The sequence below is a fragment of the Streptomyces sp. NPDC024555 genome (genome assembly GCF_055559335.1).
This window is the reverse complement of the sequence record NZ_JBVHKV010000023.1, coordinates 55710-111891: the sequence shown is the minus strand read 5'-3', so window position 1 is coordinate 111891 and position 56182 is coordinate 55710. Positions and strand designations below refer to the sequence as shown.

General features: G+C 73.0%; 52 protein-coding genes (2 of these 52 only partly in view). 26 read left to right on the top strand and 26 right to left on the bottom strand.

Translation table 11 applies throughout. The annotated features are described in order from the left end of the window. Window positions 1-1626: the 3' portion of a bifunctional uroporphyrinogen-III C-methyltransferase/uroporphyrinogen-III synthase gene (locus ACZ4FH_RS31470; RefSeq protein WP_467309179.1), read on the top strand. Its footprint begins 42 nt before the window's first position; 1626 of the gene's 1668 nt are visible here — the last part of the coding sequence; its start codon lies beyond the left edge, outside the window; its stop codon occupies window positions 1624-1626. Window positions 1627-1755: 129 nt separating this feature from the next. Then, window positions 1756-2751, top strand: coding sequence for a porphobilinogen synthase (gene hemB, locus ACZ4FH_RS31465; RefSeq protein WP_467309178.1), 996 nt, complete (start codon window positions 1756-1758; stop codon window positions 2749-2751). A 31-nt stretch (window positions 2752-2782) separates the two neighbouring features. Here the strand turns inward: hemB and ACZ4FH_RS31460 are convergent, their stop codons facing one another. Then, on the bottom strand, window positions 2783-3607 hold the full coding sequence (locus ACZ4FH_RS31460; RefSeq protein ID WP_467309177.1) for a HEAT repeat domain-containing protein: 825 nt from the start codon (window positions 3605-3607) through the stop codon (window positions 2783-2785). A gap of 101 nt (window positions 3608-3708) precedes the next feature. Between ACZ4FH_RS31460 and ACZ4FH_RS31455 the strand changes: the two genes are divergently transcribed. Beyond that, window positions 3709-4125 carry a DUF3224 domain-containing protein gene (locus tag ACZ4FH_RS31455; protein ID WP_467309176.1) on the top strand — a complete coding sequence of 139 codons (417 nt, stop codon included), beginning with the start codon at window positions 3709-3711 and terminating at the stop codon, window positions 4123-4125. Window positions 4126-4167: 42 nt separating this feature from the next. On the opposite strand, the gene ACZ4FH_RS31450 is transcribed toward ACZ4FH_RS31455, so the two are convergent. Beyond that, the gene (locus tag ACZ4FH_RS31450; protein WP_467309175.1) at window positions 4168-4887 is read right to left on the bottom strand and encodes a DUF4232 domain-containing protein; all 720 of its coding nucleotides are present in this window, start codon (window positions 4885-4887) and stop codon (window positions 4168-4170) included. A 350-nt stretch (window positions 4888-5237) separates the two neighbouring features. On the opposite strand from ACZ4FH_RS31450, the gene ACZ4FH_RS31445 reads away from it, so the two are divergent. After that, window positions 5238-6677, top strand: coding sequence for a helix-turn-helix domain-containing protein (locus ACZ4FH_RS31445; RefSeq protein ID WP_467309174.1), 1440 nt, complete (start codon window positions 5238-5240; stop codon window positions 6675-6677). A 42-nt stretch (window positions 6678-6719) separates the two neighbouring features. On the opposite strand, the gene ACZ4FH_RS31440 is transcribed toward ACZ4FH_RS31445, so the two are convergent. From ACZ4FH_RS31440 to ACZ4FH_RS31430, 3 genes are all read right to left on the bottom strand, one after another. Next, window positions 6720-8549 carry an alkyl/aryl-sulfatase gene (locus ACZ4FH_RS31440; RefSeq protein ID WP_467309173.1) on the bottom strand — a complete coding sequence of 610 codons (1830 nt, stop codon included), beginning with the start codon at window positions 8547-8549 and terminating at the stop codon, window positions 6720-6722. Between the two features lie 179 nt (window positions 8550-8728). Further along, on the bottom strand, window positions 8729-10144 hold the full coding sequence (locus tag ACZ4FH_RS31435; protein ID WP_467309172.1) for a glycosyltransferase: 1416 nt from the start codon (window positions 10142-10144) through the stop codon (window positions 8729-8731). Then, window positions 10141-10296 (bottom strand): hypothetical protein, encoded by a 156-nt coding sequence (locus tag ACZ4FH_RS31430; protein WP_467309171.1) that lies wholly within the window; start codon window positions 10294-10296, stop codon window positions 10141-10143. The genes ACZ4FH_RS31435 and ACZ4FH_RS31430 overlap by 4 nt, the downstream gene beginning before the upstream one ends. 927 nt (window positions 10297-11223) lie before the next feature. On the opposite strand from ACZ4FH_RS31430, the gene ACZ4FH_RS31425 reads away from it, so the two are divergent. Together ACZ4FH_RS31425 and ACZ4FH_RS31420 are read left to right on the top strand one after the other, a co-directional pair. Continuing rightward, window positions 11224-11424, top strand: coding sequence for a hypothetical protein (locus ACZ4FH_RS31425; protein ID WP_467309170.1), 201 nt, complete (start codon window positions 11224-11226; stop codon window positions 11422-11424). Window positions 11425-11465: 41 nt separating this feature from the next. After that, entirely contained in the window at window positions 11466-11927 is a 462-nt protein-coding gene (locus tag ACZ4FH_RS31420; RefSeq protein ID WP_467309169.1) for a hypothetical protein, read from the top strand. A gap of 13 nt (window positions 11928-11940) precedes the next feature. On the opposite strand, the gene ACZ4FH_RS31415 is transcribed toward ACZ4FH_RS31420, so the two are convergent. Together ACZ4FH_RS31415 and ACZ4FH_RS31410 are read right to left on the bottom strand one after the other, a co-directional pair. Continuing rightward, window positions 11941-12372 (bottom strand): ester cyclase, encoded by a 432-nt coding sequence (locus ACZ4FH_RS31415; RefSeq protein WP_467309168.1) that lies wholly within the window; start codon window positions 12370-12372, stop codon window positions 11941-11943. Window positions 12373-12423: 51 nt separating this feature from the next. Further along, window positions 12424-13032 (bottom strand): GNAT family N-acetyltransferase, encoded by a 609-nt coding sequence (locus ACZ4FH_RS31410; protein ID WP_467309167.1) that lies wholly within the window; start codon window positions 13030-13032, stop codon window positions 12424-12426. 150 nt (window positions 13033-13182) lie between these two features. Between ACZ4FH_RS31410 and ACZ4FH_RS31405 the strand changes: the two genes are divergently transcribed. Then, on the top strand, window positions 13183-13860 hold the full coding sequence (locus ACZ4FH_RS31405; protein ID WP_467309166.1) for a class I SAM-dependent methyltransferase: 678 nt from the start codon (window positions 13183-13185) through the stop codon (window positions 13858-13860). Between the two features lie 127 nt (window positions 13861-13987). Here ACZ4FH_RS31405 and ACZ4FH_RS31400 read toward each other — a convergent pair whose 3' ends face one another. The 8 genes from ACZ4FH_RS31400 to argS form a co-directional block, all read right to left on the bottom strand. Next, a complete protein-coding gene (locus ACZ4FH_RS31400) occupies window positions 13988-14497 on the bottom strand; it encodes a mycothiol transferase (protein ID WP_467309165.1) in 510 nt (169 codons plus the stop codon). A 330-nt stretch (window positions 14498-14827) separates the two neighbouring features. Beyond that, the gene (locus ACZ4FH_RS31395) at window positions 14828-15343 is read right to left on the bottom strand and encodes a DinB family protein (RefSeq protein ID WP_467309164.1); all 516 of its coding nucleotides are present in this window, start codon (window positions 15341-15343) and stop codon (window positions 14828-14830) included. A 242-nt stretch (window positions 15344-15585) separates the two neighbouring features. Beyond that, window positions 15586-16848, bottom strand: coding sequence for a choice-of-anchor A family protein (locus tag ACZ4FH_RS31390; RefSeq protein ID WP_467309163.1), 1263 nt, complete (start codon window positions 16846-16848; stop codon window positions 15586-15588). A 129-nt stretch (window positions 16849-16977) separates the two neighbouring features. Further along, complete coding sequence (locus ACZ4FH_RS31385) at window positions 16978-17778, bottom strand: DUF4253 domain-containing protein (RefSeq protein ID WP_467309162.1); 801 nt, start codon at window positions 17776-17778, stop codon at window positions 16978-16980. A gap of 97 nt (window positions 17779-17875) precedes the next feature. Further along, a complete protein-coding gene (locus ACZ4FH_RS31380; protein WP_467309161.1) occupies window positions 17876-18235 on the bottom strand; it encodes a hypothetical protein in 360 nt (119 codons plus the stop codon). Window positions 18236-18440: 205 nt separating this feature from the next. Then, entirely contained in the window at window positions 18441-19652 is a 1212-nt protein-coding gene (locus ACZ4FH_RS31375; protein WP_467309160.1) for a helix-turn-helix domain-containing protein, read from the bottom strand. An 86-nt stretch (window positions 19653-19738) separates the two neighbouring features. Continuing rightward, window positions 19739-21277 (bottom strand): hypothetical protein, encoded by a 1539-nt coding sequence (locus tag ACZ4FH_RS31370; protein WP_467309159.1) that lies wholly within the window; start codon window positions 21275-21277, stop codon window positions 19739-19741. A 160-nt stretch (window positions 21278-21437) separates the two neighbouring features. Beyond that, entirely contained in the window at window positions 21438-23222 is a 1785-nt protein-coding gene (argS, locus tag ACZ4FH_RS31365) for an arginine--tRNA ligase (protein ID WP_467309158.1), read from the bottom strand. Window positions 23223-23383: 161 nt separating this feature from the next. Between argS and lysS the strand changes: the two genes are divergently transcribed. After that, on the top strand, window positions 23384-25147 hold the full coding sequence (gene lysS, locus ACZ4FH_RS31360; protein WP_467309157.1) for a lysine--tRNA ligase: 1764 nt from the start codon (window positions 23384-23386) through the stop codon (window positions 25145-25147). 180 nt (window positions 25148-25327) lie between these two features. On the opposite strand, the gene ACZ4FH_RS31355 is transcribed toward lysS, so the two are convergent. Both ACZ4FH_RS31355 and ACZ4FH_RS31350 read right to left on the bottom strand, forming a co-directional pair. Further along, on the bottom strand, window positions 25328-26266 hold the full coding sequence (locus ACZ4FH_RS31355) for an ACP S-malonyltransferase (RefSeq protein WP_467309156.1): 939 nt from the start codon (window positions 26264-26266) through the stop codon (window positions 25328-25330). 264 nt (window positions 26267-26530) lie between these two features. Beyond that, window positions 26531-27442 carry a UbiA family prenyltransferase gene (locus tag ACZ4FH_RS31350; protein ID WP_467309155.1) on the bottom strand — a complete coding sequence of 304 codons (912 nt, stop codon included), beginning with the start codon at window positions 27440-27442 and terminating at the stop codon, window positions 26531-26533. A 386-nt stretch (window positions 27443-27828) separates the two neighbouring features. Between ACZ4FH_RS31350 and ACZ4FH_RS31345 the strand changes: the two genes are divergently transcribed. From ACZ4FH_RS31345 to ACZ4FH_RS31335, 3 genes are all read left to right on the top strand, one after another. Next, window positions 27829-28530 carry a hypothetical protein gene (locus tag ACZ4FH_RS31345; RefSeq protein WP_383650696.1) on the top strand — a complete coding sequence of 234 codons (702 nt, stop codon included), beginning with the start codon at window positions 27829-27831 and terminating at the stop codon, window positions 28528-28530. 90 nt (window positions 28531-28620) lie between these two features. After that, entirely contained in the window at window positions 28621-29742 is a 1122-nt protein-coding gene (locus ACZ4FH_RS31340) for a sensor histidine kinase (protein WP_467309154.1), read from the top strand. After that, on the top strand, window positions 29717-30400 hold the full coding sequence (locus tag ACZ4FH_RS31335; protein ID WP_383650692.1) for a response regulator: 684 nt from the start codon (window positions 29717-29719) through the stop codon (window positions 30398-30400). Before ACZ4FH_RS31340 ends, ACZ4FH_RS31335 begins: the two co-directional genes overlap by 26 nt. A gap of 58 nt (window positions 30401-30458) precedes the next feature. Here ACZ4FH_RS31335 and pdxR read toward each other — a convergent pair whose 3' ends face one another. Then, on the bottom strand, window positions 30459-31859 hold the full coding sequence (pdxR, locus tag ACZ4FH_RS31330; RefSeq protein WP_385112742.1) for a MocR-like pyridoxine biosynthesis transcription factor PdxR: 1401 nt from the start codon (window positions 31857-31859) through the stop codon (window positions 30459-30461). A gap of 107 nt (window positions 31860-31966) precedes the next feature. Between pdxR and ACZ4FH_RS31325 the strand changes: the two genes are divergently transcribed. The 15 genes from ACZ4FH_RS31325 to ACZ4FH_RS31255 all read left to right on the top strand — a co-directional run bounded on the left by ACZ4FH_RS31325 (window position 31967) and on the right by ACZ4FH_RS31255 (window position 47702). After that, window positions 31967-33307 carry a nucleotide sugar dehydrogenase gene (locus ACZ4FH_RS31325; protein WP_467309153.1) on the top strand — a complete coding sequence of 447 codons (1341 nt, stop codon included), beginning with the start codon at window positions 31967-31969 and terminating at the stop codon, window positions 33305-33307. Then, window positions 33307-34356, top strand: a complete 1050-nt coding sequence (trpD, locus tag ACZ4FH_RS31320; protein ID WP_467309152.1) for an anthranilate phosphoribosyltransferase — start codon at window positions 33307-33309, stop codon at window positions 34354-34356. Before ACZ4FH_RS31325 ends, trpD begins: the two co-directional genes overlap by 1 nt. Then, window positions 34353-35150: an indole-3-glycerol phosphate synthase TrpC gene (locus ACZ4FH_RS31315; protein WP_467309151.1), complete on the top strand. Its 798-nt coding sequence runs from the start codon at window positions 34353-34355 to the stop codon at window positions 35148-35150. Before trpD ends, ACZ4FH_RS31315 begins: the two co-directional genes overlap by 4 nt. Then, window positions 35147-36334 (top strand): tryptophan synthase subunit beta, encoded by a 1188-nt coding sequence (trpB, locus tag ACZ4FH_RS31310; RefSeq protein WP_467309150.1) that lies wholly within the window; start codon window positions 35147-35149, stop codon window positions 36332-36334. Before ACZ4FH_RS31315 ends, trpB begins: the two co-directional genes overlap by 4 nt. After that, window positions 36331-37128 (top strand): tryptophan synthase subunit alpha, encoded by a 798-nt coding sequence (gene trpA / locus ACZ4FH_RS31305; protein WP_383650680.1) that lies wholly within the window; start codon window positions 36331-36333, stop codon window positions 37126-37128. The genes trpB and trpA overlap by 4 nt, the downstream gene beginning before the upstream one ends. Continuing rightward, window positions 37125-38285: a DegT/DnrJ/EryC1/StrS family aminotransferase gene (locus ACZ4FH_RS31300; protein ID WP_467309149.1), complete on the top strand. Its 1161-nt coding sequence runs from the start codon at window positions 37125-37127 to the stop codon at window positions 38283-38285. Before trpA ends, ACZ4FH_RS31300 begins: the two co-directional genes overlap by 4 nt. After that, complete coding sequence (locus tag ACZ4FH_RS31295; protein WP_467309148.1) at window positions 38282-39406, top strand: DegT/DnrJ/EryC1/StrS family aminotransferase; 1125 nt, start codon at window positions 38282-38284, stop codon at window positions 39404-39406. Before ACZ4FH_RS31300 ends, ACZ4FH_RS31295 begins: the two co-directional genes overlap by 4 nt. Before the next feature lie 5 nt (window positions 39407-39411). Continuing rightward, complete coding sequence (locus ACZ4FH_RS31290) at window positions 39412-40314, top strand: sugar phosphate isomerase/epimerase family protein (RefSeq protein ID WP_467309147.1); 903 nt, start codon at window positions 39412-39414, stop codon at window positions 40312-40314. Further along, window positions 40307-41614 (top strand): M20/M25/M40 family metallo-hydrolase, encoded by a 1308-nt coding sequence (locus ACZ4FH_RS31285; protein ID WP_467309146.1) that lies wholly within the window; start codon window positions 40307-40309, stop codon window positions 41612-41614. The genes ACZ4FH_RS31290 and ACZ4FH_RS31285 overlap by 8 nt, the downstream gene beginning before the upstream one ends. 54 nt (window positions 41615-41668) lie before the next feature. Further along, window positions 41669-42790, top strand: coding sequence for an Ldh family oxidoreductase (locus ACZ4FH_RS31280; protein ID WP_467309145.1), 1122 nt, complete (start codon window positions 41669-41671; stop codon window positions 42788-42790). A gap of 60 nt (window positions 42791-42850) precedes the next feature. Beyond that, window positions 42851-44164 carry a Gfo/Idh/MocA family protein gene (locus ACZ4FH_RS31275; RefSeq protein ID WP_467309144.1) on the top strand — a complete coding sequence of 438 codons (1314 nt, stop codon included), beginning with the start codon at window positions 42851-42853 and terminating at the stop codon, window positions 44162-44164. Beyond that, a complete protein-coding gene (locus ACZ4FH_RS31270) occupies window positions 44161-44838 on the top strand; it encodes a phenylalanine--tRNA ligase beta subunit-related protein (protein ID WP_467309143.1) in 678 nt (225 codons plus the stop codon). Before ACZ4FH_RS31275 ends, ACZ4FH_RS31270 begins: the two co-directional genes overlap by 4 nt. Window positions 44839-44980: 142 nt before the next feature. Continuing rightward, window positions 44981-46471, top strand: coding sequence for an anthranilate synthase component I family protein (locus tag ACZ4FH_RS31265; protein ID WP_467309142.1), 1491 nt, complete (start codon window positions 44981-44983; stop codon window positions 46469-46471). Further along, on the top strand, window positions 46468-47067 hold the full coding sequence (locus tag ACZ4FH_RS31260; RefSeq protein WP_383650661.1) for an anthranilate synthase component II: 600 nt from the start codon (window positions 46468-46470) through the stop codon (window positions 47065-47067). Before ACZ4FH_RS31265 ends, ACZ4FH_RS31260 begins: the two co-directional genes overlap by 4 nt. After that, complete coding sequence (locus tag ACZ4FH_RS31255) at window positions 47037-47702, top strand: flavodoxin family protein (RefSeq protein WP_467309141.1); 666 nt, start codon at window positions 47037-47039, stop codon at window positions 47700-47702. Before ACZ4FH_RS31260 ends, ACZ4FH_RS31255 begins: the two co-directional genes overlap by 31 nt. A 40-nt stretch (window positions 47703-47742) precedes the next feature. Here ACZ4FH_RS31255 and ACZ4FH_RS31250 read toward each other — a convergent pair whose 3' ends face one another. The 8 genes from ACZ4FH_RS31250 to ACZ4FH_RS31215 all read right to left on the bottom strand — a co-directional run. Further along, window positions 47743-49014 carry an amidohydrolase family protein gene (locus tag ACZ4FH_RS31250; protein ID WP_467309140.1) on the bottom strand — a complete coding sequence of 424 codons (1272 nt, stop codon included), beginning with the start codon at window positions 49012-49014 and terminating at the stop codon, window positions 47743-47745. Further along, window positions 49004-49714, bottom strand: a complete 711-nt coding sequence (locus ACZ4FH_RS31245; RefSeq protein WP_467309139.1) for a type 2 periplasmic-binding domain-containing protein — start codon at window positions 49712-49714, stop codon at window positions 49004-49006. Before ACZ4FH_RS31245 ends, ACZ4FH_RS31250 begins: the two co-directional genes overlap by 11 nt. Beyond that, window positions 49711-51123 (bottom strand): phenylacetate--CoA ligase family protein, encoded by a 1413-nt coding sequence (locus ACZ4FH_RS31240; protein ID WP_467309138.1) that lies wholly within the window; start codon window positions 51121-51123, stop codon window positions 49711-49713. The genes ACZ4FH_RS31245 and ACZ4FH_RS31240 overlap by 4 nt, the downstream gene beginning before the upstream one ends. A gap of 168 nt (window positions 51124-51291) precedes the next feature. Further along, on the bottom strand, window positions 51292-51891 hold the full coding sequence (locus tag ACZ4FH_RS31235) for a phosphoribosylanthranilate isomerase (RefSeq protein WP_467309137.1): 600 nt from the start codon (window positions 51889-51891) through the stop codon (window positions 51292-51294). 95 nt (window positions 51892-51986) lie between these two features. Then, on the bottom strand, window positions 51987-53264 hold the full coding sequence (locus tag ACZ4FH_RS31230; protein ID WP_467309136.1) for an MFS transporter: 1278 nt from the start codon (window positions 53262-53264) through the stop codon (window positions 51987-51989). Next, window positions 53251-54534, bottom strand: a complete 1284-nt coding sequence (locus ACZ4FH_RS31225) for an ATP-grasp domain-containing protein (RefSeq protein ID WP_467309135.1) — start codon at window positions 54532-54534, stop codon at window positions 53251-53253. Before ACZ4FH_RS31225 ends, ACZ4FH_RS31230 begins: the two co-directional genes overlap by 14 nt. Window positions 54535-54635: 101 nt before the next feature. Then, a complete protein-coding gene (locus ACZ4FH_RS31220; protein WP_467309134.1) occupies window positions 54636-55847 on the bottom strand; it encodes an ATP-grasp domain-containing protein in 1212 nt (403 codons plus the stop codon). Then, window positions 55844-56182 carry the final stretch of a Gfo/Idh/MocA family protein gene (locus ACZ4FH_RS31215; RefSeq protein WP_467309133.1) on the bottom strand. Its footprint extends 678 nt past the window's final position, so the window shows 339 of its 1017 coding nt (coding positions 679-1017); the start codon falls outside the window, past its right edge — the gene reads right to left on this strand; the stop codon is at window positions 55844-55846. The genes ACZ4FH_RS31220 and ACZ4FH_RS31215 overlap by 4 nt, the downstream gene beginning before the upstream one ends.

Here is a 56182-nt window from a genome sequence, read left to right as displayed (position 1 = left end):
TCCGCAGGGCACGTCACCTTCCTCGGCGCCGGTCCCGGCGATCCGGGACTGCTGACACTGCGCGCCGTCGAGGCGCTGGCGAGCGCGGACGTCCTTGTCGCCGAGCCGGACGTCCTCGGGGTCGTTCGCTGCCATGCGAGGGCAGGGGTGAGCACCCCTGAGCTGGCGGTTGTTGACGCGCAGTCAACAGCCGCCGGGGTTCCCGTTCTCAGGGACGCCGCCAATCTTGTCATGGAGGCCGCGAAGGGCGGCAGGCGGGTCGTGCGTGCCGTCGCGGGCGATCCCGGCCTGGACGGGAGCGCCGGCTCCGAGATGCTGGCCTGCGCGGCCGCGGGCATCCCCTTCGAGGTGGTGCCGGGCGTCGCCAACGCCGTGGGCGTGCCCGCGTACGCCGGGGTGCCGCTCCGGGACGCGCAGGGCGCGGACGTCCGCTTCGTGGACGCCCGTACCGCCACGGACCGCTGCTGGGCCGAGGTCGGGGCGAGCGACGCGACGTGCGTCATCTCGACCTCGCTCGACGCCGTGGCCGCGGCCGCGGGCGAGCTGGTCTCGGCGGGCCGCAAGCCCGACACCCCGCTGACCGTGACCGCCGCCGGGACGACGACGCGCCAGCGCACCTGGACCGCGACGCTCGGCACGGTCGCCCAGGTCTTCAAGCAGGGCAAGGTGCTGCCGTCGCCGGACGGGCACCAGCCCGTCATAGCCGTGGTCGGGGAGCGCAGCTCCGCGGCCCAGCGCGACCAGCTGGCGTGGTTCGAGTCGAAGCCGATGTTCGGCTGGAAGGTGCTCGTGCCGCGGACGAAGGAGCAGGCCGCGTCGCTCTCCGACCAGCTGCGTTCCTACGGCGCCGTGCCGCACGAGGTCCCGACCATCGCGGTCGAACCGCCGCGGACGCCCCAGCAGATGGAACGGGCCGTCAAGGGCCTGGTCACCGGGCGCTACGAGTGGATCGCCTTCACCAGCGTCAACGCCGTGAAGGCCGTCCGGGAGAAGTTCGAGGAGTACGGGCTCGACGCCCGCGCCTTCGCGGGGATCAAGGTCGCCGCGGTCGGCGAGCAGACCGCCGCCGCCCTGGTCGACTTCGGTGTGAAGCCGGACCTGGTGCCCTCGGGCGAGCAGTCCGCCGCGGGTCTGCTGGAGGACTGGCCGCCGTACGACCCCGTCTTCGACCCGATCGACCGGGTGTTCCTGCCGCGGGCCGACATCGCCACCGAGACCCTGGTGGCCGGGCTCATCGAGCTGGGCTGGGAGGTCGACGACGTCACCGCGTACCGCACGGTCCGCGCCTCGCCGCCGCCGGCCGAGACCCGTGAGGCGATCAAGGGCGGCGGGTTCGACGCGGTGCTCTTCACCTCGTCCTCCACGGTGCGCAACCTGGTCGGCATCGCGGGCAAGCCGCACAACGTGACCGTCATCGCGTGCATCGGTCCGGCCACGGCGAAGACCGCCGAGGAGCACGGGCTGCGCGTGGACGTCCTCTCCCCGGAGCCCTCGGTGCACAAGCTGGCCGAGGCCCTGGCCGAGTTCGGCGCGCGCCGCCGGGACGCGGCCAAGGAGGCCGGGGACCCGGTGACCCGGCCGAGCGAGCGCCGTCCGGGCGCGCGGAGACGTCGTACGACGACCTGACCCTCCGGACCGGTTCCAGGGGCCCGGCCGCTTCTTTCCGAAGCGGCCGGGCCCCGGCGCGTTTTCCGGTGCACTTTCCCGGCACGGGTGTCGGTAAGAGCGTGATGTGTACGGGTCTAGTCTCGAAGGATGACTGTGTACGGAAACTTCCCCGGCTCGCGGCCCCGTCGGCTGCGGACGACCCCCGTGATGCGGCGGATGGTCGCCGAGACACGGCTCGACCCGGCGAACCTGATCCTGCCCGCGTTCGTCCGCGAGGGCATCGACGCCCCGGTCCCGATCTCGGCCATGCCCGGGGTCCAGCAGCACACCCTGGACACCCTGCGGAAGGCCGCGGTCGACGCGGTCGCGGCCGGTGTCTCGGGGATCATGCTGTTCGGCGTGCCGCTGGACGAGAAGAAGGACGGCCGGGGCACGGCGGGCACCGACCCGGACGGCATCCTCCAGGAGGGGCTGCGCGCGGTCCGCGAGGAGGTCGGCGACGAGCTGGTCGTCATGTCGGACCTGTGCCTGGACGAGTACACCGACCACGGCCACTGCGGGGTGCTCACCGACGACGGCCGCATCGACAACGACGCGACGCTGGAGCGGTACGCGGAGATGGCCCAGGTCCAGGCCGACGCGGGCGCCCATGTGGTCGGCCCCAGCGGCATGATGGACGGCCAGGTCGGTGTGGTCCGCGACGCCCTGGACCAGACCGGGCACGAGGACGTGTCGATCCTCGCGTACACGGTGAAGTACTCCTCCGCCTTCTACGGCCCGTTCCGCGAGGCCGTCGGCTCCTCGCTCCGGGGCGACCGCAAGACGTACCAGCAGGACCCGGCCAACGCCCGTGAGTCGATGCGCGAACTGGCGCTGGACCTGGTGGAGGGCGCGGACATGGTCATGGTCAAGCCGGCCGGTCCGTACCTCGACATCCTGGCGAAGGTCGCCGAATCGGTGGACGTGCCGGTCGCGGCGTACCAGATCAGCGGCGAGTACGCGATGGTCGAGGCCGCCGCGGAGAAGGGCTGGATCGACCGCGAGGCGGCGATCCTGGAGAGCCTGACCGGGATCCGGCGCGCGGGTGCGCAGATGATCCTGACGTACTGGGCGACGGAGGCGGCGCGGCTGCTGCGGGCCTGATGCCTGACGCCTGACGCCTGATGCCTGATGCCTAGTCCGCCAACGGCTCGCCGTCGGTGGCGTCGTCCAGCCGTCCGGTGAACTCGACCTCCTCGCGTACCTCCGGGTCCGGGTCGGCGGCCAGGCGGCGCAGGAGGTCGTCGGTGCCGGGGGTCGTCCAGCGGGCGACGGCCCGGACGAGGGCGGCGCGGACGGCGGGGTCGGGGTGACCGGCGAACGGGGCGAGGCGGTCGAGGGGGCCCCGGCGGCGGAAGCCGAACCAGTAGAGCGCCTCGCCCAGGGCGCTCGCGTCCCGGGCCGCGTCGAGCCGCTCCAGGAGGACGGGGACGGCCGGGGCCGGGCCGTCCAGCGGGTGGGGGCGGCGCCGGCGCAGCCGGGCGGAACCGTACTCGCCGCGTACCCGGCAGCCGGTGCAGGTGCACGGGCGGGTGCCGTGGGCGTCGGGGAAGTAGCGCCAGCCGGTCACCTGGCGGACGGCGCGGACGCGGTGGATCTCGCCGCGGGGGACGGGCCGGGAGAGGAACACCTCCCAGCCGCGCGGGTCCTCCAGGGCGGCGATCCGGCGGACGGCCTCGCCCGCGGTGACCCCGGCGGGCGCTCCGCCGCGCCGGCGGCCGTAGTGGCCGACGGTGACGGGCTCGGCGTCGGGCAGTCGCAGATGGACGGCGACGAGGCCGCGGGGGCCGTGGTGGCGGGCGAGTTCGCGCAGCCACTGATGCGTCAGGGTGTACGAGGGCAGGACCGGGAAGCAGTACACGCCCCGGCCGCCGTCGGGGCCGTGCGCGGCGGCCCGTATGCCGGTGCGGCGGATGCGGTCCGCGTACGCGGCGGGCGTCAGATGCACGAACATGGCCATGGCCGTGAGGGTAGGTGACCGCCCCCGGGCGGGCCGACCGGTTTTCGGGTGGGCCGACCCGTTTTCGGGTGGGTGTCAGAGGCGGTCATTACGATCGGGCCATGCGAACTTCTGGAACGTTCACCGTGACCTCGTTCGTCCCGACCGAGCTGAAGCCCGAGCCCGAGCCCGCGATCACGACGGCCCTTCCGGTGGGGCTCGCGACCATCGTGAAGGCCTTCGAGGGCGGGGTCGTGGGACGGTCCACCACCCTGTTCACCGCCGCGTTCGACCAGGAGTCCGGCGCCGGCTCGTACATCGCGATGGAGTCCTTCGAGGGCGCGCTCGACGGCCGGGAGGGCACCTTCAACTTCGTGCACTCGGCCGCGACGCGCGGTTCGGACCGCTCCGACGAGTTCTTCTCGATCGTGCCGTCGAGCGGGACCGCCGCCCTCGCCGGGATCAGCGGGGGCGGCGGTATCGCCGTCGACGAGGACGGCACGCACCGGATGTGGTTCGACTACGACTTCGAGGTCTAGATCCGGGGGTGTGTTCGGAGCAGGGCGCTGGATCCGGGGTGTTCAGAGCAGGGCGTTGTCCATCTCGCTCTGCCAGTAGGTGACGAAGCCGTTGTCGTCCCAGTAGGTCGTGCCGGGCAGCGTCAGTTCGGTGGCGTCGGACTCGGACTGGTTGTTCCGGTCGGCGAGGAAGACGCCCAGGTGCTCGCTCTTGTACGGCTTCCGGCCGTTGGGCTCGCCGGTCAGGCCGATGCCGGCGTAGGCGGACTGGCCCGGCTCCAGCGTCACCACGGCCTGCGGCTTGCTGTCCTGGAGCACCGGGAACACCGCCTGCGCGTCGTCGAAGCGGAGCATCGGCGCGTAGTACGCGTAGCAGGGGCGGGAGCCCGTGTTGGTGAGGGTGAGCAGCAGGTGGTTGATGGGGCGGCTCACCTTGGTCACGGTGATCTTGGTGTTGGACGCGAGGCAGGTGACCGGGCTGGTGCTGCCGCCGCTGCCGCCCTTGCCGCCGCCCGTGCCTCCTGCGGGGGCCTTCGTTCCGGCCGGGGCCTTCGGCTTGGCGTCGCCGGCCGGTTCGGTGTCCGTGTCCGCGGTGGAGTCCTTGGGCGGGGTCGCGTCGGCCGAGGGCTTCGCGGTGCCGTCGGCGTCGGCCGAGGCCGCGGGGGAGGCCGCGCCGGGCTGACCGGCGGCGGCCCCGTCGTCCCCGTTGCACGCCGTCAGCGAGAGCGCGGCGAGCAGGGCGGTGGCGGCCAGGACGGTGGTGCGGATGCGGTTGCTGCGCATGGTGGTGCTCCCCGTGGAGTGTGTGGTGGTGTGTGTGGTGCCTGGTCGGGTGGTGCGTGGTCGGGTGGTGCGGTCGGTCACTGGTGGCAGATCAGGACCAGCACGATCGCGCTGGTCACGATCACCACCGCCATCGCGAGGAGATCGGCGATCTCGATGCGGAAAGGGCGTCGCACTGCGTCGTTCCCTGTCGTCGCTGTGGTGTGGTCCGAGCTTGCGGTACGCCGGATTCCGGCCGCAACGCCCCACGAACCATTCGGGATGCTGGAACGACTGCGCGTACGGTGACCTGGGAAGATTCCACGTCCCTGGAATGCCGTTCCGGGACGGACCGGGAGGGGAACAGCGCAGTGGCGACGCCGGAGGCCGAGGAATTCGCGGCCCTTCTCAAGGATCTGAAGGACCGTTCGGGGCGCAGTTACGGAATGCTCGCGGGCCGACTGCACGTCAGCACGTCGACGCTGCACCGCTACTGCAACGGCGACGCCGTGCCCGGGGAGTTCGCCCCCGTCGAGCGGCTGGCGCGGCTCTGCGGGGCGTCCCCCGACGAGTTGGTGGAGCTGCACCGGCGGTGGATCGTCGCCGACGCGGCCCGGCGGCGGGGGAAGGCGGAGGGCGGTGCGGAGCGGGGGCCTGCGGCCGCCTCTGCTTCTGAGCCTGTGCCTGTGCATGTGCCCGTTCCTGAGCCCGAGTCCGTACCCGTACCCGAGGCTGAGGCCGAGCCCGTACCCGAGCCCGAGTCCGTGCGTGAACCCGAGTCCGTGCGTGGGCCGGTAGCCGTGTCGCACTCCGGACCCGGCGATGTGCCCGAGGTGTCGCGGGAGCCCGTGGTGCCCGCCGCCTCTCGGTGGCGGCGGGCCTCGGGGCGGACCCGGGTGCTGCTCGCGGTGGCGGCGGTGGTCGCGCTCACCGTGCCCACGGCGGTGGTGGTGGGGGAGTTGCGGAACGCGGGTTCCGGTACGGCCGGGGAGCGCCCGGCGGGCGGGGCCCCGGAGGACGGCAAGGCGGCGGACGCCGTGTCGGAGGGCCCGGGGAGTCCGTCCGCCTCGGTCAGCGCGTCGAAGCGGCCGAGCCCGTCGGCGAGCAGCGGCTCCGCGTCACCGTCGGCGACGCCTTCCGGGTCCTCCTCGGCGGGCGGCGGGGCCGGAGCGGCGAAGCCCAGGAGCGAGCCGGGCCGGCCGCCGACCGCGGCGATCACCTCGTACAACTGGGACGGTCCGTGCGGGCAGTTCTATCTGGTCGACCAGGACGCCGGCAGCGTTCCGCCGCCGCCGGACAACCCGAAGACCTCACGGGGCTGGGCGAAGGTGCTCGGTGGGGTCGACGGCGGCACGATGATGCTCGAAATCACCGTGCAGGGCACCTCGGAGCAGGCCGTCGTCCTCAACGCGCTGCGCGTGCGGGTGCTGAGCCAGCGGGCGCCCCTCCAGCACTCCGCGTTCTCGATGGGCGAGGGCTGCGGCAGCACCATCGAGCCCCAGTCGTTCAAGGTGGACCTGGACGACAGCCGGCCCACGCTCGTCCCGGTCGCGGGGATGCAGGCGGACGGGCCCGTCCCGGCGAAGAACTTCCCGTTCCGGGTCACCGCCAGCGATGTGGAGGTCTTCGACATCGAGGCGCACGTGGAGGGGCACGACGTCAGCTGGGTCCTGGAGCTGGACTGGAGCAGCGGCGGCCGCACCGGCACGCTGGTGGTCAACGACGGCGGGAAGCCGTTCCGTACCAGCAGCATCGCCGGGCGGCCCACCTACTACTACCGCTGGGACACCTCGGTGTGGGAGAAGCGCTGAGGGGCGTGCGGAGGAAGCGGTGGGCCGCCTTGCCCGAAGGGGTTACGGGGTGACGATCGCGAAGGCCGGGTCCGTGCGGTCCAGGGCGTCCAGCAGGCGGTGCAGGACCATGAGGTCGCCCTCGTGCTCGATCGGTTCGGTGGTCGTGCCGCCGAGCAGGTCCATCAGCCGGTCCTTGGTGAGGGTGATGCCGAGGTCGGCGTTGACGTCCCGGACCCGGGCGTCTGGGACGACGGCGTGGGTGAGGACGCCGTTGCGCAGGGAGAGGCGGTAGGTGCGGCCCAGGTCGGTGAAGTGCCAGAGCGAGGTGAAGGACTCGTCCCACACCTTGGGGCCGTTGACCCGGATGGCGAGCGAGTCGAAGACCTGGCCCACCGACAGGGCCCCGGCCATGCTGCCGGAGCTGATCGGGGTGGTCGTGACGCCCTCGCGCAACTCCTTGGCGCCCATGAGGTAGTTGTTGCGCCAGGTGCCGCATTCGGCGCCGTGGCCGAGGCGTTCGAAGGTCTGGGCGAGGAGTTCCCTGGCGTCCGCGCTGTCGGGTGCGGCGAACACCGCGTGCTTGAGGATCTGCGCGGCGAAGCGGGCGTCGTCGTCGGCGAGGTACTGGCGGGCCTTGGCGAGGACCGCGTCGAGGCCGCCCATGCAGTCCACGTAGCGGCGGGCGCTCTCGGTGGGCGGGTGCTCCCAGAGGGAGGAGGGGTGGCCGTCGTACCAGCCCATGTAGCGCTGGTAGATCGCCTTCACGTTGTGGCTGACCGAGCCGTAGTAGCCCCGGGCGTGCCAGGCGCCGGCCAGGGCGGGCGGCAGTTCCATCATCTCGGCGATCTCGATGCCGGTGTGTCCCTGGTTGGCGAGCCGCAGCGTCTGGTCGTGGAGGTACGCGTAGAGGTCGCGCTGCTCGGACAGGAAGCGGGTCAGCCGCTCCGTGCCCCAGGTCGGCCAGTGGTGGGAGGCGAAGAGCACGTCGGACTCGGCGGCGAAGGTGTCGACGGCCTCGGTGAGGTAGCGCGCCCAGACCCGGGCGTCGCGGACGACCGCGCCGCGCAGGGTCAGGATGTTGTGGAGGTTGTGGGTGGCGTTCTCCGCCATGCACAGGGCGCGGCGCTGGGGGAGGTGGAAGTTCATCTCCGAGGGCGCTTCGGTGTCCGGGGTGAGCTGGAACCGGAACAGCACCCCGTCCAGCGTCTCCTCCTGGCCGGTCCGGGTCACGTCCACGGTGGCCGGCAGCAGGCTCGGGGTGCCCTTGGACGCGGTGAAGCCGAGGCCGACGCCGATGAGCCCGGCCGGGCCCGGCTCCAGCTCGGCGCCCGTGTGGTAGACCCCGCGCCGCAGCATCGCCGTACCGGCGTAGACGTTCTCGGCGACCGAGTGCTCCATGAACTCGGCGGGCGCCACGATCGGCACGTCCGCTCCCGGTTCGATGACGCCGAGCGTGCCGCCGAAGTGGTCGATGTGGGAGTGCGTGAAGACGACGCCCGTCACCGGGCGTTCCCCGCGCTGCGCGCGGTAGAGCGCGAGCCCGGCGGCGGCGCATTCGGCGGAGACCAGCGGGTCGACGACGATCACGCCCGTGTCGCCCTCGATCAGGGTCATGTTGGAGAGGTCGAAGCCCCGGATCTGGTAGACGCCTTCGGTGACCTCGTAGAGCCCGGCCCGCGCACACAGCTGGGACTGCCGCCACAGGCTCCGGTTGGCGGTCTCCGGACAGTCCTCCTCCAGGAACGCCGTGGCCCCGAAGTCCCACACCACCCGTCCGTCCTCCGCCGTCACGGTGGCGGTGGCGGGTGCGGCGACCAGCCCCCGGTCCGCGTCCTCGAAGTCGGTGGTGTCGGAGAAGTCCAGCAGATCGAGGTCGTCGGAACGGGACATCGGGCTCTCCCCACATCAGGGCGCGCCCGGCCGGAACCCGGGCGCGCGCGACCGCGTCCCACGCTGCCGCAGGACCCGTACGGGGGCATGGGGGACTGGGCCGGACGGGGGACGGGGCCGGGTCCGCCCCGTCCGGGTCCGTCTTCTTCGTCCCGGTCCGTTTTCTTCGTCCCGGTCCGTCAGCCGGCCGGGGTGGCGGCGACCGGAGTAGTGGTGCCCGGGGCGGGGGCGACCTGCGCGAGGGTGACCTCGGCCCCGTCCGTACGCGTGCCCCAGCCGGTCCGCATGCAGGTCAGCAGCCCGTACAGGCGTACGGCGCGCAGCACGGTCCAGGACCAGAGGAGGGCGAGCGGGGTGAGTGACCAGGTGGCCAGCTGGGAGCGCAGGCTCTGGTCGGAGCGGGCGACGGTGAGATAGCGCAGCGTCTGCGCGGCGACGATGACGAGGGGGACCAGGCAGAGGACGGCGGGCGGCCGGGTCCCGGTGTGGAGGTGGTGCAGGGCCAGCGAGACCAGCAGGGCCGTCGAGGCCACCTGCTGGAACCAGCGCAGGAGCTGCGCGAGATACGCGGGGTGGGTGGGCCGGAGGTAGCGCACGCGCCACAGCGCGCGGATCGTCGAGCCGCGCATCCACCGCAGGTACTGCCGCAGATGGTGGCCCACCTTCTCGGGCATGGCGCTGAACACCACGGCCGTCGGCTGCTGGACGACCCTGCCGCGCATCAGCCCGTAGAGCGTGAGCAGCGAGTCGTCGGAGAAGGCGACGCGGCGTCCGAGAAAGGTCTCTCCGAGGTACGCGTCGACGTGGTCGCGCAGGAGTTCCGCCCGGTACGCGGCCAGCGAGCCGGAGGCCACCATGACGCCGCCGAGGGGGGAGAGCGCGGAGCGGTCGACGAGCTGCGAGGTGACGTACCAGAGGTCGGTCACCCGGCTGAGCAGCCCGTTCCGGTTGTTGTGGGCGAGGACGACCCCGGCCACCACCTGAACCCGGGGGTCGGCGAGCGGCTGGAGCACCTCGTGCACGGCGTCCGGTGCGAGGTGCGCGTCGGAGTCGATGGTGAGGAGGACGTCCGCCCCGGGGCACCGCGCGGCGGCGCTCACCTGGGCGTTCCGTTTGCCCGCGTGCGGCACGTGTTGCCAGGTGGTGGTGATCCCGGCGTCCCTCGCCGCCGCGCACCACCACGTCCGCACGGCCTCGTAGTCGACGTCCGAACCGTCGTCGACGACATGGACGGAGTCGGGCCTGCGCCGCTGGGCCAGCAGGGAGTGCAGGGCGGAGCGGAGATATCCGGTGTCCTCGTTGTAGACCGGCATGAGCACGGCCACGTGCAGTCCGTCCAGCGCCCGCTGGGCGTCGGGGGACGCGCGGTGCGGGCGTTCCAGGCAGTACAGCGTGGTCTGGGCGGCGAGGATCACGGCGAGCGGTGCCCAGGCCCACTGCGCCTGGGGTACGGGAACCCCGGCGACATGGGCGTACGCCCGCGCGCCGTACGCGGTCAGCCCGACAGCGAGTACCGCCAGCGCCGCAACCGCCGCGACGACCTTGACCGCAGGACGACGACGCGCGACCAGCGGTGCCGGAGCATCCGCGCTCACACCCCCTCACCGCGCCGGAACGCCAGCCGCACGCACACCGCCCCGAGGACGACCGCGACCAGCGCCACCGCCGCGATCCACCAGCCGGCCATGGTCAGCCCGCCGATGACGAGGACTCCGGTACCGGTCTGGGCGAGTTGGTTGCTGTACATGGGGGTGGTGCTCCTTCGGGTGCGTGGAGGGCGCGGCCTATGGCCGACTCACCGTCACATGCGGGGGAGCGGGGTGCACGCTGTGTGACCTGGGCGGGGGGACGCGGTGCGGCGCTCGGGTGGATCCGGGGGCCCCGAAGCCCGGGTCCCGGGTCCCGGGTCTCGGGCTTCGGGGGGCCGGAGCCGGATACGGGTGGGGGCGTGGATCGCGGCCCGTGTCACCCGTTCGAGCGATCGGAGAGAGGGGTGCGGCCCGAAGCTCGGGTCTCGGGACCCAGGCGTCGAGCTCCGAGCGCCGGGATTCGAGCGCCTTCTTTAACTGATGGGTGGTTAAGGGGGGTTGGGAAAACCTCCCCGCCTCCCCACCCCGTAACGGCGAGCAAGTATGACTAATGGTGACGGCTTGCGACGGAGCGTGTCCGCTGTCTACGGTGCGAGCACATAAGACGACCCCGACGCGGTTTAGCACACCGGCCGGGGTCTGACCCAAGATCGCTGCACAAGAGAGACGATCCATGGCTGCACAAGACATTAGCTCCACCCTCTCCGCGCCCGCAGGACCGGCCTCGCATCCGATGGCGAATCCCGGCTACGGCAAGCGCGACGCCCCCGGCCAACTCCCGCGTTCATCAGGTGATTTCGCCCTGCTGCCCGCGCGCGAGCGATGCGTCGCCGGGTTCATCGAGCGTCTGCCCGAAGGTGCCTCGATGAGTGTGAAGAGCCTCGCGAAGCAGATCCCCCTGTACGGGCAGCAGGCGATCGCCTCCGCGCTGACGGCCCTCTCCGTGGCGGGACACCTGCGCCGCTTCCGGTGCCCGGTGAGCACGGACGGCGAGGTGCGGTGGGTGTTCCGTACGTACTGGTCGCGGACGGCCCGCGACAACGAGTGGTGGGCGGCGCTGGCGGCTGGTGGTGTGTCCGAGACGGTTGCTGCGCCTGCGCTTGTGTCTGAGTCCGCTGTGCCTGTTCCTGAGTCCGCTGGGCCTGCGACCGTGTCTGCCGGTGCCGGTGCCGGTGCCGGTGCTGGTGCCGGTGCTGGTGCCGGTGCCGCAGCCGCAGTCGCAGTCGCTGTTCCGGTTCAGCGAACGGCCGCTTCCGCGCCCGCGCAAGCGCCTGTGGCGCGTGTGATGCCTGTGGCGTCCATGGTGCCTGGGGCGCCTGTGGCGCCCGTGGAGCCGTCCCCCGCCTTCCGCGCCCTGGCCCTGCTCGGGGAGCGCGATGCGCGGCTCTCGCTCTCGGAGGACGACTGCGCCGTACTGGAACCGCTCGCCGCCCAGTGGCTCATGCGCGGCGTCGACACCGACTACCTCGTCCGCGTCCTGACGACCGGACTGCCCGAAGCGGTCGCCTCGCCCCGCGGCTTCACGCGCGACCGGCTCGTCAAGAAGCTTCCGCCCGCGCGCCGGGCGGTTGCCGCTGCCGGTCCGGCGGCGCCGAGCGCGTCGATGGAGTGCACCGCGTGCAGGGTCCCCGGCCCCGCCGAAGCGCTCCCGGACGGCCTCTGCCGCTCCTGCCGCACCCCCGAATCCGCGGTGGCCGCCGACCCGGAGAAGTGCGAGGTCCGCGCCCGGGTGGACGGGCTCAGGGGCCTGCTGCGCGAGTCCCGGCCGCCCCGGCCCGCGCGGCGCTGAGGGGGAGCACAGGTCACTGCCCGGAGGCGGCCGCCTGCCGGAGCTGGGCCGCGATTCCCTGCCGATCGATCTGGATCCAGTACTCGACGATCAGCCCGTTCTCCACCCGGTAGACCGCACTGGTCATCGCCGTGACCGGCGCTCCCGTCGGCGCGAACGCGTCCACCTGCCCCACGTGCCGCCCCTTCTGCGTCCAGCGCGCGTACACCCGGTCCCCGTCCGCGATCAGCTCGTCCACGGTCAGCGTGAACTCCCCGTACGCGTCGAGCATCTCCCGTACGTGCTCCGCGTACTGCTCCGGCGTGCGCTCCACGACCGCCGGCGCCTCCGACACCACCTGATGCGCCCGGACGCGCCCGGCCATGAAGTCACCGGCGCGCTCGGGGTGCCGCCCGGAGCGGACGTCGAGGAGGAACTGACGGACGAGGTCCTTGGGGTTGCTCATGCCCAAAGTGTGACATCGCGGCGTCCGCGCAGCTCGGCAGAGGGGGCCGGGTCAGTCCTCCCAGGCGCGGGGCCGGTCCAGGGCCTCCCATTCCGCGCGCAGCAGGGAGCAGACGGCGATGTCGAGACGCCGGCCCCGGTGCAGGCAGGCGGAGCGGCTGGTGCCCTCGCGGACGAAGCCGGAGCGGCCGAGGACGGCCAGGGCGGCGGCGTTCTCCGCATGCGTCTCGGCCACCAGCCGGTGCATCGGCAGTTCGCCGAACGCCAGGTCCACCAGGGCGTCCAGGGCCGCGACCCCGTACCCGTTCCTACGGTGCTCGGGGGCCAGCATGAGTTCGACCTCCGCCGTGCCGTTGACCATGCTCTGGTGCGTCAGCGCCGCATGGCCGACCGGGGTGCCGTCCGGGAGCAGCACGAGGAAGTCGTCCTGGTCGTCGTTGTCGTTGTTCCGCTCGATGCGCTCGCGCATCGCCGTCAGCGAGCGGGGCCAGATCCCGATCTCGTACACAGCGGTCGGATCCGCCCGCCACCTGTGCAACAGCTCCGCGTCATCCACGTCCACGGGCGCCAGCCCCACGGAACGCGCCCGCCACGACACCACCCTTGCGGCACCGGAGGCGTCGTCGTGCGTACAGCCGGACTCGGTGTCTTCTTCGCTCATGGGCGGACCTTATGGGGACGGCCGGGGGCGGAGCCATCGCGTTCCGGGGTGGGGGTGGGGTGGGGCGTGGTGCGGCCGTGGCCCGTCCGGGGCGTACGCCGCCCGGTAACGTGCCGGGCGGCCGACGCCGTGAACGAGAACGGACAGGTAGTGAGTGACACGCGCAGCGCCGCATGGGACACGTACGCGCAGAGCAAGCCCCAGCGGCGGAGGACCAACGCCAGGGGCGAGAGCACGTGGTTCAACTGGACCCAGTACCCGGACCACGGCCCCGGGGCCGATGTGCTCGGGCTCCCTCCGGGTGGCAGCGCGCTCGACCTCGGTTGCGGGACGGGAGGAAACGCCGCGCATCTCGCCACGCTCGGCGTGAAGTCCGTGGGCATCGACCTCTCGGCCAGGCAGCTCGACAAGGCGCGCGAGCGGTGGCCGGATGCGGACGGGATGGAACTCCACCGGTCCGACGCGCTCGCCTACCTCGCAGACACGGTCACGATCTTCGACGCCGTCTACAGCGTCTTCGGCGCCGCCTGGTTCACCGACCCCGGCCTGCTGCTTCCCGTTGTTCGCGCGCATCTCAAGCCGGGCGGGGTGTTCGCCTTCTCCCAGCGTCCCCCGGTCGAAGGGTGCTACGGCTGCCAGGCGTCGTACATTCCGCGCGGGTCGGATGAGGACCCCGCCGTCGTCAAGCGGTGGGACTACGAACCCGATGTGTGGGTTCCGATGCTCCAGGAACACGGCTTCGTGGAGGTGTCCGCGTCCGTGCTCGCCCCGCCCGAGGGCACCCGGCGTACGGGAACCCTGTTCGTCCGGGGCCTCGGGGGAGGCTAGTGCTCTGACCGTATTGGTTCGCCGGGGTGATCCTTGCGGCGGCCGGATGTGCGGTGACGTTCGTTCGCGAGGAGTTACGGTGCCTGCTCGCCCGCCACCGCATCACCTTCCAGCGGCGGTCGCCGGTTCAGCCGGCGTAAGGGTTGCCTCCGAGCCACGTGGTGCCGTCGAGCAGTTCACGTGCCGCGTCCAAGTGGCCGCAATGGCAGGCGACTTCGGTGAGCACGTGGATCAGGATGCGCCGAACATCAGGCAGTCGCCAGGTCGGCCAGATCTCCACGGGCCAGGCGGCGGGTTCCTGATCGGGTGTCGCGGCGGCGATCACGGCGTCCGCGCGCGCGATGGCTGCCCGGTAGTCGTGGAAGACCTCCTCGGAGCTCATCGCCGCGGGTACGAACCAGTGTGCCTCCGCGCCTGCCCGTAGGTGAGCAGACGCATCCGGCTCGCCGGCGATCACCCCAGGGAACCAGAAGCGTTCGACATCCAGGGTGAGGTGGCGCACCAAGGCCAGGCAGCTCCAGCCGCTGGGCAGTACCGGCCGTCGCAGATCCTCCTCCGAGAGTCCTTCGAGGATCCCCAGGACGTGCTCGCGCTGGTGATCCAGACCGATCTTGAGGGCGGCGAGTTCGCTGCTCACCGGCGACCCGGCAGGAGCGGGCCCGCTCTCCTCCGCAGGGGCCCCGGTGTCCTGGGAATCCTCTGCCGCCGTCTCTCGTGTCGAACTCCTCATCCTCACTCCTTCGTCAGCCCGCCGACATGACACTGAACTCGGCCCGGACGGTACACCGGGGGTACGACAGCACCTGACCGAGCACATAGGAATCCCGCCCGAAGCGACCTGCCACCCGACCCACGACCCGTCCTGAGAAGGAGCGAGCCCCCGCCAACCGGTGAACGTTCCCGGTCACAACACTCCGGCGGCCATGTCCTGGAAGGCCACGCCCTGCCACGCCCGGCCGTGCCCCGCCTATGTCAGCACCAGCCACCGCCGCCCGTCCAGGAGTTCGCGGGCCGCGTCGAGGTGGCCCGCGTGGCAGGCGGTTTCGGTGACGACGTGGAGGAGGACGTCGCGGACGGTGTGGAGGTGGGGGTCGCCGAAGAGGTCCTGGGGCCACCAGGCGAGAGGGGTCTCGGGGGTGGAGGCGGTGGCGATGGCGTCCGCGAGGGCGGTTTCCGCGCGGTAGCGGGCGAGGACGTCGGTGGTGGGGGTGGTGTCGGGGACCAGCCAGGCGTTGTCGATGTCCGCGAGGGAGCCGATGACGTCCTTGTCGCCCGCGACGACGGCCTGGAACCAGAAGCGTTCCACGTCGAGCGCGAGGTGCTGGACGAGGCCGAGACAGCTCCAGCCCGAGGGGAGGACCGGGCGGCGCAGCTCCTCGTCGGTGAGGCCGTCGAGTATGCCGAGGATGTGGCGGCGCTGGCCGTCCAGGGCCGTCAGCAGGGCCTGGATCTCGGGGGCTGCGGCTGGTGTGGGTGGGGTCACTGGGGGCTCCGGGGGCGGTGGGGCCGGATGGGTTTCCCGGCCAACGCCCCCATGCTGGGCGGGTGGTGGCGCTCTGTCCAGGGCTTGAGGTGCTTGGTCCGTCCGGGGGAGGGGCAGTGGGGCGGTGCCGTTCGTGCGTCCGCAGGGGCAGGCCGGGCCGGTGCGGGGCGTACGGGAACGGCCCCTGGATTCCGCCCGGTAGAGGCGGGATCCAGGGGCCGTCGGACACGGCGGTGTCAGGGTCAGGCGCGCTTGCGGCGGCGGGTCATGACGACCAGGCCCGCACCGGCGACGACGACCGCGGCGCCGCCGAGGGCGATCGGGAGCATGTTGCTGCTGCCGGTGGTCGCGAGGTCGCCCTCGGCGGGCTTCGAGGGGCTGGCGGACGGTGCCGGGGCGCCGGGGGACGCCGAACCGGACGGGGTGCCGGAGGGGGCGTCGGACGGGGTGGCGCTGCCGGTCGGCGGTGCCGAGGCCGACGGGGTGCCCGTTGCGGGGGGCGTCGTCGTGGGCGTGCCGGGCGACGGGGTCGTCGTGCCGGGGACCTCCGGGAGGCAGCCGGTGAACGGGAAGTGGTGCGTCTCCGCGCCGCCCGATCCGTGCAGCGAGGCCACCCACACCGAGCCGTTCACCGGGGCGCCCGTGCCCAGTTCCAGGTGGGCGCGGGGCGCGAGGACGCTGCCCGGCCAGGCCGCCTGGCTGCTCTTGACGATCTTGGTGGCGTCCGGGAAGTTCCACAGCAGCGCGGCGCGGACCGCGCCGCCGTTCGCGCTCTGGAGCTTGTCGTCCAGGACGAAGTCCTGGCCGCCCGAGAGGAAGAAGCCCGTCGTGCCGGCGCTCGCCATGTCGTAGCTCGCGCCCGTGACGTTGACGACGGTCGTCGCCCCGGCCGGGACCTTGACGAAGACCTCCTTCGCCTTCTCCAGCTGCGAGGCCGGGACGGAGAAGACGTTGCGGCCGGTGTCCGTTCCGGTCAGCGTCAGCCTGGTCCCGTCGAGCCGCACCTCGGTCCCGGCGGTGGCCTGCTCCCCGGCCAGGGCGTCGGAGTACGTACGCAGCTTGGCGAACTCACCGTCGAAGTCGATGAGATCGCCCTTCTTCGCGAAGGTCCCGTTGTGCATCTCGACGGCCCGGTCCTTCACCGAGCCGCCGACGACGGCGTTGCCCTTCATCACGACGGTGGCCGAACCGCCGTTGAGCAGGTCGCCCCGCACGACGAGCGACGCCCGGCCGGGCAGTGCGTCGACCTGGGCGGACGTCAGCTCGTTGCCGACGCTGAAACCGCCCCGGAAGTCGGCGTTGCCGCCCACCGCCACGGCACCTTCCGCGTCGGGGGAGTGGACGTCGTCCCCGAGGACGAATTCGCCGTACTGTCCGGCGATGCCGAAGGCGTTGGTGGCGCAGTCTCCGGCGGCGGGGGTGGCCTGGGCGGCCGGAGCGACGGTGAGCCCGAGGACGAGGGCACCGCCGAGCGCCGCGAGGGCGGCAGAGGTCGGTATGCGCATAGTGCGTGGTTCTCCTGCGGAGCAGTTATGAAGATTCTGTGGCGACTCCGGTCATGATTCTCACACTCGGGGAAATTGGTCAAGACCAATGCAGGCGTTACTTCCGCCGCCGTTCGGACCGTCCGGGGTTCAGTCCCACCAGAAGGACCACACCTCCTGGTGGAGCACGGCCTTCTCCGCGTACACCTCCAGCGTGCTGAGCGTCGACTGCTGGATGTTGTCCGGGCAGAACGCGAAGTGCTCGGCCGCCAGGGCCTGGGCCTCGGCGGCCGTCGTCGGCGGGCGGCTCACGGAGACGATCATCGTGTCGAAGCCGAGCGCGACGACGCGGGCGCCGAAGCGGTCCTCCCAGGAACGCAGCACCGCGCAGAGCCGCGCCACATCGTTCTCATGGTTCGTCGGGCCCGCCCAGCCGATCGCCGCCGGTATGTCCGCGCTGCGCCGGGCGGGCACCAGCCCCGCCCGCAGCCCGGCCATCGGCCCGCCCATCTCCGTCACCTGGTCCGCGATCGCCGCCGCCAGCTCCTCCGGCGTGTCCGGCCCGGCCACGGCCGGCACCGGCGCCAGGCCCGGCCAGGCGATCACGGAGGAGTCGCCCGGCGGCAGTTCGTCGCCCGCGTACTCCTCCCAGAACCCGCGCAGCACCTCTTCCGCCTCGTGGTCCCCCGCGTACGACATCCGGTCCGGATCCAGATCCCAGTTCTGCGGCAGCTCGTTCCGCATCCCGCCGTCGATCAGCACCGGCAGCAGCCCGACCGGCCGCCCCAGATCACGCAGCGCCGCCCACGTCCCGGGCACCGCCGCCTCCTCCCCGTACCAGAGCAGGGGTTCGTGCCACGGGCCGACCATCGTGGAGTCCACGAAGGTCCCCGGCGGGAGTCGCAGTCCTGCGTCGGCGGGGGAACGGAGCGGGTTCGGAAGCGTCGCCATAGTCGAACAGTAGGGCGCGCCACTGACAACGGGGCGGCCTCGGCCCCGACGTGCCCCGTGAACGCCCGCCTGCGCGGGCGGTCATCATGTGCCCCCGCTACCGTCCTTCCACGGCGGAGGAATTGACGATCTCCCTGTCGATCACCGCGTCCGCCGCCCGGGACGCCTCGTCGTCGCGCGGCGGTACGGGCAGACGCCCACCCCGGCACTCCGCGATCCGCACCAGGTCCCGCACCGCCTGGCACAGGGACGCGACCGCGCCCCGTAACTCCGTTTCCGACAGGTCCTCTTCCGACAGCATCTCGTCGATGTACTCCAGGAGGTCGGAGGCCATGCCGAGCTGGACCGCCTCCAGGTTGTCGGCCAACCGGTTCAGCACCGACCCCGCACCACCGTCCGTGATGAGGAAGGACGGCTTTCCGTCCTCGCCGGCCCAGGGAAGCAGCCGCATGCCCATCAGCGGGCTCCCCGGCCGGAGGCTGCCCGTTGGCAGTGAAGTCCTGTGATATCGCGCATGTGTGGCGCCCCTCTTCGGCGTCGATCCCTGTCCCCGGGCCGAGTTCACTGGTGCCGGGGTCTGTGGGGAACCACGCTAGGAACGGGCGGCCGGCTGTCACAGCGGCGTACCGCCCCACCTTTGCGATCAGCTGGGGCGCAGTGTCCTACCCGGCAAGCCCGAGACGGTCCGCCAGCGCCAGTACCGGTGCGTCCCTGCGTCGAACGCGGCCGCGCAGATCCTCCACCAGGCGGCGCGACGTGGAGTGGTAGCGCATCCACTCGGGAGCGTCCCGCTCGGCCAGGAGCAAGGCCCGCGTCGCCGCCGGGTCGTCGTCGAGGTCGACGTAGGCCAAGGCCCGGTCGACATGGAAACGAGCCCGCCACGTCGGCGGCAGGGTACCGAGGTCCGGAACCGTACGCGCGGCTCGGACCGCCTCGTCGCTGCGCTCCAGCTCCACGAGGAAGTTCACCTTGGCCACCCCCGCGTTCGTCGGGCCGAAGGGGGTCGCGTACACCATCAGATCCGCACCGATGCTCGCCGCCGCACCGGTCGCCATGTTCAGCAGATCGCCGACCTGGCGCTCCTGCCGCACCGCTGCGGTGGCCGCGCGCAGGAGGAGCACACCCCAGAGGGCCAAGTCCTTTGGCGCGGACCGGAATCCCGGTTCGATCTGCTCCGCACGCAGCACGGCGACGCGTTCGGCGTCTTCGAGCCTGCCCTGTTTGGTGAAGATCCACGACAGTGTGGAGGCGGCCAGCGTCTCAAGGTCCGGGTCGTCGCAGTGCCTTATCGCGGTCCACGACCGTTCCATCGCCGTGAAGGCCGCATCCTCCTTGCCCAGGGCCGTCAGGGTGGTGGCGGCCACCTGGTACGCCACGGCCAGGACGGACTGCGCCGCTGCGGCATCGGTGCCGGTGGACACGTGCGCGGTGGCACGGGCGTCTCGGATCAGCTGCGGCAGGAGCCGCCCGATCTCCCCCATCCGGCCCTCACGTCGGATGACCTCGGTCGACGCGAGCGACGCCTGCAACTCGACGACGGTAGGCGGATCTTCCGGGTCCGCCTCGCCGCCCATGAGATCCGAGAGCGGCGACACCGCCTGCCGCAGGGCGAGTACCGAGGGCATCTCCGCATCCGTGTGGTGATTGCTCTCGAACGTCGAGGGCTGGCCCACGAGGAACGAAGGTTCCGTGTCCAAAGCCCTGGCCAAGGCGTTGATCGTGGTCAGCCGCGCCGAGGTCCGCCGCCCCTGCTCCAGCTTGCGCACCACATCCACCGAGACACCGGCCCTGTGAGCCAGTTCCTCCTGTGTGAAGTTCCGCCGGAGCCTCAACTCCGCCAGACGGTCGCCGATTCCGGACTCGAATACGCCCACGCCTACCCCCCGGGCAAAGGATGGTCCCCTTCACGGTACGCCGGGCCGGTCCCGGCGAAAGTCCACCCGGAGCGGTGATCCGGCGTTCAGGCCCGGGTGCTCCCCGACGTGTCCTCCCGGAGCACCGCGTCCCGGGCCGTGCGGGCGATCGCGGCGGCGGTCCTGTGGCTGAGGTCGGCCTTGTTGAGGACGACGGTGCCGTAGCTGCCCCGGTCCAGCCAACTGCACGCGGTGTGGGCGCCGTCGTTCTCCGCGTCGGTGGAGTAGGCGACGCAGCGCAGGTGGCCGCCGTGGGGGCCGGGGGGTGCGTTCCAGACGTCGTCGATGGTCGAGTCGGACTCGGAGAGGCCCTGCTCGTAGGCGCGGACGGCGTCCGGCTCGTTCTCGTGGAAGTCGCCGGTCGCGCCGATGACGAGCGCGACGGGTTCGGCGGTCAGCAACTTGTCCGGGGCGCCGTAGACGTACATGAAGGTGCCGGGGCCGAAGTCGTCCGACTCGGTCGTGACCGTGTTCGGGTCCGGGGCGACGCCGTCCACGGGCGGTACGGCGCTGAGGAGCGGGGCGCCCATGAGCGTGGGTGGGGGCGTGGCCACGTAGTGCGGGTAGGCCGTGTTCTGCGGGGCGGGCCACAGCAGCGGGGAGGCCGCCGCGCAGAGGACGATCGTGCCGGCGGCGAGGCGGGCGACGGACTCGCGGGAGCTGTACGCGGGCGGCGGGGGCAGGGGGCTGTCCGGCAGGGGGGTGTCCGGCAGTACGGGGGTCCGGGCCCCGGCCAGGGCCCGGGACCGGTGCTCCAGCCGGGCGAGCAGCATCGTCGGGGCGCAGAGCAGCAGGACGACGACACCCGTCCAGGTCGGCCAGTGGAACGCGGCCCGGGTGACCAGGAACGTCGCGACCAGCGCCGTCACGATGACCAGCGTCGTCATCGGCGCCCGTGCGGGGAACCGGAGCAGCCGGTGTCCGGGCCGGTCGAGCGCGAGGAGCGTGTCCGCGCGGATCGCCAGGCGCAGATCGTACGGGGAGGCGGCGGCCTGCTCCCAGGCGAGGCGGGCCGCCTCGGTGAGGTCGGGGGCGTCGGCCAGCGCGGTGCGCACGTCGTGGCGCTGGATGTGGGCGAGGGCGCCCGGGGACAGGGTGCCGCCCCGGGGGACCGCCTTGATCTCGCCGCGCGCGTACCGGCCCACGTGGAGGGCCTGGAGCGAGTCCGGGGCGAGGGCGATGATCCGGTCGGCCAGGACGGGCCCCCGGGCGCTGCGGCCGGGATGGTCCAGCGGGTCCGCGCGCAGGCAGAGTTCGGCGTAGGCGACGAGCAGGCCGAGGTCGTCGGGGAAGTGCTCCAGGCCCTGACGGTAGACGCGCTCGGCCTCGTCGTCGTGGTCGTCCTCGTCCTCGGCGACATGCCCCCGGCCCAGCAGTTCGTACAGCACGGCGTCCACCCCGTGCTCCTTCAGCGCCTCCTCGGCCCGCGACCGGGCCTCGGCCGGGCGCCCGCCGTCGAGCGCCGCCCGGACCGCGTCCGCCGCCGTTGCGGAGGACGTGGCGTTCCCTGCGGGGCGTTCGCCGTCCAGACCCGTCCGGACTGTGTCCGCCGCCCCGGACGACGCGTCGTCCCCGTACTCCCGCATGAGATCCCCACCCCTGGTGCCTCTGCTGACGCGTGTCAGCCGCGTCACTATCGCGCTGGTGGGGGGCCGTGGTCAACGGGCTCCGGCGGGGGCCCGCCGTACACGCCACCGCCCCGCACCGGAAGCCGGTGCGGGGCGGTGGGTCCGGGTATCGGACCCCTCAAAGCCGTTCGGGCGTCCGGATGCCCAGGAGGGCCATGCCGCGGTGGAGGGTGCGGGCGGTGAGGTCGACGAGGAAGAGGCGGTTCTCGACGGTCTCGGGGGTGTTGTCGTCGCTGAGGACCTGGCACTGGTCGTAGAACGTGGTGAGGTGCGAGGCGAGCTGGTAGAGGTACGCGGCGAGCTTGTGGGGCTCGTAGTGCGCGGCGACCTCGGAGAGGACCTCGCCGAACTGGTCCAGGTGGAGGCCCAGGGCGCGCTCGGCGGGGGCCAGCTCCAGCTCCGGGTGGGCGGCGGGCTTCGCGTCGCCGGCCTTGCGGAGGATGGAGCGGATCCGGGCGTAGGCGTACTGGAGGTAGACGGAGGTGTCGCCGTTGAGCGAGACCATCTGGTCCAGGTCGAACTTGTAGTCGCGGACGGCGGAGGTCGACAGGTCGGCGTACTTCACGGCGCCGATGCCGACGTACCGGCCGTTCTCCACGATCTCCTGCTCGGTCAGGCCGATCTTGGCGGCCTTCTCGCGGACGACGGCCGTGGCCCGGTCGACGGCCTCGTCGAGGAGGTCCTCCAGCTTGACCGTGACGCCCTCACGGGTCTTGAAGGGCTTGCCGTCCTTGCCGAGGATCGTGCCGAAGGCCAGCTGGTGGGCCTTGGTGTCGTCGCCCAGCCAGCCGGCCCGGCGGGCCGTCTCGAAGACCATCTTGAAGTGCAGGGACTGCCGGACGTCCACCACGTAGAGCAGGCTGTCGGCCTTGAGGTTCTGGACCCGGTCGCGGATCGCGGAGAGGTCGGTCGCCGCGTAGCCGTAGCCGCCGTTGGACTTCTTGACGATGAGCGGGACCTTGTTGCCGTCCGGGCCCTTCACGTCGTCGAAGAAGACGCAGAGCGCACCCTCGGAGCGGACGGCGACGCCCGTCTCCTCCAGGATCCGGCAGGTCTCCTCCAGCATGTCGTTGTAGCCGGACTCGCCGACGATGTCGGGGTCGCTGATCTCCATGTCGAGCTTGTCGAAGACGGAGTAGAAGTAGATCTTCGACTCGTCGACGAACCGCTGCCACATCGCCAGCGTCTCCGGGTCGCCCGCCTGGAGGGCCACCACCCGGTCCCGGGCCCGCGCCTTGAACTCCTCGTCGGAGTCGAAGAGGGCCCGCGAGGCCTTGTAGAGCCGGTTCAGCGAGGACATGGCGGCCTCGCCGGCCGCCTCGTCCGCCGCGTCGCCGTGGCCCAGCTCGTCGGGGTGCTCGGTCAGGTACTGGATGAGCATGCCGAACTGGGTGCCCCAGTCCCCGATGTGGTGGCGCCGCACGACGCTCTCGCCGGTGAACTCCAGGATCTGCACCATGGCGTCGCCGATCACGGCGGAGCGCAGATGGCCGACGTGCATCTCCTTGGCCACGTTCGGCTGGGCGTAGTCCACGACCGTGGTGCCCGCCGAGGGGTTCAGCGGCACGCCGAGCCGGTCGGTGTCGGCGGCGCGCGCGGCCAGGGTCTGCGTGATCGCCCGGTCGGTCAGCGTGATGTTCAGGAAGCCGGGGCCGGAGACCTCGATGTCCTGGATCAGCTCCGAGGCGGGGAGCGCGGCGGTGACCCGGTCGGCCAGCTCCCGCGGGTTGCCCTTCAGCTTCTTGGCGAGGGCCAGGATGCCGTTGGCCTGGAAGTCGGCCCGGTCGCTTCGGCGCAGCAGCGGGTCCGCGGTGCCGGCCTCCGGCAGGGCTGCCGTCAGGGCGTCCGCCAGCTGCTGCTGGAGCGTGGAAGCGAGGGAATTGACCGAGCCGTGCTCAGGCATGGGACGGGCTGCCGTTTCCGTAGGGGTACAAGGGATGGCCCAAGTATCCCACGGGGCGCCGAGCCGTTCGCAAAGCCGTTTTCGTGCTGCGGGCAGTACCTGGGAGAATGGGGGCGCCCCCGCACGAGGGCGTCCCTGTGAGTCCTAGCCGAGAGAAGGACGTGCCGACCGTGGCTCAGAGTCAGAGCAGCACCGAGACCGACTGGGTCTCCCGCTTCGCGGACGAGGTCATCGCCGAATCGGAGCGTCGTGCGCCTGGCAAACCGGTCGTCGTCGCCTCCGGCCTCTCCCCGTCCGGCCCGATCCACCTGGGCAACCTCCGCGAGGTCATGACCCCGCACCTGGTCGCCGACGAGATCCGCCGCCGCGGGTACACCGTCCGGCACCTGATCTCGTGGGACGACTACGACCGCTACCGCAAGGTGCCGAACGGCGTCGCGGGGGTCGACGAGTCCTGGGCCGAGCACATCGGCAAGCCGCTGACCTCGGTGCCCGCCCCGGCCGGTTCCGCGTATCCGAACTGGGCCGAGCACTTCAAGGCCGCCATGACGGCGTCCCTGGACGAGCTGGGCGTCGAGTACGACGGGATCAGCCAGACGGAGCAGTACCTCGCGGGCGCGTACCGCGAGCAGATCCTGCACGCGATGCGGCACCGCGCCGACATCGACGCCGTGCTCGACCGCTACCGGACCAAGAAGGACCCGGCCGCCGCGGGCAAGGGCGGCAAGAAGCCGCAGCAGCAGAAGAAGGTCGACGAGGCCGAGCTGGAGGCCGAGGCCGGTTCCGGCGCGGCGAGCGAGGACGACGGCAGCGGCGGCTCGGCGGGCTACTTCCCGTACAAGCCGTACTGCGGCAACTGCGAGAAGGACCTCACGCAGGTCACCTCGTACGACGACGAGACCACCGAGCTGAACTACACCTGCGCGTCCTGCGGCTTCGCGGAGACCGTGCGGCTCAAGGAGTTCAACCGGGGCAAGCTGGTCTGGAAGGTCGACTGGCCGATGCGCTGGGCCTACGAGGGCGTGATCTTCGAGCCCAGCGGGGTGGACCACTCCTCGCCGGGGTCCTCGTTCGTCGTGGGCGGGCAGATCGTCCGCGAGGTCTTCGGCGGTGTGCAGCCGATCGGTCCGATGTACGCCTTCGTCGGCATCTCCGGCATGGCGAAGATGTCGTCCTCCAAGGGCGGGGTACCGACGCCGGCCGACGCGCTGAAGATCATGGAGGCGCCGCTGCTGCGCTGGCTGTACGCGCGCCGCAGGCCGAACCAGTCCTTCAAGATCGCCTTCGACCAGGAGATCCAGCGGCTCTACGACGAGTGGGACTCGCTGGGCCGCAAGGTCGCCGACGGCACGGTGCTCCCGGCCGACGCCGCCGCGTACGCGCGCGCGGTCGGGACCGCCGCCGGTCCGCTGCCCAGCACGCCTCGCCCGCTGCCGTACCGCACCCTGGCCTCGGTCGCCGACATCACCGCGGGCGCCGAGGACCAGACGCTGCGCATCCTCAGCGAGCTGGACCCCACCAGCCCGCTGACCTCGCTGGACGAGGCCCGGCCCCGCCTCGACCGCGCCGAGAACTGGATCACCACCCAGGTCCCGGCCGAGGCGCGCACCATCGTCCGCGACGAGCCGGACAAGGAGCTGCTCGGCTCGCTGGACGAGCGGGGGCGCGAGTCCCTGCGGCTGCTCCTGGAGGGGCTGGACACGCACTGGTCGCTCGACGGCCTGACCACGCTCGTCTACGGCGTGCCGAAGGTCATGGAGGGGCTGGACCCCGAGGCCAAGCCGACGCCGGAGCTGAAGGTCGCCCAGCGGTCCTTCTTCGCGCTGCTCTACCGGCTGCTGGTCAGCCGCGACACCGGGCCCCGGCTGCCCACGCTGCTCCTGGCCGTGGGGGCGGACCGGGTGCGCAGGCTCCTCGGGGCGTGACGTCCGGCGCGTGACGTCCGGCTCGTGACGCCGCGCCCGTATCAAGGCGAAGGGCCGCCCTCCGCTTCGGCGGGGGGCGGCCCTTCGTTCGCTCGGCCGCCCGGGGGAGGGATGCGGCCGTGCGCGGGTGGTGGTTCGTGGGTCCGGGGCCCGGGGCCGGGCGCCGGACGCGGGGGCTCCTCAGGCCGCCGGGGTCAGGACCGCCTGGGGGTCGGAGAAGGTGTCCCGGGGGACGCGCGGGACGGTGGCCTTGGCCAGCCCGGTCAGGGTCCGGCCCGGACCGATCTCCATCAGGCGGTCGCAGGCCAGCTCCCGGGTGAGCGTGTGCAGGGTGTCCGACCAGCGGACCGGCGCGGTGAGCTGGAGGCGCAGCAGCTCCGCCCAGTGCGGGCCGCCGCGGTGGGCGCGGGCGTCCACGTTGGAGACCACCGCCGAGTGGCCCGGCATGAAGCGGGCGGTGGCCAGGGCCTCGGCGAACGGTTCCACGGCCGGTGCCATCAGCGGGGTGTGGAAGGCGCCGCCGACGGTCAGGGCCACCACCTTCGCCGCCCCGGCCCGCTCGGCGGCCCGGGAGCAGCGCTCCACATCGGCCGCGCGGCCCGCGATCACCGTCTGCTGCGGGGAGTTGAGGTTGGCCACCCAGACCTGGCCGCCGTCCGCGTGGATGCCGTCGACGACGTCCTGGGCGCGGTCGGTGTCCAGGCCGAGCACGGCGGCCATCGCGCCCTCGGCGCGTTCGCAGGCCCGCTGCATCGCGGCGCCGCGCGCCAGGATGAGCCGGGCCGCGTCCTGCGGGTCGAGGATGCCGGCGGCGACCAGCGCGGCGTACTCGCCCAGGCTGTGTCCGGCGCAGGCGCCGGGGAAGGTGGCCAGCGGGTGCTGGCGGCGCAGTTCGGTGAGGGCCACCAGGGCCAGGGTGAAGGTGGTCAGCTGGGCGTTGTCGGTGCGGCGCAGGGTCGCCGTGTCGGCGTCCAGCAGCAGGGACTCGACGTCCCGGCCCGCCGCTTCGGAGATCTCCGCCACCACGGACCAGCCTGCGGTGCGGCGCCAGGGGAGGCCCATGCCGGGACGCTGGGCTCCCTGGCCGGGGAACATGAGCGCCAGTCGGGTACTCGCCATCGCTTTCCGTCTCCTTTCTGCGGCCGGGGGCGATGCGCTGGTGCGCGGAGTGGAATACGGTCCCGTGCGGCGGTGAGAATTCCCCGCCCGGGGCGCGTGCGCTCTTTCCATTCCCGGATCTCGCCGCCCGGACCACCTTTTCGCGATCCGTTCTTTCTCCGGTGATGAAACCACTTCGACCACCCTGTGGTGTCGGTGTACTGCACTTGAGTGGTGCGTGAATGCGCCTTTGGGGAGGGGGCGATGTTTCTTTGGTGTTTCCGCTCAGACGACGGCCTGGCCGAGCAGCGCCAGATGCGCGCAGTGCTGGGTGACCATGAAGAAGCGGTACGGGCGGCGGCGCTGGTGGCGGCTGTCGGTGGCGCGGCCCCGGAGCGTCACGGCGGCGAGGGCGACGGCGCCGGCCAGGACCACGCCGGCGGTGGGCAGCTGCCCGGGGGCCCAGCGCAGCGCGCCGGCCGTGAAGACGGCGGCGACGGTGCAGGCGCCGGCCGCGACGAGGTAGCGGGTGCGGCGTTCGCCCAGGGTGACGGCCCAGGTCCGGCGGCCCGCGGCGGTGTCGCCCTCGATGTCGGAGAAGTCCTTGGCCACGGCGCCGACCAGGGCCATCCACAGGGACATGGCGGCGGCGGTGACGAAGAGCGCGGGGGAGTGGGGCGAGAGGCCGAGGGTGAGCGGTCCGGCGGCGTAGGTCAGCAGGCCGGAGGCGAACACCACGCCCATCGCGGTGGGCGTCCGGCTCTTCCAGGCGAAGCGGGGCGCGGAGTAGGCGTGGCCGAGCAGGAGCATGGCCGCGCAGAGCAGCAGCGGGCCCGTTCCGGCGCAGGCCGCGGAGATCAGGGAGCCGACGGCGGCGACACGGGCGACGAGCAGTGCGGTGCGGCGCGGCAGCCGGCCCCCGGCGATGGGCCGCGTCGAGCCGTTGACCTGGTCCTCGTGGTAATCCATGCAGCCGTTGAAGAGATACGTGTAGAAGATGGCGCCGAACCAGGCGAGGGAGCCGAAGACGGCCTGGACGACCGCCCGGGGACCGATCTCGGGATCCGTCGCGAGCGCCAGGGCGATTCCTGCGAAATAGCGGAGCTGGAAGGCCGTCAGAACCGCGGGCCGGGATTCCTCGATGCAGAGTCGAAGAATGCTGGGATTCCGGTGCTTCGTGCCACTGGGTGCAGTCACAGGCAGTGGCCGTATCGTCGCCGTAGGCATGACCAGGAGCCTAGGCACCGGTAGAGGTGTCTGACTGTTCCGCAAATGAGCCATGCGTACTACTAAAGAGGCACGGAAGAGGCACGGAATACCGGCGGGTCGGATTCCGAATTGCTCCGTCCGTTTTCTGCCGGACCGCGAGCGGGTCTCCGTCCCTCCTCGACCGGTCCTTGAGCGTCCGTGGATCTCCGGCCGGTGCCGCGCTGGTACGCCGGACCGCCGCCGAAGTGGACCGCCCGCCCGCCCCCTCCTGGCGCTTCGCTGGTGAGGTGGCGGGCGCCGGTCCTTTCCGGCACCCCGCTTCCCGTCATGGGCCGTTGGCAGCCCTGGTCCGTTTCCGACCCCGGGAAGCCACTATGCATACGCTTGTTTCCTTACCCCCGCGCGCCCTTTTCCCGGCGCCCAGGGAGCTTCACGTCTGGTCCGTCGCGCTCGACCGTGTTCCCTCCGAGGGAGGGGACGCGGTCCTCGATCCCCGCGAGCGCGCCCGTGCGGCGCGCATCGCCCGCCCCCTCGCCCGGGGGCGCTACCGGGGTGCGCACCTCGCGCTGCGGTCGGTGCTCGCCGGCTATCTCGGCGTCCCGCCCGCGGTGCCCCGGTTCGTCCGCCGCTGCCCCGATCCGGAGGAGTGCGGCGACTGCGGACAGGGGCGGCCCGTGCTCGTCGACGGGCCCTGGCCGGAGATCGGCTTCAGCCTGTCGCATTCGGGCGCGGCGGCGCTCGTCGGTGTGGCCGGGGGGCCCGGTGCCGTGGGAGTGGATGTGGAACGCGTCCGTTCCGTTTTCGACTGGTCCCGGATACCGGCCGTCGGCCCAGAGAACCGGATTGCTGGATTCCGTACCTGGACGGCGATCGAGGCCGTGGGGAAAGCGGCCGGAACGGGGCTGCGTATCCCCGTGCGCGTCGGTGATCCCGGACCGGAAGGAGTACGCCGGGCCAACCGCCCAGGTGATCCACGGGATTGGTACGTCCACGAGGTGAACTGCCCCGACGGCTATGTGGGATCGGTCGCCACGGATGTCGCGGGTGCCGTGGTCAGCGTTTTCTCATGGCCCTAGCGGGGCGTGTCTCAGAACGTGGGACGGTAGGCATCGTGTTGACATGCCGTAACCGTACGATGATGATCCGAGGGTCGGTTTCTGGTGAGGGTGGGGGCTCTTCTGATGCATTCGGGTTTTATTGAATCCGATACAGTCGAACAACTGCTGGCCCGTACACCGGAATTACTGTCCGACTACCGGGGCCGGCTCGAAGCAATCAAAAGTCCTCTGGTAGCGAATGAGACCACCTGGCGCACCTGCGCGCTCCAGGCCGAGCGGATCATCAGGGACTGCGCGGAGAGCCTGCGCACCCAGCGTTCCGATGTGCGCGACCGGCTGATCCAGCAGGTCGAGGGGCTGGGGGTGGAGCGGGCGACGCAGGGCATCGACGCCGTCCACTCCATCCGCGCGGGGATGATCCTCTTCGACATCGTCTTCGACGCGCTGGGCCGCGTGATGGTGGACGCGCCCGCCGCGTTCGACAGCTTCCAGGCGGGGGTGCGCACCCTGCAGCGGGGGATCGGGCTGCGGCTGGAGGCCGGGGCGATCGGGCACGACACCTATCTCCTCAACACCGTGCGCGAGGTCAACGCGGCCGGGCAGCGCCAGCTCGCCCGCGAGATCCACGACCACCTCGGCAACCACGTCAGCCTCGCCCTGCGCCGTATCGAACTGCACGAGCTGACCTGGCAGTCCCGCCCCGACGAGGTCTCCGCCCGCATCGGTGCCGTCAAGGAGACCCTGACCGAGGCGCTCGGCATCATCCGCGACCTGGTCACCCAGCTGCGCCGGGCCGACCGCGAGGGGACGCTGGAGTCCGCGTTCACCGCGTTCCTGGAGTCCATGGAGATCACCCCCTCCAAGGTGCGGGTCCAGGTCAACGGCAGCGAGGAATGGGCCCCGCAGGAGGTCCTGGACGAGGTGTTCCTCGTGGTCCGCGAATGCCTGCGCAACTCCTTCGCGCACGCCGAGGCCGAACACGTCCTGGCCGCCGTGGACATCGCCCCCTACCAGGTGCAGGCGCTCATCGAGGACGACGGCCGCGGCTTCGACCCCTCGGCGGTCGCCACGGCGGGCCGGGCCAACGGCATCGCCTCGGCCACCGAGCGCGTCGAACTCCTCGGCGGCACCATCCTGTTCACCAGCTCACCCGGGGCCGGCGGCACGCGGGTCACGGTCACGATCCCCCTGATGGACCTCTCCGGTGATTCCGCTGAACGCACGCCCTGACCTCATCCGCATCCTCGCGGCCGACGACCACACCCTGCTGCGCACCGCCCTGGCGGAGCTGCTGAACGCGGAGGACGACCTCCAGGTGGTGGCCCAGGCCAGCAGCGGGCGGGGGCTGGCCGAGCTGGTGGAGCGCCATCAGCCCCATGTGCTGCTGCTCGACGTGGAGATGCCCGACCATCACCCCCGCGCGGCCGTACGCGGGCTGCTGGAACGTTTTCCCGGGCTGCGGATCATCATCCTCACCATGTACGACGACCAGCCGCTGGTGCATGAACTGCTGCAACTGGGCGCCCGGGGCTATCTGCACAAGAGCGTCTCGCGCGCGGCGCTGCTGAGCGCGGTGCGCAACGCGGCCCGCGAGGACGACCAGATCACCATCCTGGTGCCGCGCGCGGGCTACACGGCCGGCGGCGACCAGCCGCACGACCAGGACGCCGGACCGGTCTCGCCCCGCGAGCGCGAGGTGCTGACCTGTGTCGCCGAGGCCATGAGCAACCGCCAGATCGCGGCCCGGCTCGGCATCACCGAGGGCACCGTCAAGCGCCATCTGCGCAATATCTTCGACAAGCTCGACGCCGTCTCGCGCATCGACGCCGTCAACAAGGCCCTGGCGCAGAAGCTGATCGCCGCCCCGCGCGGACGCTCCATGCGTTGAGAAGCCCCCCGGGGCCCGTACGGCGTCGGGCAGGGCCCTCCGGGGCCCGTACGGCCGCTCAGCGGCGGCGGGCCTCCCCGTACGCCGCGCCGATGGCCGCCATGGCCTCCGAGATGCCCGTCAGGGGCAGTGAGCCGTAGCCCAGCAGCAGCCCCGGCTCCCCGGGCGGGCCGCCGAAGCGGAACTGCTGGCCGCTGCGGACCAGCACCGAACGGCTCAGCGCGCCGTGCACCACGGCCGTCTCGTCCGTGCCCGGCGGCAGGACGGCGTAGCTGTGCAGCCCCGCCGCGCAGCCGATCAGCCGGGCCTCCGGGAGGTGTTCGCGCACCGCCAGGGCCAGGGCCTCGCGGCGGGAGCGGTAGCGCGAGCGGACCCGGCGCAGATGGCGGTCGAGCAGACCGCTGCGCATCAGCTCGGCGAAGGCCAGCTGCGTGAGGGTGTCGGAGCCCTGGTCCTGGCGCGAGCGCACCCGCTCCATCAGGGGGTAGAGCTTCGGCGGGATCGCCAGCCAGCCCAGCCGCAGCCCCGGCACCAGCACCTTGCTCGTGGTGCCCGCGTACACCACCCGCTCCGGATCGCCCTCCTGGAGCGCGGTCGGCCGCACCCCCCGGTCGAACCAGAACTCCCCGTCGTAGTCGTCCTCGATGATCCAGGCGTCCCGCTCCCGGGCCCAGGCCAGCAGCTCCGCGCGGCGCCGGGCCGACATCATCACGCCGGTGGGGAACTGGTGCGCCGGGGTGACCAGGACCGCGCGGGCCCCGGTGCGCTCCAGCGCCTCGACGATCAGCCCCTCCTCGTCGACCGGGACCGGCAGCGGGGTCAGCCCGGTGTCCAGGATGAAGCGGCGCTGCCCGCTGTGGCCGGGCTCCTCGATGGCCAGCTCGTGGATGCCCAGGCGCTGGAGCGCGTCGGAGAGCAGCGCGAGCCCCTGGGCGAACCCGGCGGTCACCATGACCTGCGCGGGCTCGGTGTGCACGGAGCGGACCCGGCCCAGATAGCCGGACAACTCGTTGCGCAGCTCCGCGATGCCGGCCACCGGCGGATAGTCCATGCCCTCGCGGCCGACGTTCTGGAGCACCTTCGTATAGGAGTTGAGCCACTCCTGGCGCGGGAAGTTGGACAGATTGGCGATGCCGACCCGCAGATCCCAGCGCGCGCTGGTGGCCGGCCGGGAGTCCAGCAGCGAGGTGTCGCCCGCGCTCTCGGGCAGTTTGCGGGCCACATGCGTCCCCGAGCCGCGCACCGCGTCGAGATAGCCCTCGGCGATCAGCTGCTCGTACGCCTCGACCACCACACTGCGCGAAAGGCCCAGGTCCAGGGCCAGTTGACGGCTCGAAGGCAGCCGCGCTCCAGGGTGCAGAACGCGGTCCTCGATACGGGTCTTGATGGCGTTCTGGAGCTGGGCGGTGAGCGGTACGGACGAGTCCCGGTCCACTTCCACCGACAGATGCCAGGCCATCTGGTCTGCTCCGTATCCCCCGCAGTGGTCTGGGTGGTCCCCCTCGGCCACTGGCCTACTTGATCACGCCAACGGCCTTTATTTATAGCACTCAGAGGGAGAACCCCATGGTTGAGATGACTGGCGTACTCGCTCCCGTGATTCATGGGCGGGACGGCGCGAGCGTCTTCGACGAGAAGATCGAGCGCCGCACCCTGCGGGTGGGCATCGTCGGCCTCGGATACACCGGCCTGCCGCTCGGGCTCGGCTTCGCGATGGCCGGCCTGCCGGTCCGCGGCCTCGACACCGACGCCGGCCGGGTCGCCCGGGTGGCGCGCTCCAGCTCCTACCTCCCGGATGTGAGCGACGCCGAACTCGCCTCGGTCGCCTCCCGGTTGAGCGCCACCACCGAGCCCGGCGAGCTGGCCGGCTCGGACGTCCTGATCATCTGCGTGCCGACCCCGGTCACCGGTGACCAGCAGGCCAACCTCGACTACGTCGAGTCCGCGATGAACTCGGTGGCGCCGCTGCTGCGCCGCGGGATGCTGCTGGTCCTCCAGTCCACCGTCCCGCCGGGCACCACGGCCGCCGCGGCGGCGGCCCTCGCCGAGGCCACCGGCCTGGAGCCGGGCACCGACTTCCATGTGGCGATGGCCCCCGAGCGGGTCGACCCGGCCAACACCAACGGCTGGAACCTCACCAACACCCCCAAGGTGGTGGGCGGTCTCACCGAGGAGTGCACCCGCCGGGCCGCCGCCCTGTTCGGCCTCGTCTGCGAGCGGGTCGTACCGGTCTCCAGGCTGGAGGTCGCCGAACTCTCCAAGGTCTTCGAGAACACCTTCCGCCTCGTCAACATCAGCCTCACCCTCGAACTCTCCGACCTGTGCCGGGCGTTGGACATACCGGTCCGCGAGGTCATCGACGCCGCCTCCACCAAGCCCTACGGATTCCTGGCGCACTACCCCGGCCCCGGGGTCGGCGGCGAGTGCATCCCGGTCGACCCGCTCTTCCTGCGCGAGGCCGCGGACCGGGCCGGCACCGACATGTCGCTGGTGGCCGCCGCCTTCGACCGGGTCGAGCGGCGCCCCGGCCAGGTCGTCGAGCGGCTGGCCGAACTGACCGCCGAACGCGGCCGGAAGCTGCGCGGCGCCAAGGTGATGGTCGTCGGCGTCAGCTACAAGTCCGGCGTCGCCGATCTGCGCAACGCCCCCGCCCTGGACGTCATCCGCGGACTGCGCGCCGCCGGAGCCGTCGTCTCCTACCACGACCCGCTCGTCCCGGACCTCGTCGTGGACGGGGAGCCGGTCACCCCGGCCGACTGGGCCGTGGTCGAGCTGGCGCAGCTGGACGCCGCCGTGATGGTCACCCCGGTGCCGGGGCTGGAGCAGGACCTGCTCTGGGGCATCCCGCCGGTCGTCCTGGACACCCACAACAAGCTGACGGCGGCCAGCAATGTGGCGGTGCTGTGATGGCGACCGCCCTGCTCACCGGCCGTGCGCTCCCGGGCGTGACCCGGGACGCGGTCGCCGGCCGCACGGTCTCGGCCGAATCGGCCCGGGACGCGGTGGCGGAGCTGCTGGACGAGACGACGGACGAGGTGGACGCGGCGGCCTTCCTGACCGCGGTCGCGGTGGGCGGGGCCACACCGGTCCTGGTGGCCGCCGCTGTGGAGGCGGTCCTCGCGGTGGCCCGGCCGGTGGCCTGGACGGGCCCGGCGGTCGATGTGGTCGGCACCGGCGGTGACGGCAGCGGCTCGGTCAACATCTCCACCCTGGCCGGACTCGTCGCGGCCTCGGCCGGGGCGACCGTCGCCAAGGCCGGCAACCGGGCGGCGACCTCGCCGTGCGGGAGCGCCGACCTGCTGGAGGCGCTGGGGATCGAGCTGGACGCCGGGGAGCGGATCCCGGAGCTGCTGGCCGCGCACCGGTTCGCGTTCCTCTTCGCCCCCGCGCTCCACCCGGCGCTGCGCCGGCTGGCCCCGGTCCGCCGCCGGCTCGGCTTCAAGACCCTGTTCAACCTCTCCGGACCGCTCGCCAACCCGGTCCCGCTGACCGGCCGGCTCATCGGCACCGCGACCCGCCGGGACCAGGAGGTCCTGGCCGAGGCCGCCGGCCGGCTCGGCCACCGCCGCACCTGGGTCGTCCAGGGCTTCGACGGCATGGACGAGCTGACCACGGCGGGCCCGGCCCGGGTGCTGCGGGTGGACGGCTCCACCGTCACCGAGTCCACCGTCGACCCGTCCGCGCTGCCGCTGCGGCCCGCCGGACGCGAGGCGCTGGCGGGCGGCGGCCCGGCCCGCAACGCCGAACTCGCCCGGCAGGTGCTGGACGGCACGGCCCCGGCCGCGCTGCTGGACACCGTGCTGCTGAACGCCGCCGCCGTCCTCCATCTGGCCGGCGCCGCCGACGACCTGGGCGGCGGGATCGTCCTCGCCCGCGACGCCGTACGGCGGGGAGCCCCGGCCCGGCTGGCCGCCCGGCTCGCCCGTACCCCGATCACGCAGGAGTCCACCTCATGAGCAGCCATCTCGACGACATCGTCGCCGCCAAACGCGCCGCCTGGAGCGGCCCCCGGGCCGCCGACGCCGCCGCCCGCGGCCGGCGCACCCCGGCCGTGCCCGGCCGGTTCGCCGCCGCGATCGGCGGGACCCGGGTCTCGGTCATCGCCGAGATCAAGCCCACGTCCCCCTCGAAGGGCCCCCTGCTGGATCCGTCGCTCGCCGTGCCCACCGCGCGCGGCTATGTGGCGGGCGGTGCGTCGGCGATCTCCGTCCTCGGCGACACGCCCTTCTTCGGCGGTTCGCCGGAGCTGGTCCGCACGGTCGCGGAGCACCCCGACGTCACCGTCCCGGTCCTCTTCAAGGACTTCCTGGTCGACATCCGCCAGGTGCGGCTCGCCCACGACAGCGGGGCCGACGCGGTGCTGGTCATCGCCCGTGCGGTGGACGACGCGCTGCTGACCGATCTGGTGCAGACCGCGCACTGCATGGGGCTGGACGCCCTGGTGGAGACCTTCACCCAGGACGAGGTGGACCGGGCGCTGAACGCCGGGGCCCGCGTCGTCGGCATCAACAACCGGGACCTCCGGACCTTCGCGGTCGACCTGGAGAACTCGGCCCGGCTGCGCCGCGACATCCCGCGCGGCGTCCTGACCGTCAGCGAGAGCGGCCTGTCCGGCCGCTCCGACATCGAACGCATCGCCGCGCACGGCTTCGACGCCGCGCTCATCGGCGAATCCCTGCTCAGCAGCCCCGACCCCACCGCCCAGCTGCGGACGTACACCGGGGTCCCGATTCTGGAGGTGGCCTCGTGAACGGCCGATTCGGCGAGTACGGCGGACAGTTCGTCGCGGAGACCCTGGTGGGCCCGCTCCAGGAGCTGGAGGAGGAGTACCACAAGGCGCTGCTGGACCCGGAGTTCACCCGGGAGCTGGACCGGCTCCTGAAGATGTTCGTCGGCCGGCCCACCCCCATCACGGAGCTGCACCGGCTGGGCGTCACCGAGAACGGCGTCAAGCTCTGGCTCAAGCGGGAGGACCTGACCCACACCGGCGCCCACAAGATCAACAACTCGATCGGGCAGGCCCTCCTCGCCCGGCGCCTGGGCAAGAAGCAGATCATCGCCGAGACCGGCGCCGGACAGCACGGGGTGGCCGTGGCCGCCGCCTGCGCCCACCTCGGCCTGGAGGCCACCGTCTACATGGGCCGGGTCGACGCCGAACGGCAGGCCCCCAACGTCCAGCGCATGGAGCTGCTCGGCGCCCGCGTCGAACTGGTCGACCTGGGCACCGCCACCCTCAAGGACGCCATCAACGCGGCCATCCGCGAATGGATCGCCCGCCCCGACACCACCCACTACCTGCTCGGCTCCGTCGTCGGACCGCACCCCTTCCCGACCATCGTGCGCGACTTCCAGTCGGTCATCGGCCGCGAGGCCCGCGCCCAGTTCCTGGAGGAGAACGACCGGCTGCCCGACGCGGTCGTGGCCTGCGTCGGCGGCGGCTCCAACGCGGCCGGGATGTTCAGCGCCTTCCTCGACGACCCGGTCCGCCTCGTCGGCGTCCAGGCCGCCGGCGAGGGCAAGGGCGGGCAGGGCGGCCACGCGGCGCCGCTGCTCTACGGCGACCCCGGCGTCCTCCAGGGCACCCGCACCTACCTCCTCCAGGACGACGACGGGCAGATCCAGCTCACCCACTCCATCGCCCCCGGCCTCGACTACGCGGGCGTCGGCCCCGAGCACTCCCACTACAAGGACACCGGCAAGGTCGACTACATCACCGCCTCCGACGACGAGGCCCTGGACGCCTTCGCCGCCCTCAGCGCCCAGGAGGGCATCGTCCCCGCCCTGGAGTCCGCCCACGCGGTGGCCGGCGCCCTCAAGGTGGCCCGCGAGAGCGCGCCCGGCAGCACCATCCTCGTCAACCTCTCCGGCCGCGGCGACAAGGACCTCACCTCCGCCATGGCCGCCCTCAAGCAGCGTGAGGAGACCGCGCGATGAAGCGCCTCGAACAGACCTTCACCGACAACCGGACCAAGGACGAGACCACCCTCGTCGCCTACCTCACCTCCGGCTACCCGCACCTCGGCGAGACCGTCGGACTGATCTCCGCCGCCGTCGAGGCCGGCGCCGACGTGATCGAGCTGGGCGTCCCGTTCTCCGACCCGCTGGGCGACGGCCCCGTCATCCAGGCCACCGGCCAGGCCGCCCTGGACACCGGAACCACCACCGCCGCCACCCTGGACGTCGTCGCCGAGGCCCGCGCAGCGGGCGTCGAGGCACCGATCGTGCTCATGGGCTACTGCAACCCGTTCCTGCGCTACGGCCTCACCCAGCTCTACGACGACGCCCGCTCCGCCGGGGCCGACGGCTTCGTCGTCCCCGACCTCCCGGTCAGCGAGGGCGCCGAATGGCTGAAGCACGCCGAGGCCACCGAACTGGGCCAGACCTTCTTCACCGCGCCCGGCAGCTCCCAGGAGCGCATCACCGCCTCCGCCACCGCCTCCCGGGGCTTCCTCTACGTCCTCGCCGCCAACGGCGTCACCGGTGTCCGCAAGGACCTGGACCCGGGCATCGACGCCTATCTGGAGCGGGTCCGCTCGGCCGGCGACACCCCGATGGCCGTCGGCTTCGGGATCTCCCGCCCCGAGCACGTCGCCGCCCTGCACGGCAAGACCGACGGCGTGATCGTCGGCAGCGCCCTGCTCCAGGCCATCGGTGCCGCCCGCGACGCGGCCGGCCGCCGCCGGGCCGTCACCGGGATGATCTCCGCCCTGAAGGCGGCCACCCGATGAGCGCCGACGCCCCCGTCCCCTTCTTCAGCGGCGCCGCCTCCGCCCGCCGGGACCGCACCCGGCTGGCGGAGGTGGTCCGGCGGGTCGCCGCCTCCGGGCGGTTCACCTCCGGACCGGTCACCGCCGAACTGGAGGCCGCGATCGCCGCCCGCACCGGCGCCCGGCACGCGGTGGCCGTCGCCAACGGCACCGACGCCCTGGTGATCCTGCTCCGGGCGGCGGGCATCGGCCCCGGCGACGAGGTCATCGTCCCCGCGTACACCTTCTTCGCCACCGCCTCCTCCGTCCTGCACGTCGGCGCGCAGCCGGTGCTGGTGGACGTGCTCCCCGGCAGCTACGCCATGGACCCGGAGCGCGCCGAGGCGGCGATCACCGAGCGGACCAGGGCGATCATGCCGGTCCACCTCTTCTCCCAGATGGCCGACATGGAGCGGCTGAAGGACCTCGCCGACCGGCACGGGCTGCTCCTCCTGGAGGACAGCGCCGAGGGCATCGACATGCGGGCCGGCGGGGTGCACGCCGGGCTGTGGGGCAGCGGCGGGGTGCTCTCCTTCTTCCCCACCAAGACCCTCGGTTCGCTCGGCGACGCCGGGATGCTGCTCACGGACGACGACGACATCGCCGCGAGCGCCCGCCGGCTGCGCCTGCACGGCCAGGGCACGGACGGGGCGTACGCCACCGACGGCGCCTACGTCTACCAGGAGCTGGGCTACAACAGCCGCTGCGACGAACTGCACGCCGCGTTCCTGCTGCACCGCATGGAGCGGCTGACCGAGGAGATCGGGCGCCGGGCCGAACTCGCCGCCCGCTACGACCGGTTGCTCGCCCCGCTCGCCGGGACCGTCACCACCCCGTGGATGGCCCCGGCCAAGAACCCGAGCAACCAGGTCTACTACGTCTACCTCATCGAGTGCGACCGCCGCGACGAGCTGGCCGCCTTCCTGGAGGAGCACGGCGTCGGCACCGAGGCGTACTACCCGCGCCCGCTGACCGAGCAGCCGCTGCTCGCCCCGCTGCCCGGCTCCCGCCACCCCGTCCCCGTCTCCGAGGCCGCCGCGCGGCGCGCCCTGGCGCTGCCCCTCTACCCCGACCTCACCGACCAGCAGGCCGACCGCGTCGCCGCCCTGGTCCACGCCTTCTACGGAGCCGCATCGTGAGCACCGTCATCCCCTACTTCGACTGGTCCGCCCGCTCGGCCGACTGGGTCGACGACATCGTGGAGGTCTTCCAGGAGGTCGCGGAGAGCGACGAGTTCATCCTCAAGTCGCGCGTCGAGCGGCTGGAGGCGGAGATCGCCGCCCGCACCGGCGCCGCCCACGCGATCGCCGTCGCCAGCGGCACCGGGGCCCTCACCGTGGTCCTGGCCGCGCTCGGCATCGGCGAGGGCGACGAGGTCGTCACCCCGGCGTTCTCCTTCGTCTCCACCGCCTCCACCGTCGCCCTGCGCGGCGCCCGCCCGGTCTTCGCCGACGTGGAGTACGAGACCGGGCTGCTGGACCCGGCCGCCGCCGAGGCCGCCGTCACGGACCGCACCCGGGCCCTGCTGCCCGCCTATCTCTTCTCCGGCTCCCCGAGGATGGGCGCCTTCGCCGAACTGGCCGGGCGCCGCGGACTGCGGCTCATCGAGGACAGCGCGGTCGCGCTCGGCGCCGAGACGGACGGCCGGCCCGCCGGCCGGCACGGCGACGCCGGGGTCTACTCCTTCTTCCCCGCGAAGCCCGCCGGAGGCATCGGCGATGCCGGGATGATCGTCACGGACGACCCCGAGATCGCCCGCGTCGCCCGGATGCTCCGCAACCACGGCCAGCCCGCCGGCAAGCGCTTCTACCACGAACTGCTCGGCTTCAACTGCCGGATGGACGAGCTGACCGCCGGCTTCCTGCTGCGCAAACTGCCGCACCTGGACGGTCTGCTGGAGCGCCGCCGCGCGATCGCCGCCGTGTACGAGGAGGGGCTGCGCCCGCTGGCCCCGGCCCTGCTGCCGCCGCCGGCCGGCTTCGGGGGACGCGCGGTCTACACGTACGTGATCCGCTCCCAGGAGCGCGACGCGCTGCGCTCCTACCTGGCCGGACAGGGCATCGAGACCGCCGTCTACTACCCCCGCCCGCTCCACCTCCAGCCCGCCTTCGCCCACCTCGGCCACGGCCCCGGCGACTTCCCGGTCGCCGAGCGGCTGTCCCGCGAGGCGCTGGCGCTCCCGCTCCACCCCGACATGGCCCCGGGCGCCGCCGAGCGCGTCGTGGCCGCCGTCCACCGCTTCCACACCGCCGGGAGGTGAGCACGGTGTCCGCGCACGAGCCCCTGAACATCACCGCCGACCGGCTGTGCGGCATCGGCGACGAGGCCGCCGCCGATCTGGCGGGCCAGCTGGCGATCCACGACGAACTGGGCATGAGCGCCATCGAGTTGCGTACGGTCGACGGCCTCGGACTGCACGAGCTGTCCGTCGGCGACGCCGCCGACCTCGCCCGGCGCACCATCGTCGCCGGACTGCGGGTCCCCGTCGTGGACACCCCGGTCGGCTCCTGGGCCACCACCGTCGCCGGCTCCATGGACGAGGAACTCGCGGTCCTGGAGCGCTCCGCCAGGGCGGCCGCGCTGGTCGGCTGCGACCGGCTGCGGGTCATGTCGTACCCCACCGACGGCCGCCCGGAGCGGGAGTGGCGCACCGAGGCGCTGCGCCGGATGCGGCTGCTGGCCCGGGAGGCCGAGCGGCTGGGCGTCACCCTGCTGCACGAGAACTGCCAGGGCTGGGGCGGGCAGAGCGCGGAGCACACCGTGCGGATGCTGGAGGAGGTCGCCAGCCCCCGGCTGCGGCTGCTCTTCGACACCGGCAACGGCCTGGCCTACGGCTACGAGGCGCTGCCCTTCCTGCGGCGGGTGCTGCCCTGGGTGGAGCACGTGCACATCAAGGACGGCGTCCGGACGCCCGGCGGAGCCGAGTTCACGCTCCCCGGCGAGGGCACCGCCGACGTCGCCGGCTGCGTCCGGCTCCTGGAGGAGCACGGCTACCGGGGCCACTACAGCCTGGAACCGCATCTGGCCCGCATCCCGCACCTCGGCGTCGAGGGCGACCCGGCCGCCCTGGCCGACGGCTACCGGGCGTACGCGCGGCGCTGCGCCGGTCTGCTCGGCATCGACACCACCGGAATCCACACCTACTGGGAGGGCAGCCACCATGGCTGAGACGGCCCGCACGATCCGAACCGAGGACGGACTGGCCCCCGCCGATCTGGAGTGGCTGACCGGACTGATGGCCGTCGACACGGTCTCCCCGCTGGAGGGCGGGCCGATGGACGGCACCGCCCGCGCCCAGCAGGTCTTCCTGGCCGGTGCGCAGGCGCGCGGCTTCCGCACCGCCCTGCACCGCTCGCCCGCCCCCGAGCTGCTGGACCGCCCCGAGGTCCCGGCCCCGGTGCGCGAGGCCGCCGCCCGGGACCTGCCGGCCTTCCTCGCCGGGCAGCCCTCGGTCGTGGTGGCGTACGGCTCGCCGCAGCCGCAGGAGCGGCGGATGGTCGTCAACTTCCACATGGACACGGTCGGTCCGCATGTGCCGCCGCGTCTGGAGGGCCGGGTGCTGCACGGCCGGGGCGCCGTGGACGACAAGGGCCCCGGGGTCGCCGCCGCCGTCGGGGTGGCCGCCGCCTTCGCCGAGGACCCGTCGCTGGACGGCCGGATCGAGGTGCAGATCGCCTCGGTGCCCGGCGAGGAGGGCGGCGCGATGGGGACGTACGGCACCCGGGCCCTGATCGACGCCGGGTACACCGGCCGGCTGATGGTGTTCGCAGAGCCGACCGGGAACACCTTCATGGACGGCTGCACGGCCGCGATGACCCCCCGGATCACCGTGCTCGGCCAGGACTCCACCGACGACCACCCGGCCGACGGCCACAACGCCACCGTGCTGCTGGGCTTCCTCGCGGACTTCCTCGCCCGCCGGCTCGGCCCGCTGGCCCACGGCATGGGCGCCAAGCTCTGCGTCTCCGGACTGCACACCGGCACCGCGCACAACCGGGTGTACGGCGGCGGCCAGTTGCTCATCAACATCGCCTATCCGGCGACCGAGCAGGCCGAACTGCTGGCCGCCTCGCTGGAGGTGCTGATCGAGGAGGCCCGGACCGAGTTCGCCCATCTGCACGCCCACGACCCGTTCAGCCGGCGCACCGTCAAGGACTGGCGGCGCATCGTCCGCCTGGACTGGCTGAAGCAGGGGCTGCCGACGCTGAACAACCGCGACGCGGACGCCGAACGGATGCTGCACGCGGCCGGGTTCGTCCGCCACGACGGCCTCGCCGACGGCTCCGCCTTCACCTGCGACGCCATCTGGGCCCCCGGCCCCGGCCGCTACGTCGTGGCCTGCGGCCCCGGCCGGCTGGACGCCAACGGGGCCCACACCGCCGACGAGTTCGTCGACCTCGACGACCTGGACAGCTACGCCCGGCGGATCAAGGACCTGGTCCACGCCTTCGCCGCCCGCACCGCCTGAGCCCCCTTCCGCACACCGCCCGCACCACCCGAACCAGACCCCGAAGGAATCGCCATGAACAGCACCGTCCGCGTCCCGCTCACCGAGCTCTCCTCCTTCGTCCGCGACGTCCTCGCCCAGTGCGGCCTGAACGCCGACGCCGCCGGGACCGCCGCCGACGTCATCACGTACGCCGACGCCCACGGATTCACCACGCACGGCACCAACGGGCTGGTGAACATCTACGCCCCCCGGCTGCTAGACGGCCGGATCGACCCCGACGCGGTGCCGCACATCGTCCAGGAGACCGCCGGGGCCGCCCTGCTCGACGGCGACCGGGGGCTCGGCCTGGTCACCATGGACCTGGCCATGGACATCGCGATGGCCAAGGCCCGGCAGACCGGCATCGGCATGGTCGCCGTCCGCAACAGCACCCACTTCGGCAGCGCCGGCTACTACACGCAGAAGGCCGCCGCCGCCGGGCTGATCGGGCTGGCCATGACGAACTGCGGCGCCCAGGGCGTCGCCCCGCCGCTCGGCGGCACCGTGCGGATGCTGGGCACCAACCCGATCAGCGCCGCCGTGCCGGTGACCGAGGGCGCGCCCTTCGTCCTGGACATGTCCACCACCGTCGTCGCCACCGGCAAGATCAAGGCCGCGCACCGGGAGGGCCAGGAGGTCCCGCGGGAGTGGCTGGTGCGCCACGACGGCACCCCGACCTCGGACCCGGCCGACTTCATGGCCGAGGAGGCGGACGTCGCCTGGCTCGGCGGGCCCGCCGCCACCGGGGGCGCCAAGGGCTTCGGACTCGCGCTCCTGGTCGACCTGTTGTGCGGTCCGCTCTCCGGCGCCGCCTACGGTCCGCGCCCCGGGGTGCTGAAGGGCGAGCCGGCCGGGGACGACAACGTCGGCCACACCGCGATCGTCATCGACCCCTCGGCGTTCGGCTCCGCGCACGCCATAGCCGCCGAGAACCGCACCCTGCTCGACACCGTCGTGAACTCCCCGGCCGCCGCCTACGCCACGCGCGGGGTCACCTACCCGGGGGCGCCCGAGGCCGAGCGGTACGCGCAGTCGCGGCAGGAGGGCGTGGCGCTGCCCGGCCCGGTGGCCGAGGGGCTGGCCGCGCTCGCCGACCAGCTGGCCGTGACCGCGCCCGCCGCCCTGACCGGCCGCGTGCTGGAGCCCGTCGCCTGACCGCCCGTACCGCCCCCTCGTACCCGCCCCAGCCCAGTCACCGGAAAGGACCGGACCGTCATGCGTATCGGAGTCATCGGCGTCGGCGTCATCGCCCCCTTCTTCCTCCAGGCCATCCAGGACGACCCGCATCTGCGGCTGTCCGCCGTGTGCGACCTCGACCCGGCGAAGCTCACCGGATTCGACCCGGGTGTCGCCCTCTACACCGACCACCGCGAACTGCTCGCCTCCGGCCGGGTGGACGGTGTCGTCGTCACGCTGCCCAACCACGCGCACGCCCCCGTCGTGGCCGACGCCCTGCGGGCCGGGGTGCACGTCTGCTGCGAGAAGCCGCTGACCGTCGCCGCCGAGGACGCCCGGCATCTGACCGCGCTGGCCGAGGAGTACGACACCACGCTCTTCACCGCCTTCCACCGCCGCTACAACACCCATGTGCGCGACCTGGCCGCGCGGCTGCCCGACCGGGCCCTCATCAGCCATGTCACCAGCCGCTACCAGGAGCGGATCGAGGAGCACACCGGCTCCGACCGCTGGTACCAGGACCTCGACCGGTGCGGCGGCGGCTGCGTCATCGACAACGGCCCCAACGCGCTGGACGCCCTGGAGACCGTCCTCGGCCCGCTCACCCTGACCGACGCCCTCATCGGCGACGTCCGCTCCGGCGTCGAGTTCTGCGCCGAACTCTCCCTGGCCACCGCCGACGGCATCCCCGTCTCCGTCGACCTCGACTGGGCGCTGGAGACCGGTGAGCGCAAGGACATCACCGTGCACCTCAAGGACGGCCGCGAGCTGCGCGCCGACATGCTGGACGGCTTCGCTGCGTTCAAGTCCTCCCTGGACCACGAGTACGCCGGCATCATGGCGGACTTCCACCGGACCGTCCGCGAGGGCCGCGAGGGACCGGACCGGGGCCCGCACATCGTCGACCTCGTCGAGGAGGCGTACGCCATCGGCCGCACCCGGGAGGAGCGGCTGCGGATGTCCGCCAAGGAGCCGGTCTCGGCCAACCTGGTGAAACTGCTGTTCCACCGGCGCACCGACCGGGGGATGCGGCTGTCGCCCTGGCAGTCGCGCTGTGTGCGCGCCGGTGACGTGCACGAACTGGTCACCACCACCGACCGGCCCACCGACACCGGCGACCGCGTCGACCACGTCGGCTTCCTCGGCTTCGCGGAATTCCCCGTGGGGGTGGTCATCGACCGGGGCGATCTCGTCGCGGGCCCCGGTGGACCGATCGGACGGGTGGCCGGATTCGACGAGTGCCACGCGCCGAACCACTACAACATCCTCATCGACACCGAGCGGGTCCTGACCGCCGAGGACCTGGACCTGCACGCGCTGGACACCCTGACCTTCTCCGGAGGAACCCGATGACCGTCACGCACGGCACCCCGACCTTCCGCAAGGCGGACGTGACGCCCGAGGCCCGCGCCCTCGTCCCGGGCGTCCACGTCCTGACCCTGGAGGCGGACATCGGCCCGGCCGGCCCCGCCCCGGCCGAGGAGGTCTGGGCCGAGGCGCACCGGCGGTGGACCGGGGCCAGCCGAGCCGAGGTGCGCAACGCGCCGAACGTCGCCGCCTACCGGGAGCTGAGCCGGCTGACCGGCGCCCACCCGGACAAGCGGCCCCCGTCCGTCCAGGCCCTGATCGACCGGGGTCTGCGCGCCAAGCCGCTCGGCGCCTGGCCGCACATCAACCCGGCCGTCGACGCGGTCAACGCGGTCGCCGTCCGCACCCTGGTCGCCCTCGGCCTCTTCGACCGGGACACGCTCGACGGAGAGGTGACGCTGCGGCTCACCGACGGCACCGAGGAGTTCACCGCGCTCGGCGCCGACGGCCCGGTCACCCTGGAGGCCGGCGGGCTGGTCCTCGCCGACCGGGAGCGGGTCCTCTCGCAGTTCGCCCACCGCGACGGCGTGCACCAGGCGGTGACCGGCGAGACCCGCCGCGTCCTGCTGCTGGCCTGCGCGGTCCCCGGGGTCAGCGAGGACTCCTGCCGGGACGCGCTGCTGGAGGCCGCCGCGCTGCTGCGCGGCACCGGGCGGTAGGGGCCCGCGGCGACGTCCCGGGCCGGGCGGGCAAGTGGTCCGCCCCCGCCCCGGGACAGTGGACTGCCGGGCGCACCGGTGCGATTGGTTGGCTGGCGGTACGCCGCTGACGGACCCACGCACCGGAAAGAGACCGCCCACGATGACCATGACCGCAGTCGAGCCCGCCGCCCCGCCCCGGGCGGTCCCCGCACCGCTGCGGGTGACCGTGGAGCGGACCCCGCTGCCACCGCACACCCCGCTCGCCCTGGGCACCGCGCTGCGCCGGCTGCTCGGCGAGGACCAGGTGTTCCTCTTCGAGAGCCTGGCCGGACCCGACGAGGACTGCCGGGTCGCCGCCGTCGGCGCCGATGCCCTGGCCCGGATCACGGTCCGGGACGGGAACGTCGCCCTGGACGGGGTGCCGGAGCTGGTGGAGCGGCTGAGCCCGCTCGCGGCACGCGGCGCGGGAAGCGTGCGCGCCCTGCTGGACTCGCTGAACGGCGCCTTCGCCGTGGACACCGACGTCCCCCCGGACCGCCACGCCTTCGGCTTCCTCGCCGTCCTCGGCTACGAGGCCGCCTGGCACCTCGAAGAGCTGCCGCCGCTCGCCCCCGGCCACGACCCGGAGATCACCCTCACGCTCTTCCGGTACGTCGTCACCTACGACCTGGAGACCGGCGAGCAGCACCAACTCCTCGCCAGTGCGCCCGAGTTCGGTGACCGCGGGCTGCTGGGCGGCGATCTGACCGCGCTGGTGCGGTCGCTGCCGGACGGCGACGGGGGCCCCGTGCCGCCCGCGCCCCGGCCGCACGCCGTGCGCCGCACCGTACGCCGCGAGGAGTTCACCGCACGCGTGGAACGCTGCCTGGAGCACATCCGGGCCGGTGACGTCTACCAGATCCAGATCGGCCACCGCATCGAGGTGACCACCCCGCTGGACCCCGTCGACGCCTACCGCAGGCTCCGGGCCGGCAACCCCTCGCCGTACATGTACCTGGTCCCGTGGGCCGGGCGCACCCTGGTCGGGGCCAGCCCGGAACTGCTGCTGCGGATCGAGGGCCGGACCCTGGCCATGCGGCCCATCGCCGGGACGACCGCGCGGTCCGCCGACCCCGCCGAGGACGCCCGCCGGGTGGACGCGCTGCGCGCCGACGAGAAGGAGCGCGCCGAGCACATCATGCTCGTCGACCTCTGCCGCAACGACGTGGCCCGGGTCTGCGTCCCCGGCAGCCTCGCCGTCGAACGGATGATGGCCGTCGAGCACTTCGCCCACGTCCACCATCTGGTCTCCACCGTCCGGGGCGAACTGGCCGAGGGCGAGGACGTCTGGTCCGCGCTGCGCGCCACCTTCCCCGCGGGCACCATGACCGGGGCGCCGAAGGTCCGCGCCATGGAGCTGATCCAGGAGATCGAGGACCGCCCGCGCGGCGCCTACGCGGGCGCGCTGGGCCTCATCGACGTACGCGGAAGGGCCGCGACGCTCGCCCTGTGCATCCGGACCGCCGTCCACGACCCCGCGACCGGCACCTACGCCCTCCAGGCCTCCGCCGGGGTCGTCGCCGACTCCTCCGCCGAGGGCGAATGGCGCGAGACGCTGATCAAGATGGGCGCCGTCCACACCGCCCTGACCGGCGAGGAGCTGACCGCATGAGGATCCTGCTCGTCGACGCGCGGGACAGCTTCGTCCACATCATCGACCACTATCTGCGCGAGCTGGGTGCCCGTACCGAGGTCGTCACCGCCCTCGCGCACACCCCGGCCGAACTGGCGGCCCGCCGCCCCGACGCCGTGGTGCTCGGCCCCGGCCCCGGACATCCGGCCGACTCCGGCCATCCGGAGCTGGTGCGGCACTTCGCCGGGCGGGTCCCGGTGCTCGGCATCTGCCTGGGCCACCAGGCCATCGGACTCGCCTACGGCGGCCGCGTCGAGCGCGCGGCCCGCACCGTGCACGGCAAGACCAGCCGCCTCGACCACGACGGCACCGGTGTCTTCGCCGGCCTCGCCGACGGCACCGAGGTCACCCGCTACCACTCGCTGGCCGTCGCCGACCCGCTGCCCCCGGCCCTGGAGGCCACCGCACGGGCCCGCGAGGACGGCTGCGTGATGGGGCTGCGCCACCGCGAACTGCCCGTCCAGGGCGTCCAGTTCCACCCCGAGTCCATCACCACCCGGACCGGGTCCGCCTTCCTCAGCAACTTCCTCGAAGGGATACCGCCATGGTCGACCGCGGCCCGTGGGCGTCGATAGCCGCCCTCAACGGATCGGAACGCCCCGACGGACTCACCGCCCGGGTGCTGCGCATGCTGGCCGCCCAGGCGGCCGAGCACGGGGTGCACCTCGATGTGATCCCGCTCGCCGAGTACGACATCGGACCCTGCGGCCCGTGCGGCGACTGCAACGTCCGTACGCTGCCCTGCGCCCAGGACGACGACGTGCCCGCCCTGGTGGACCGGCTGATCCGGGCCGACGGGGTGCTCTACGCGGCCCCCGTGCACGGCTTCGGGCTGGCCGGGTCCATGCAGAACTTCATCGAGCGGGCCGGGGTCGGCCATCTGCGGTTCGACCGGCCGCTCGCCAACAAGGTGGCCGGCGCGGTCGTCACCGGCCGCCGCTACAGCCACGACCGGGTCTACGGCCAGCTCATCGACAACATCCTGCTCAACCGGATGATCGTGCCCGGCAGCGGCTTCCCCGCCTTCGTGCACGACCAGTTCGCCCCCGGCGAGGACACCGAGGGCCTGGCCGCCGCCCGCGGGCTCATGGACCGGATGATCGACCTGCTGCGCATCCTGCTGCTGCCGCACAACGGCCGCGGCGACACCGCCCGGCTGCTGTCGCTGCCCCGCAACGAGCGGGCCGGGCTGCTCACCCCGACGGGATGAACGGCCCGGCCCGGAACACGGGTGGTCCGCGAGGACGGCGTCAGCCCGCCGGCGGCGCCACCGGACCGGCCACATGGCGGCCGCCGATCAGCACCGTGCGCAGCGCGGACCGGTCCTGGAGCACGGTGAGGTCGGCGGCCGGATCACGGTCCCAGACCACCAGGTCGGCCAGCCGCCCCGGCGCCACGACACCGGCGTCAGCCCCGCGCCCGGCCAGCTCCGCACCGTGGGCGCAGGCCCACTTGAGGACCGTCTCGGGCGCGATCCCGGCCCGCTCCACGTACATCACCAGCTCGTCCGCGTAGGTGCCGTGCGGGGTCCAGGCGAAACCGAAGTCGTCGCCCGGCACGATCCTCAGCCCCAGCTCCTCGGCCCTCGGCAGGAAGCGCAGGGTGTTCTCGATCTCGTCCCGGAAGTCCAGCGACTCCAGATAGTCCGGGGCCTTGCCGAAGCGCTCGCCGAGCGCGAGGAGGCGGTCCGGCTGGAAGAGGCTCGGCACCACGAAGATCCCGCGCTCCGCGATCTGTTCGAGCGCGCGGTCGTCCGCGTACGTGGCGTGGTCGATCACGTCGACCCCGGCCGCCAGCGCGTTGCGGATGCCCTCCAGGCCCCGCGAGTGCGCCCGCACCCGGGCCCCGCGCCGGTGCGCGGTCTCCACGACCGTGGTCAGCTCCTCGCGGGTGAACAGGAGTTCGTCGGACCGGGCGTTGGGGAAGGTGTCGTCGCCGGAGGAGAACACCTTGATGATCTCCGCGCCCTCGTCGATCTCCTCCTCGGTGTACTTCACCAGATCGCCCAGCACGTCCACCACGGGCATCAGTTCGCGCGGCATGCGCTCCTTCAGCTCCGGCGAGCGGCGGCCGGGCGGGCCCGAGACCATCAGGTCCCGGCTGCACGGCGTGATGCGCGGCCCCGGTATCGCACCGGCCTCGATGGCGTTCTTCAGCGCCATGTCGATCCCGGCGACCGAACCGGCCCCGACGAACGCGGTGTAGCCGCAGTCCAGCAGCCCCGCCGCGTGCGCCCCGGCGTGCAGCGCGACCTCGGGCACCCGGTACTTGAACAGCGTCTCGCGGCCGGTGGTGACGTTCACGTACGCGATATGGGTGTGGCCCAGCGTCATCCCGGGCAGCACCGTGGCACCGCCCAGCTCCCAGCGGACGAAGTCGCCCTCGGCGGGCGCCTCTCCGGCCGGCAGCACGGCCTCCACGCGCTCCCCGGAGAGCAGCACCGAGCGGGCGGGCAGCGAGGCGCGGCCCAGCCCCTCCTGGACGGTGACGTCGTGCAGCAGCAGACGGCGGTCAGCGGTCACGGCGGGCTCCCGGGGCGGTGGAGGGACGGGGAAGGACGGCGGGCCCGAAGATCAGCCACACCATGGGGACGCCGGGCCGCGAGACCTGGAAGCTCAGCCGGTGCGCGGCCCGGCCCGGCTCATTGGTGATGGCCGCGTCCGCGCGGCCCTCCGCGACGAGCTGCGCGGCGTGGATCGTGGACTCGGCGGGCACCCAGGCGATGTCGTAGCCGCCCCGGCCGCCCTCGGCCCCGTCGAGCAGTTCGACCAGGCGCCGGGTCTCGTGCAGGGTCGCCAGGCGCAGGATGCCCTCCCGCAGGCCCGGCGGCCGGGCGGCGATGCCGTACTGCGGCGTGGGTGTGGAGAAGGTGGCGTCCAGGCGCAGCCGGGGCGACCAGAAGAAGCGGGTCGCGCACTCGGCGGCGGCCGGCACCAGGGCGTAGGCGGGGCCGCCGCCGCTGCTGACGGCGGCGAGCAGCTCCTCGAAGGAGTCGTAGGGCACCGCGTGCACGTCCGGTCCGCCCAGATGGGCCAGCCGGTGGCCGAGCCGGTCCAGCGCCACCATCGAGGTGGTGCCCTGCGGGCCGAGCGTGCCGACCCGCAGGATGCCGGGGCGCAGCAGTGGCGAGTGGGGTATGCGGGCCGGTTCCCACAGGATCGGGAACGGGGTGTGGTCGGTGTCCGTGTCGAGGCCGAGCGGGTGCAGCAGGGGCTCGGTCATGACCGGTGCCCCCGGGCCCCGGCCAGCCGGCGGGCGGCGGCCGTCTCGTGGTCGACGGCGGTGCGCCGGTCGTGGATGCGGGCGGCCTTCCAGCTGACGAAGGCGCCCGTGGTGGTGACCGGGTCCAGCGCCTCGGGCAGCTCCACCCGGCAGCGGACCCCGAGCGCGTCGGCGACCCGCGCGGCGTGCGCGGCCTCCAGCCCCGGTTCGGCCCCGCCTGGCAGGTCGAGGCGGACGGTGACGATGTCCTCGCCGTGCCCGTCGCGGTCGATGACGACCTGGTAGCCGAGGCTGTGGTCGATGCGGCGGAGCACCGCCTGCTCGATCTGCCAGGCCTGGAAGCTGTGCCCGCCGAGGACGATGCGGTCCCGGGTGCGGCCGACGACCCGGATCACCGGGCCGTGGATGCCGCAGCCGCAGTCGTTGTCCGCGAGGTGGACCAGATCGCCGGTGCGGTAGCGGATCAGCGGTTTGATGCCGTCGACGAGCATGGTGACGACCAGTTCGCCGGTGCCGCGGTCGCCCAGCGGTGCCCCGGTGTCCGGATCGACCAGTTCGGCGAGGTAGTTGGGCTGTGCCAGGTGGAGCCGGCCGCGGGCGCAGGCCGAGGCGACGACCAGCGTCTCCTGGGAGCCGTAGAGCGCGTTGTACGTCCGCGCGCCCCAGGCCTGGTCGATCTGGCGGGCCAGGTCGGGGGTGCACATCTCGCCGGTGACGAGGAAGACCTTCACGGCGAAGTCCCGGCGCGGGTCGAGCCCTTCGGCGCGGGCGGCGGCGGCCAGCGAGAGCGCCACGTTCGGGGTGCAGAACACCACGTCGAGGGCGAGGTCCCGCATCAGCTGGAGCGCCTTGGGGAAGCCGATGACGGGGGAGTAGGGCCAGATCTTCGCGACGGCGCAGCCAAGGTTGCGGGCCACGTCGCCGAGGGTGTCGCCGAGCGAGTGCACCTCGGTGGGGCCCATCACGCCGACGCGCGGGGCGCGGTCGCCGAAGACGTCCGCGAAGATGTTCCGCCAGCCCTCCGTGACATGGGCGTTGGAGGCGATCACCTCACGGGCGTCGCGCGGACAGGGCGTGGCCGGGCCGGTGGTGCCGGTGGTCTCGTAGTAGAAGCAGGCCTCGTCCAGATCGCGGCTCAGCACGTCGGCCATGGCCGTGCGCAGATCGTCCTTCGTGGTGAAGGGCAGGGTGCGCACGTCCGCCAGGTCCAGGGTCTCCGCCCGCACCCCGGCCAGGCGCTTCGCGTAGAACGGGGAGCCGTCCTGGGCGAGCGCCACGACCTCGCGCAGCTGCCCCCGCGCCCAGGCGCGCCACTCCTCCTCATCGAGCCGTCCCGAGGTGTACCGCTCGTGCAGGCTCAGATAGCGCTCGATGAAGTCACGATGCTTCCCGGAAGCGGGCAGCCACATGGATCCCCCAGATGGTTCGGCGGGTGCGGTGGACGGATGCCGTGCACCGATGGAGGGTGCGGCCCGTACGCGTCCGGGAACGGCCATCCGATCGTGCACGGCGCACCGGCACCCCCTCAATCCGCCTTAGGTGACAGCGCGTCCGCTCAAGGAGGCACCGCCCCGGGGTCAGCCGGCGGCGCGGGCCGCCGCCACGAACCGGGTGATCAGGGCCGGGTCCTTCACCCCCCGGGAGGCCTCGACCCCGCTGGAGACGTCCACGCCCCAGGGGCGCAGATCGGTGACCGCCGCCGCGACGTTGTCCGGCCCGAGCCCGCCGGCCAGCAGCCAGGAGCCGGTGGGGGCGGCGCCCAGCGCGGCCGGGTCCCAGCGCTCCCCGGAGCCGGGCCGGGGCGAGTCGACGATCAGCAGGTCCTCCCCGTACGCCCCGGTCTCCAGCGGTGCCCCGCTGCCCGGCGAGGTGGCCCGGACCAGCCGGAAGCCGTCGGCGCGCAGCGCCGCGAAGTGCTCCGGTGGTTCGTCGCCGTGGAGCTGGACGGTGGTGACCCCGGCGTCGGCGGCGGCCTTGCGGACCTCGTCGAGCGGCTCGCCCCGGAACACCGCGACGGTGGCGATGCCCTCCGGGACCAGGGCGGCCAGGGCGCGGGCGGTGTCCGGGGCGACCCGGCGGGGGCTCGGGGTGAGGACGAAGCCGACGGCGTCGGCCCCGGCCTCGACGGCGGCGGCCACGTCCTCGGGACGGCTGAGACCGCAGACCTTGATGTACACGTTTCCTCCTGGATCCGGAACGGGGCGGGTGGTGCGCGGGGTGGGGCGCGGGCCCATGCTGTCAGGGCCGGAGGGCCCCCGGGCGTGGCCGGTGCTCAGGAGCGCATCGCGGTGCGCGAGCAGAGGAAGGCCAGCGCGGCGGCGGTCAGCCCGCCCGCCGTGAGGGCGAGCGCGGTGCGCGGCCCGGCCGCGGCGGCGAGCAGTCCGCCGAGCAGCCCGCCCAGCGGGATCACCGCCCAGGTCAGGAAGCGGAACGTGGCGCTGACCCGGCCGATCAGCTCGGGCGGCACGGTCGCCTGGCGCAGGGTGATCGAGTGGATGTTGAAGACCGCGATGCCGAAGCCGTTGAGGACGTATCCGGCACCGAGGAGCACCTGCCCCGTGGTGGAGCCGGAGCCGGGGGCCAGCGGCAGCAGCAGCGTCGCGGCGGAGGCCACGAGCATCCCGGCCACCATGGCCCGGCCGGTGCCCAGCCGCTCCCCGAGCCGCCCGGCGGACAGGGCCCCGCCGAACGCCCCGATGCTGCCGGCCGCGATGATCACGCCGAGCCCGGCCGGGCCGAGGTGCAGCACCCGGATGCCGTAGAGGGGGAAGACGACCAGGACCACGTCCCAGAGCAGGTTGTACAGCGAGGCGTGCACCATGATCACCCGCAGCAGGCGGCTGTTGAGCGTCATCCGCAGTCCCGCGACGATCTCCCGGCGCACCGAGGGGCGGGTCCCCTCCGCACGGGCCGGCGGCTCCTCCGGGGTGCGGATGCGCAGCAGCATCGCGGCGGAGAAGAGATAGCCCAGACAGTCGACGAGGATCGCCACGGGGGCGGTGAGCACCTGGATCAGCGTGCCGCCGAGCCCCTGTCCGGCGGTCTCCGCGACCGAGCGGCTGGCCTGGAGCTTGCTGTTGCCCTCGACCAGCCGCTCCTTGGCGACCAGCGAGGGGACGTACGCCTGGTAGGCCACGTCGAACAGGGCGGTGAGCACCCCGGTGGCGAAGGCCACCGCGCACAGCGCCCAGACGCCGAGCCCGCCGAGCCAGGCCAGCAGCGGCACCGCGGTGAGGATCGCGGCCCGCCCCAGGTTGGCGGCGATCAGGAGCGGACGGCGGCGCACCCGGTCGGCCAGCACCCCGGCGAACAGAGTGACGCACAGCACCGGCAGGTACTGGGCGCTGTTGAGCAGTCCCAGCTGGGCCGGGCCCGCGTCGAGCAGCACGATCGCGGTGACGGGCAGGGCCAGTTCGGTGACCCGGGAGCCGAGCAGCGAGACGGTCTGCCCGGCCCACAGCCGGCGGAAGTCGCGGTGGTGCCAGAGTCCCCGGGGCGGCTCTCCGGAGGCGCCGGGCCCGGCCCGGTCGAGGAGCTCAGCCGAGGTCATCGGAGACCTCCGGAACGCCTCGGGCCCCGGCTCCGACGGGCCGCCGCTCGTCCAGCGGGTGCCAGTCGAGCCGGTAGGCGTCCAGGGTCCGCAGGATCGCCTCGTCCACCTGGGCGGAGGAACGGGCCCGGAAGCGGAAGGTGCCCGCGGTGTGCACGGCGCCGCCGTTGCCGCTGAGCACGGTGCCGGGCGGCGGCAGCGTCTCGGCGTACAGCGCGGGCACCGTCCCCACCAGGGAGGTCACCGCGTCCACGACGGCCGGGCGGACCGGCGGTTCGGGCATCATCAGATAGCCGGCGACCGGCCCGGCCAGGTCCATCGGCGCGACGGCCGGCTCCTCGCCGAGCTGCACCCGCGCGGAGGCGGCGACGAGGTCGACCCCGTACACCTCCTCCCAGACGAAGCGGACCTGGCCGCCGCCGGCCCGTGCGCCGATCTCCAGGAAGACCAGACCGTCCTCGCCGTCGGCGGACGGGGTGCGGAAGACCTCCAGGTGGAAGACGTCGTCGGTGAGGTCCAGGGCCGCGCAGACCCGTTCGGCGAAGGCGGTCACCCGGGCCTCGAAGACCGGGTCGTCGTTGGCGACGGAGCTGAAGGCGGTGCCGGTGGCGAAGTCCAGGCAGCTGCCGCCGCACCGCCAGGCGCGCGAGGTGAGCAGCCGGCCGCCCCGCACGACCCCGTCGATCTGGTAGAGCACCCCGTCGACGAACTCCTCGCACTGGGCGTCCGCCAGATCGGCGGTGGTCAGCAGCGCGTCCAGCTCGCCGGCCGAGCGCACCACGTGCACGCCCTGGCTGTCGGCGCCGGCGCGCGGCTTGAGGACGAAGGGGTAGCCGTGGTCGTCGGCGAACTCCCGGACCAGGGACGCCGTCGGCGTCTCCCGGAAGGCGGGCACCCGCAGTCCGGCCGCCGCGACCAGGCCCTTCATGACGACCTTGTCGCGGACGGCGGCGACCTCACCGGGGCCGCGTCCGGGGATGGAGAAGCGGCGGCGGATCTCGCCCGCGGGCTCCAGATCGAATTCGGACAGGGCCAGGACATGCGTGAACGGGCCGTACCGGTCGATGAGTTCGGCGGTCTCGGCGAGGACGGCGTCGGTGTCGGAGAGATCGGGCAGGACGCGGATCGCCTCGGCCTGCTCCGCGTCGAGCGGGGCCCGGCCGGCCGGGGTGGTCAGATAGGCGATCCGGTCGGTGGTGTGGTCCAGATAACGGTGGTACTCGGCAAAGGAGTTGGTCCAGCGGTTGAGGATCAGGACATGGCGGTTCATCGGGTTCTCCGGAGGGTCAGGGACGGTGGTGCGGGGTCGGTGGACGGGTGTGGGGGGTCCGGGACGGCCGTACGGAGATCCGGCGACGGCCGTGCGCGGGGTCAGCCGAAGGTGACGGCGTGCTCGGCGCGGTCCAGCACCCCGGCCGTCTCCCGGTACGAGGCGCCGGCGGCCAGCACATAGCCGAGCCGGCCCGACGAACTGCCGGGGTCGGGCAGGGGGCTGTTCGGGGGCAGCAGGACTCCTATCTCCCGGACGCGCGGGTCGGAGGCGAGCAGCGGATCGACCCGGAACTCGCGGTACGCGGTGAGGCCGGGGCGCAGGAAGTAGCGGATGCCGGCACGGGCGCCGGTGCGCGGCGCGGCCGGTTCGGGGTTGGGCAGGCCCAGATAGGAGCGGAGCATGATCTCGTACAGGTCGTGGCCGCAGGCCAGCCGCAGCAGATCGGGGATGCGGTCGCCGGGCAGCCGGGCCGCGACCTCCATCAGCAGCGGGCCGCGATCGGACATCCGCAGTTCGGCGTGGAACGGGCCGAGCCCGAGGCCGACGGCGGCGAGCACCCGGGTGATGTAGGTGTGCACGGCGGCGGAGACGGAGGGCTTCAGCCGGGCCGGGACGATGTGCCCGACCTCGACGAAGTGCGGCTCCGCGCCGAGGATCTTCTCGGTGATGCCGAGGATGTGCGTCCGGCCGTCCTCGACGTAGCCCTCGACGCTGTACTCCGGCCCCTCCACGTACTCCTCGACCAGCACCAGCCCCGCCCCGCGCGCACCGGGCACCCGGGCGGCGCGCAGCGCGCCCCGGAAGGCGTCGACCGCCTCCGCCGCCGACGCGGCCCGGCGCACCCCGAGACTCCCCGACTGGTCCACGGGCTTGACCACGCAGACGGGCCCCAGCTCGGCGTGGGCGGCGGCCGCCGAACGGGCGTGGGAGACCGCCCGGTAGCGCGGCTGGTCGAGCCCGGCCGCGTCCAGCGCCCGGCGCATCCGGTGCTTGTGGCGCAGCGGTTCCACGCCCGCCGGGTCGATGCCGGGCAGCCCGAGCATCGCGGCGGCGTGCGCGGCCAGCTCGACGAAGTGCTCGAACCCGGGCAGGACCGCGTCCAGCGGGGTCTCGGCGTGCAGGGCGCGGACGGCGTCGAGCGCGGCGGCCCGGTCCAGGGTGTCGGCGGTGACGGTCCGGTCGGCCTTGTCGGGGACCGCGCCGGGCTCGGTGCCGGAGGTCAGGACGAGGACGGTGTGGCCCAGTTCATGGGCGCGCGTGACCAGTTCGAGGCCGGACGAGCGCGGTTCGATGATCAGGACGGTGCTCATGCCGCCTCCTGGGGGAGAGGGGCGCCGGCCCCGGCGAACGCGGCGGCGCGCGCGGTGTCGAGCAGCTCCATGGACTCCAGATGGAGCGCCAGATCGCTGCGCGGGGCGGGGCGCTCGCCGCGGAAGTGGGCGTAGGCCTGCTCGATGAAACGGGTCAGCGGGGCGTCCTGGACGACCTGGTGGACCGGGCGGCCGGCGATCCGGACCTGGCCGAAGTCGTCGTCCCCGGAGACCGGGTAGTCCGCCACGAGCGTGCCCTCGGTGCCGTGGACGTGCAGCCGGCGGCGGCGCACCGGGGAGCCCAGATCGGTGTACAGGGTGGTGGTGACCCCGGA

Excerpts from the sequence above, each read along its gene's own strand:
- ACZ4FH_RS31410 (WP_467309167.1), bottom strand. The coding sequence starts at position 13,032 with ATGAGCGAAGAAGACACCGAGTCCGGCTGTACGCACGACGACGCCTCC.
- ACZ4FH_RS31225 (WP_467309135.1), bottom strand. The coding sequence starts at position 54,534 with ATGAACCGCCATGTCCTGATCCTCAACCGCTGGACCAACTCCTTTGCC.
- ACZ4FH_RS31415 (WP_467309168.1), bottom strand. The coding sequence starts at position 12,372 with ATGAGCAACCCCAAGGACCTCGTCCGTCAGTTCCTCCTCGACGTCCGC.
- ACZ4FH_RS31325 (WP_467309153.1), top strand. The coding sequence starts at position 31,967 with ATGGTTGAGATGACTGGCGTACTCGCTCCCGTGATTCATGGGCGGGAC.
- ACZ4FH_RS31460 (WP_467309177.1), bottom strand. The coding sequence starts at position 3,607 with ATGGCCATGTTCGTGCATCTGACGCCCGCCGCGTACGCGGACCGCATC.
- hemB (WP_467309178.1), top strand. The coding sequence starts at position 1,756 with ATGACTGTGTACGGAAACTTCCCCGGCTCGCGGCCCCGTCGGCTGCGG.
- ACZ4FH_RS31300 (WP_467309149.1), top strand. The coding sequence starts at position 37,125 with ATGAGCGCCGACGCCCCCGTCCCCTTCTTCAGCGGCGCCGCCTCCGCC.
- ACZ4FH_RS31315 (WP_467309151.1), top strand. The coding sequence starts at position 34,353 with ATGAGCAGCCATCTCGACGACATCGTCGCCGCCAAACGCGCCGCCTGG.
- ACZ4FH_RS31270 (WP_467309143.1), top strand. The coding sequence starts at position 44,161 with ATGACCGTCACGCACGGCACCCCGACCTTCCGCAAGGCGGACGTGACG.
- ACZ4FH_RS31260 (WP_383650661.1), top strand. The coding sequence starts at position 46,468 with ATGAGGATCCTGCTCGTCGACGCGCGGGACAGCTTCGTCCACATCATC.
- ACZ4FH_RS31240 (WP_467309138.1), bottom strand. The coding sequence starts at position 51,123 with ATGTGGCTGCCCGCTTCCGGGAAGCATCGTGACTTCATCGAGCGCTAT.
- ACZ4FH_RS31285 (WP_467309146.1), top strand. The coding sequence starts at position 40,307 with ATGGCTGAGACGGCCCGCACGATCCGAACCGAGGACGGACTGGCCCCC.
- ACZ4FH_RS31255 (WP_467309141.1), top strand. The coding sequence starts at position 47,037 with ATGGTCGACCGCGGCCCGTGGGCGTCGATAGCCGCCCTCAACGGATCG.
- ACZ4FH_RS31385 (WP_467309162.1), bottom strand. The coding sequence starts at position 17,778 with ATGGCGACGCTTCCGAACCCGCTCCGTTCCCCCGCCGACGCAGGACTG.
- ACZ4FH_RS31430 (WP_467309171.1), bottom strand. The coding sequence starts at position 10,296 with ATGTACAGCAACCAACTCGCCCAGACCGGTACCGGAGTCCTCGTCATC.
- ACZ4FH_RS31390 (WP_467309163.1), bottom strand. The coding sequence starts at position 16,848 with ATGCGCATACCGACCTCTGCCGCCCTCGCGGCGCTCGGCGGTGCCCTC.
- trpA (WP_383650680.1), top strand. The coding sequence starts at position 36,331 with ATGAAGCGCCTCGAACAGACCTTCACCGACAACCGGACCAAGGACGAG.
- pdxR (WP_385112742.1), bottom strand. The coding sequence starts at position 31,859 with ATGGCCTGGCATCTGTCGGTGGAAGTGGACCGGGACTCGTCCGTACCG.
- ACZ4FH_RS31370 (WP_467309159.1), bottom strand. The coding sequence starts at position 21,277 with ATGCGGGAGTACGGGGACGACGCGTCGTCCGGGGCGGCGGACACAGTC.
- trpD (WP_467309152.1), top strand. The coding sequence starts at position 33,307 with ATGGCGACCGCCCTGCTCACCGGCCGTGCGCTCCCGGGCGTGACCCGG.
- ACZ4FH_RS31280 (WP_467309145.1), top strand. The coding sequence starts at position 41,669 with ATGAACAGCACCGTCCGCGTCCCGCTCACCGAGCTCTCCTCCTTCGTC.
- ACZ4FH_RS31265 (WP_467309142.1), top strand. The coding sequence starts at position 44,981 with ATGACCATGACCGCAGTCGAGCCCGCCGCCCCGCCCCGGGCGGTCCCC.
- ACZ4FH_RS31355 (WP_467309156.1), bottom strand. The coding sequence starts at position 26,266 with ATGGCGAGTACCCGACTGGCGCTCATGTTCCCCGGCCAGGGAGCCCAG.
- ACZ4FH_RS31230 (WP_467309136.1), bottom strand. The coding sequence starts at position 53,264 with ATGACCTCGGCTGAGCTCCTCGACCGGGCCGGGCCCGGCGCCTCCGGA.
- argS (WP_467309158.1), bottom strand. The coding sequence starts at position 23,222 with ATGCCTGAGCACGGCTCGGTCAATTCCCTCGCTTCCACGCTCCAGCAG.
- ACZ4FH_RS31275 (WP_467309144.1), top strand. The coding sequence starts at position 42,851 with ATGCGTATCGGAGTCATCGGCGTCGGCGTCATCGCCCCCTTCTTCCTC.
- ACZ4FH_RS31345 (WP_383650696.1), top strand. The coding sequence starts at position 27,829 with ATGCATACGCTTGTTTCCTTACCCCCGCGCGCCCTTTTCCCGGCGCCC.
- ACZ4FH_RS31455 (WP_467309176.1), top strand. The coding sequence starts at position 3,709 with ATGCGAACTTCTGGAACGTTCACCGTGACCTCGTTCGTCCCGACCGAG.
- ACZ4FH_RS31440 (WP_467309173.1), bottom strand. The coding sequence starts at position 8,549 with ATGTCCCGTTCCGACGACCTCGATCTGCTGGACTTCTCCGACACCACC.
- ACZ4FH_RS31245 (WP_467309139.1), bottom strand. The coding sequence starts at position 49,714 with ATGACCGAGCCCCTGCTGCACCCGCTCGGCCTCGACACGGACACCGAC.
- ACZ4FH_RS31380 (WP_467309161.1), bottom strand. The coding sequence starts at position 18,235 with ATGGGCATGCGGCTGCTTCCCTGGGCCGGCGAGGACGGAAAGCCGTCC.
- ACZ4FH_RS31220 (WP_467309134.1), bottom strand. The coding sequence starts at position 55,847 with ATGAGCACCGTCCTGATCATCGAACCGCGCTCGTCCGGCCTCGAACTG.
- ACZ4FH_RS31450 (WP_467309175.1), bottom strand. The coding sequence starts at position 4,887 with ATGCGCAGCAACCGCATCCGCACCACCGTCCTGGCCGCCACCGCCCTG.